Below are 41,818 nucleotides of genomic sequence, written 5' to 3'. Positions count from 1 at the left end.
CCGAAACGACCAGCAACCCGCGCGAACAGCGCATCCAGTCCCGCCACCCAAGCCTGAAGATCGTGAGAAGTAAGCACGATCCACACTCTATTGACCGATCATCACGAAATCAGGTTGTAGTACTAGGACCTGTCTTCAAATGATCACAGCCATTGCAGGATGCAGGCGATGGTGACCACGGCGGTGTAGGAGCTTGCGGTCTTGTCGTAGCGGGTGGCCAGGCCGCGGAACTGCTTGAGCCGGTTGAAGCAGCGTTCGACGACGTTGCGGCGCTTGTAGAGGGTCCGGTCGAAGCGGGGCGGACGTCCGCCGCGGGAACCACGCCGTTTGCGTGCGGCGATCTGATCACTGCGTTCGGGAATGGTGTGGGCGATGCCCCGCTGGCGCAGGTAGGCGCGGATCTTGCCGGTGCTGTAACCCTTGTCGGCCACCAGGTGATCGGGCCGCACGCGCGGGCGGCCCGACCCTGAGCGGGGGACTCGGATGGCGGCCAGGACCTGCTCCAGGCGGGTGCAGTCGTTGACGTTGCCGCCGCTCAGGCAGAACGCCAGCGGCCGTCCGGCTTCGTCGCAGGCCAGGTGGATCTTGCTGGTCAGCCCGCCGCGGGATCGGCCGAGGGCGTGATCCGGCTCCGCCCCTGCCCGGAGCCCCCTTTTCGGGCGCCGGCCGCGTGCTGGTGCGCCCGCACGATGGTGGAGTCCACCGCCACCAGCCAATCGATGTCCCCGCGCGCATCGGCCTGGGCCTGCACAGCCTGCAGCATCGCGGTGAACGTGCCATCCAGCGCCCAGCGCCGAAACCGGGTGTACAAGCTCTGTCAAGATCCGTACCGCGGCGGCACATCCCGCCAGGCCACCCCGGTACGGATCTTCCACACGATCCCGTTCAGCACCCGCCGGTCGTCCTCTCGCGGACGTCCCAACCGCGCTGCCGGGAGAAACGGCCGCAACCGCTCCCACTCTTCATCACTGAGCTCATGACGCCGGATCACCTCACGATGATCCCCCATCTAGATCACCTTTGAAGACAGGTCCTAGTAGTGCTTTGTTAGGTCGGCGTGTCGTGGCGTCGCTGTGACGGTGTGGGTAGTTTCATGCTGCGGTGACTCCTCATGAGCTTTCGGTGGTGCGGCAACGCCTCGAGGCGTTCGCCGCGGAGATGTTCGCGCCCATGGCCCGCTCGGATCAGCGGGCCAAAGGGGTGACGTACCTGCGTGGGTTGTTGCTGGACGGGCGGCGTAAGTCGATGCAGCCGATGGCCGAACGGCTCGGGGTGGACCATCAGGGGTTGCAGCAGTTCGTGACCACGTCGACGTGGGACACCCGCGCGGTGCGGTTCAGGCTGGCCCGGCGGGCCATCGACCTCGTGGAGCCGGTGGCCTGGGTGGTCGACGACACCGGTTTCCCGAAGGACGGCACGAGGTCACCGTGTGTGGCGCGACAGTACTCCGGCACCCTGGGAAAAGTGGCGAACTGTCAGATCGGGGTGAGTGTCCATGCGGTCACCGACACCGCCTCAAGTCCACTCGATTGGCGGCTGTTCGTGCCGACGTCATGGGATGACGAGGCGAGTGATGCCACCACGCGCTCGGACGTGGCCGCGCGACGCAACCGTTGCGGGATTCCGGGCGCGGAGCGGCATCGTCCGAAGTGGATGATGGCGGTGGAGATGCTCGATGCGTTGATCGAGCAAGGGCTGTGCCCGCCGGTGGTGGTAGCCGATGCCGGCTACGGCGACAGCAGTCAGTTCCGCGGCGCCCTGGACGAGCGCGGGATCGGCTACATCGTGCAGGTCAAAGGCGACGCCCTCGCACACGCTGCGGATGTGGTTGCGGTGCCGCGGGTCTGGTCCGGCCGAGGCCGGCCTCCAACCCGCACCGGTCTGCGCTACCCGGACACCGCCGTCAGCTTGGCCGGCCACGTCCGGGCTGCCGGCCGCGACTCAGCGGCCACGCTCACCTGGCGCGAAGGCTCCAAGGGTGAGATGAGCTCGCAGTTCGTCTTCCTGCGCGTGCGCCCTGCCGGACACCGCATCGCCCGCGACAGCGACGGCGCCCTGCCTGAGCGGTGGCTGATCGCGCAGTGGCCCGACGACGAGAGCGAGCCGGTCAAGTATTGGCTGTCCAGCCTGCCCGCCGACACCGGCCGAGCCGATCTGATCCGCCTGGGCAAGATCCGCTGGCGGATCGAGCACGACTACCGCGAGTTGAAGACCGGCCTGGGACTGGACCACTTCGAGGGCCGGTTTTGGACCGGCTGGCATCGCCACGTGACCCTCGTCACCGCCGCGCACCTGTTCATCACCATGCTGCGACTCGACCCAAAAGCGGCTGCGCCGGCCTGACCCTCTACAAGGTCATCCGCGAGTTACAACTGCTACTCGCGACCTGGACCGGCGCATGTCCCACCTGCCATCGAAGGCTGAAACCGTTACGCCGCAACAGCCATCACCAGACCTAACAAAGCACTACTAGGTCGCCGCAGCACGGAGTGCGTTCATGGCGACGGGTGTTGACGATCGGTTTGTGAGGACAGACCTCAACACCCTTCTCACCGCGCTTTACGTCAGGATCGACGACTGGCTCGGCCGTCAGCAGCGGCTGGGACGCTTCGCGAACCGACCAATGCCGAACTGCTCACCCTGGCGGTCGCCCAAGTGCTCCTCGGTGTCCACTCCGAGGCCCGCCGGCTCCGTTACGTCCGCGAGCACCTGCCCGGCGCCTCCCCTACCTTCTCGGCCGATCCAGCTACAACAAACGCCTGCACCAGGTCCTGCCGCTGTTCAATCCGCGTCCTGGCACAAGACACCGACCTGCGGCTGGGCCCCTTGTGCGTGGTGGATTCCGCCCCCATCGAACGCGGCCGTTCAAGCCCCATCGTCTTGCGCTCGGACCTGGCCGGTTGGCCGGCTGGGCTACTGCCGCCACTTCTGGAGCCTGCGCCTGCTCTGCACACCCGCCAGTCTGTCGATCACCTGGGCCCTGGCCACCCTCGACATCGACGAACGGCAGGTGCTGATGGTCATCTGCGAGCATGATCCGCACCTCCTCGCCGAGCGGACCGGCCTGCTGATCATCGCCGGCAAGGACTACGTCTCCGCCGAGGTGGACGCCTTCCTGGCCCGAACACGGGGTGCGGCTGCTGCGCCTGTCCTGCCGCAACCGCACACCCCGTCCCGTTGAGCACCTGCTCAAGCCGATCCGCCTGCTCATCGAGTCCGTCAACGACACCCTCGAGAGCCGGCTCGACCTGGAAGTGCAGGGCGGCCGGCCGTACAGTCACCGGCGTCGGCGCCCGGATCACCCAGCGCATCCTGGCTCTGACCGCGACATCTGGCACAACCGCGACACCGGCTGGCCCGTCACCAGATCACTGGTCGCCAACGACCACTGACCCACTTAGGACGCACTCGGCTAGCCGACCAGGGGGCTCACCAGCAGCACGAACGCCAGGCCGACCACCGAGATCACCGTCTCCATCAGCGACCACGACTTGATCGTCTGGCCCACGTTCAGCCCGAAGTACTCCTTGACCAGCCAGAAGCCCGCGTCGTTGACGTGGGAGAAGAACAGCGAGCCGGCGCCGATCGCGAGCACCAGCAGCGAGGTCTCGCCGGTGCTCAGGTGCGTCACCAGCGGCGCCAGGATGCCCGACGCGGTCACCGTGGCGACCGTGGCAGAACCGGTGGCCAGACGGATCAGCACCGCCACCAGCCAGGCCAGCACCAGCACCGACAGGCCGCTGTTCTGCACCCAGTCGGCCACCAGCTTGCCGATGCCGGTGTCGATCAGCGTCTGCTTGAAGCCGCCGCCCGCCGCGACGATGAGGATGATGCCCGCGATCGGCGGCAGCGACTGCTCGATCGTCCTGGCCACGCCATGACGGTCCATGCCCGAGCCGCGGCCGAACGTGAACATCGCCACGATCACCGCGATGAGCAGCGCCACCAGCGGGGTGCCGAGGAAGTCCAGGGCCGCGCGCAGGCCGTCGCCCTCGGCCAGGAAGATGTCGGCCAGCGCCTTGCCCATCATGAGCACCACCGGCAGCAGCACGGTGGCCAGCGTCACGCCGAACGACGGCCGGCGCTCGTTCTCGGCCTCCCTGCCGGTCTCGAACAGCTCGGGCGCGGGCACGTTCACCCACCGCCCGGCGAACCTGGCCAGCAGCGGTCCGGCCACGATCACCGTCGGGACCGCGATGAGCACGCCCAGGCCGAGCGTGAGCCCCAGGTCGGCCTTGAGCGCGTCGATGGCCACCAGCGGGCCGGGGTGCGGCGGCACCAGGCCGTGCATCACGGACAGGCCCGCCAGCGCCGGGACGCCCACCCTGATCAGCGACAGCCCAGAGCGGCGCGCGACCAGGAAGACGACCGGCATCAGCAGCACGAGACCGATCTCGAAGAACATCGGCAGGCCGATCAGCGCGCCGACCGCGGCCATCGACCACGGCAGCGTGCGCGGGCCGGCACGGCCGATGATCGTGTCCACGATCTGGCTCGCGCCGCCCGAGTCCGCCAGCAGCTTGCCGAACATCGCACCCAGTGCGATCAGCACTCCGACGCCGGCCGCGGTGCTGCCGAAGCCCTTGGTGAAGCCGTCGATGGTGTCGGCGAGCGGCAGCCCGGCGACCGCGCCGACGGCCAGCGAGCCGAGCGTCAGCGACAGGGCGGGATGCAGCTTGAACCGGGTGATCAAGGCCACGATGAGGGCGATGCCCACGAGCGCCGCTGGAACGAGCCGTCCACTGGAGACGGCCGCCCCCTCCGCGAGCGCGAGGAGGGGGGAGGTGGTCATGTCGGTTCTCCTGATGAGGGGCCGGCGGCCCGCTGCGGGAGGCGACCGGAGGTGGGGATCGCGCCCGGTGCGGGCGCGGCTTGGGGTCAGACGGAGGGGGCGGAGCCCTCGCCCGGGACGTCCCGAGCGGCGGGTTCCCGCAGGGCGGCGACGGCGGCCGACACGAGATCGGCCACGGGCAGGCTCAGATCGAGCACGACGCCCGGCTCGTCGTCCTGGAGCGGCTCCAGCGTGGCGAACTGGGAGGCGACCAGCGACTCCGGCATGAAGTGCCCGGGGCGTGCGGCCACACGGCGCCTGATCGTCTCGGCGTCGCCGTCCAGGTGCACGAAGCACGTCGACGGCGCGTCGGCGCGCAGCAGGTCGCGGTAGGCCCGCTTGAGCGCCGAGCAGCCCACCACGGCCCCGGCGCCGGCGTGCTCGTGCAGCCAGCGGCCGATCGAGCGCAGCCAGGGCCGGCGGTCGGCGTCGTCCAGGGGGACGCCGGCCGACATCTTGGCGACGTTCGCGGGGGAGTGGAAGTCGTCCGCGTCGGCGAACGGCACCCCGAGCCGGGCCGCGAGCGCGCCGCCGACCGTGGTCTTGCCCGATCCGGTCACGCCCATCACGACGACGAGCGGACCGGAGGCGGGGGGATGACGTACGTCCATGGCAGGCGACCTCTCGGGCTGAAGTTCGCGTCAGGCTATGCGCGATGCATCATATTAATCAAGAGAAAACAGTGAATAAATCATACCTTTACTCAAGCCCGTTGTGACGATCTCCAGGAAGCGTGTGAGTATGGGGCCGCGCGTGGGAGGGGACGACATGGGCGACACCGCGGGAGAGCGGGACGAGGCACAGCCCGGCCTGCACGGCAGCGTGCTCGACGAGCTGGGCACCCTGGTCGTGTCCGGCGCCTACGCCGCCGGGCAGGTGCTCAGGATCGAGCAGCTCGAAGGCCGCTTCGGTGTCTCGCGCACGGTCGTCCGCGAGGCGATCAAGGTGCTGGAGTCCATGGGCATGCTGACCAGCCGCCGCCGCGTCGGCATCACGGTCACGCCCCGCGCCGCCTGGAACCTGTTCGACCCGCGCGTCATCCGCTGGCGGCTCGACAGCGACGAGCGCGCGTCACTGCTGCGCTCGCTGGGCGAACTGCGCCGCGGCGTCGAACCGGTCGCCGCCGCACTGGCCGCCGCGCACGCCACGCCCGAGCAGTGCGGGGAGCTCACCGGGGCGGTGATGCGGATGGCCGTGCACGGCAGGTCGGGGGACCTGGAGGCGTACCTGGCGGCCGACATCCGCTTCCACCGGGTGCTGCTCGAAGCCTCGGGCAACGAGATGTTCGGGGCGCTGACCGATGTGGTGGCCGAGGTGCTGACCGGGCGCACGCACCATCACCTGATGCCGGCCGTGCCCGAGCCGGCGGCGATCCGGTGGCATGCCGAGGTGGCGCAGGCCGTGCAGGCGGGTGACGCGGCGGAGGCGGAACGGGTGATGCGCGACATCGTCGAAGAGGCCACCCACGCCATGCTGCACCGCCGCTGAGCGGGAAGATCAGGGCGCGGCTGCGGCGAGGAACTCCTCGGCGCCGCGCAGCCGCGTGCCGAGGAGGCGCTGCGTCGCCGTGCAGTCCAGGCGGACGGCGAGCGGCCCCGGCACCCCGGACGCGGCGCGTTCACCGGGGGTGAGCAGCGCGGGATCCAGGCCGTCGCGCCGGGCGATGAGCAGGCCGAGCCGGTGCCTGCTCAGGGCGTCCGCGCCGGCCGCGTGATAGGTCCCGCCGCGATCGGGGGCCGCCAGCTCCAGCAGCGCCGACGCCAGGTCGCCCACGTGGACCGGGCAGCGCACCTCGTCGGCGAACAGCACGCCCCGGGCGCGGCCGGTGGCCAGCGCGTGCACCAGGACCTCGCTGGGCGACCCCGGCGCCGCGCTCTCGCCGGGGGACGGGCGCGCGGGTCGCTCTTCGCCCGGGGGCCGCGCGGAGCCGCCGCCGATGATCAGGGACGTCCGCACGATCGCCGCCCCGGGCAGGATGGCGCGCACCGCGGTCTCGGCGGCGGCCTTCGCGGCGCCGTACGGGCTGATCGGGTCGGGCACGCAGGTCTCGGGGTAGCGGGTTCTGGCGCCGGAGAAGACCACGTCGGATGAGACGTGCACCAGACGGCTCCCGTGCGCGGCGGCGGCCAGCGCCAGGTGCGCCGGTCCGTCGGCGGTGGCCGACCAGTCCGTCTGCAGGTACGCGGCGTTGACCAGCACGTCCGGCCGGACCCGGGCCACGAGCGCGTGGGCGTCCGCGCGGGACCGGACGTCCAGCCGCAGCCACGCCACCGCCTCGCGAGCGTCGTCGTCGCCGTCGTCGACCGGGCGGGACAGGTACGTGGCGGCCACCTCGTGCCCGGCCGCCAGGCACCGGCGCACCAGCTCACGCCCGAGAAACCCGCTACCGCCCACCACGAGAACCCGCATGCCACGCCACGCTAGCCCACCCGCCGCGCCACCCGGGGCCGGCCATGGTCCGGGCCGGCCACGGTTTCGCATGCCACGGTTCCGGATGGTCGGGCACCTGGCCTGCCCATGGGGTGATGCAGCGGACCTCGGGAGGCCGCCCGCCGCGCGGCCCGCCGACCGCCCATTGACGGGCCCATTGACGGGCCCACCGACGGGCCCACCGACGGGCCCACCGACGGGCCCACTGCCGGACCCGCCAAGGGCCCACTGAGGGGGCACTGCCCGGTCCGCTGCCGGGCCCGGTGGGCTGTCGCTCATCCCGTTGGTCGGTGGGCCGGGGTGGCCGGTCGGGCTGGGCGCGTGGAAGTGCGGGCGTTGGCGATATTTACCGAAATTGCATGGAAATATCGTGGTTTTAGATTACCGAAGCCGCAGCGGATGGAAAATCTTTCGAACGATGGTTTTCGGCGGGTGGATATCCGAGAATTTCTCAGGAAATGTGGCGGTATTCCAGACAGGCGATTCCCTGGAAAACGGTCGTCCGTATCACCCCGTTACGCAGGGCGGAAGGCGCGCACCCCGCGCAGCAGGTGCACCGCCGCCTCCAGCCCGCTGGCCGCCTCCAGCGCCCGCCCCGACGCCGTCGCGAACCGGCTCAGCAGATGCTCGTCGTTGTCACCGAACCCCCGCCCCGCCACCCACAGGAACGTGTGGTCCCGCGTGGCCAGCGGTACCGGTGTGGCCAGGAAGCCCGGTTCGCCCAGAGCGGCGTCCCTGGGCAGCCGTACCGGGGCCGAGGCGGCGGCGAGCTCCTTCAGCACGCCGGATTCGGACAGCCACCTGCGCACCCCCAGCGGGTCGCCGGGCGGCCCGTGCAGGTGGATCGGACGGGCCTCGTGACGCAGCGGATCCACGCCGACGAACCCGGCGTAAGCGGTACCGCCGATCGCCGCCGCGGCGCGCGCCAGCCGATCGAGCAGGCCCCCCGCTTCGAGGCAGGAGAACGAGTTGATGAGTTCACGCATGGCGATATCTACACGGGTGTATGGCATCGCGGTAATCCCTCGGGTGAGGGGATGGGAGATCGCGCAGCCCGATCACGCGAATCTCAAGTGCGGTGACTCGGAGTATTGCTCTCGGCCCGCGCCTTGACTAGCCCCACAACAGGAAATCAGAGTTTTTCCGACATTTCGGATGTCCGCTGGGGTGCCGCGGGCTTGACCTTCCCGAGCCGTCCTGCTCAGAGGTGGTCCCGGCGACAGACAGACGGGGGTCAGGCGGGACGGAGGCGGAGCCACTCGATGTCGTCGGCGCGGGTCCCGTCCGGACGCGGCAGCAGCTGGCGATGCCGGCACTCCCGCGTGAACCCGGCACGTTCCAGCACCGCGTGCGAGGCCGTGTTCGACTCGTCGGTGCCCGCCACCACGCGGTGCAGCGCCGTGTTCGCGAACGTCCAGTCGACCAGCAGGTTCACCGCGCGCGTCATGAAGCCCCTGCCGCGGTACGCCGACACCAGCGAGTAGCCGATCATGGCCTGCCCGAGCACCGGCGCCACCTGCATCAGCTGCACGTGCCCGGCGAACGCGTCGGTGGCCGCGTCTCTGATCGCCAGCTCGATCCGCTGGCCGGACAGCCACCAGTAGCCGGTGTTGCGGCACCTGCGCACGTGGTCGTCCAGCGTGCCCGCCGGGCCCACCGAGTAGGCGGCCACGGCCTCCTCGGCCATCATCGCGTTGAAGGGGACCGCGTCGTCCACGGTCATCGGGGTCAGCCGCACCACGCCGTCGGTGAGCTGCCCGTCGGCGAAGAACGGCAGGTACGGCTCCTCCGCGTCGCCGGGATCGTGCGCGAGCCTGCCGAAGGTGATGAGGTCGGCGTAGCGGCCGTCGCGCAGCAGCTTCACCTCGCGCCTGCGGCCCTCCTCGCGGAAGCCGGACTTCACCGCGACCCGCAGGCTGGCCACGTTCTCCACCTCGGCCTGCAGTTCGACCCTGCGCACCCCCCGGTCGAACAGCCAGTCGGTGAGCGCCCTGGTCGCCGTGGCGGCCACGCCCCTGCCGCGCGCCCACGGCGCCACCAGGTAGCCGATCTCGGTGACCCCCCACTGGTCGGGCGCGCGCACGCCGATCGAGCCCACGTAGCGGCCGCCCTCGGTGATGGCGAACTCCGCGCCGCCGCCCTCCCACTTGACCTGCGCCGCCTTCAGGTACTCCACGGCGTCCTCGGCCCGGTACGGCAGCGGCGTCAGCGGCAGGAACCGGCCCGTCTCCGGGTCGTCGAACGCGCGCACGATGTCCTGGACGTCACCGTCGGCCGGCGGACGCAGCAGCAGGGAACCGGTGGAGATCACTTCACGGGGGAGCATGTCCCTATAGATACCGTGGGCGGGACGGGGCCAGGAACCCATTAACCTTGCCGCCATGGGTTTCCGCAGGCATGGGCCGTTTCAGGTGGGGGATCAGGTGCAGCTCACCGACCCCAAGAACAAGCGTCACACGATCACGCTCAAGCAGGACGGCGTCTACCACACGCACAAGGGCGCCATCCCGCACAGCGACCTGATCGGCCAGCCCGAAGGCTCGGTCGTGCGCTCCAGCGGCGGCACCCAGTATCTGGCCTTCCGCCACCTCCTCCAGGACTACACCCTGGCCATGCCGCGCGGCGCGGCCGTCATCTACCCGAAGGACGCCTCGATGATCGTCGGCATGGCCGACATCTTCCCCGGCGCCCGGGTGATCGAGGCCGGCGTCGGCTCCGGCGCCCTGACCTGCTTCCTGCTGCGCGCGGTCGGCCCGGAGGGGCACGTCACCTCCTACGAGCGCCGCGAGGAGTTCGCGGACGTGGCGCGCAAGAACGTGGAGAAGTTCTACGGCGGCCCCATGGACGACAACTGGCGGCTGGTCGTCGGCGACCTCGTGGCCTCGATCGACGAGGCCGACGTCGACCGGGTGATCCTCGACATGCTCGCCCCCTGGGAGTGCGTCGACGCCGCCGCCAAGGCGCTCACCCCCGGTGGCGTCATCTGCTGCTACGTGGCCACGACCACGCAGATGTCCAAGACCGTCGAGGTCATTCGCGATCACGGGTGTTTCACCGAGCCTCACGCGTGGGAGACCCTGGTTCGCGACTGGCATGTCGAAGGGCTCGCGGTACGACCCGATCATCGGATGATCGGCCACACCGGGTTCCTCGTCACCGCCCGCCGCATGGCCGACGGCGTCACCCCGCCGCCGCGCCGCCGCCGACCGAAGGGGACGACCGAGGAACTATGACAATTTGGCCACGAGGGTGCGTTGGTGCGTGACACGGGAACAGATCGCCGTGTTCATATGCTGGGAGTATTAAACGCACTATTGGGGATTATTCACCGAATACTGAATGTCACTCTACGAACACTGCCCGGCCAGGTTACGGAGGGGCCCGAGATAGGTAAGGTCCTAAGTAGTCGCCCTCGACTGGGAAGGAGGTGACGGGGCGTGGCAGCTCGCGATGATGCTGAGGCTCGAGCCGCGCAGCGCGAACGGGAGGTCGCTGATCTTTCAACACAGGTCTCCTTCCTGCAGGAGGAGATCACCGCGCTGAGGCGGAAGCTGGCCGAGTCACCCCGTCAGGCCAGGGTCCTCGAAGAGCGCCTTCACGAGGCACAGGCGAACCTCGCGGCCGTCACCGGCCAGAACGAGCGCCTGGTCGCCACGTTGAAGGAGGCCAGGGACCAGATCGTCGCCCTCAAGGAAGAAGTCGACCGGCTGGCGCAGCCGCCCTCCGGCTTCGGCACCTTCCTGGAGGCCAGAGAAGACGGCACGATCGAGGTGTTCACCGGCGGCCGCAAGCTCCGCGTGAACGTCAGTCCAGCCGTCGACGTCGACTCGTTGCGGCGTGGCCAGGAGGTCATGCTCAACGAGGCGCTCAACGTGGTCGAAGCCCTCGGCTACGAAGAGGTCGGCGAGATCGTGATGCTCAAGGAACTGCTCGACGAGGGCAAGCGAGCCCTGGTCATCTCGCACGCCGACGAAGAACGCGTCGTGCGACTGGCCGAGTCGCTGGTCGGACAGCCCATCAGGGCCGGCGACTCACTGCTGCTCGAACCCCGCTCGGGCTACGTCTACGAGCGCATACCCAAGTCCGAAGTCGAAGAGCTGGTGCTCGAAGAGGTGCCCGACATCTCCTACGAGGAGATCGGCGGCCTCAGCAGGCAGATCGAGCAGATCAGGGACGCGATCGAGCTGCCCTACCTGCACGCCGACCTGTTCCGCGAGCACAAGCTGCGGCCCCCCAAGGGCGTGCTGCTGTACGGCCCGCCCGGTTGCGGCAAGACACTCATCGCCAAGGCCGTCGCCAACTCCCTGGCCAAGCAGGTCGCGGAGAAGACCGGCCAGTCCGGCAAGAGCTTCTTCCTCAACATCAAGGGCCCGGAACTGCTCAACAAGTACGTCGGTGAGACCGAGCGGCACATCCGCCTGGTCTTCCAGCGGGCCCGTGAGAAGGCCTCCGAGGGCACCCCGGTGATCGTGTTCTTCGACGAGATGGACTCGATCTTCCGTACCCGTGGCTCGGGCGTCTCCTCCGACGTGGAGAACACCATCGTCCCCCAGCTGCTGTCGGAGATCGACGGCGTCGAGGGCCTGGAGAACGTCATCGTCATCGGCGCCTCCAACCGCGAGGACATGATCGACCCGGCGATCCTGCGGCCCGGCCGCCTGGACGTCAAGATCAAGATCGAGCGGCCGGACGCCGAGGCGGCCAAGGACATCTTCTCCAAGTACCTCGTCTCCGAGCTTCCGCTGCACCCGGATGACCTGGCCGAACACGCCGACTCGCGCGATTCCACCATCATGGGCATGATCCAGAGCGTCGTGGAGCGCATGTACACCGAGAGCGAGGAGAACCGCTTCCTCGAGGTGACCTACGCCAACGGCGACAAGGAAGTCCTGTACTTCAAGGACTTCAACTCCGGCGCGATGATCCAGAACATCGTCGACCGGGGCAAGAAGATGGCCATCAAGCAGTTCCTCGAAACCGGCCAGAAGGGCCTGCGGGTGCAGCACCTGCTCACGGCCTGCGTGGACGAATTCTCCGAGAACGAGGATCTGCCTAACACCACCAACCCCGACGACTGGGCCCGCATCTCCGGCAAGAAGGGCGAGCGGATCGTCTACATCCGCACGCTGGTCTCCGGCAAGCAGGGCGCCGAGGCGGGTCGCTCCATCGACACCGTCGCCAACACGGGCCAGTACCTGTAACAGACCGCTGCATGCGATGGGCCGCGCGGCCACCGCGCGGCCCTTCGCACGCCCGCCCCCGACTCCGACCGCGCTCGACCCCGGCCCGCGCTCGGCCCCACTCGCGTGATACCGCATGCGCGCCGCCCCGATGAGGTTCACACTGGGGCCTGTGACCACGCACACCCGGGTGGACGTGCACGTCGAAGGCGTCGTTCAAGGCGTGGGCTTCCGGCCCTTCGTGTACGCGCTCGCGCGCAGGCTGGGCCTGGCCGGGCGGGTGCGCAACGCCGTCAACGGGGTGTTCATCGAGGTCGAAGGCGCGATCGCGGAGATCGAGGAGTTCCTGGCCGCGCTCGAACGCGACGCCCCCGCCCGCTCGGAGATCGAGCGGGTCACCGTGGTCACCGGCGAGCCCACCGGCCACAGCGGGTTCTCCATCGCCGGCGGCGACGCCACCGGCCGCCGCCGGGCGCTCGTCACCGCCGACACCGCGCCCTGCGCCGACTGCCTGCGCGAACTGGCCGACCCGGCGGACCGCCGCTTCGGCCACCCGTTCATCAGCTGCGCCGGCTGCGGGCCGCGCTTCAGCCTCGTCAAGGGCGTCCCCTACGACCGGCTGCTGACCACGATGGCCGGCTTCGGCATGTGCGCCGCCTGCGCCGCCGAGTACCGCGACCCCGCCGGCCGGCGCTACCAGGCCCAGCCCATCTGCTGCCCGGACTGCGGCCCGCGGCTGCGGCTGCTCGACGCCCGCGGCGCGGGCCTGTGCGGCGACCCGATCGTGTCGGCCGTCGGCCTGCTGGAGGCCGGCTGGGTGGTGGCGGTCAAGGGCGTCGGCGGCTACCACCTGGCCGTCCCGGCCGCCGACGAGCGGGCCGCCGCCACGCTGCGCGGGCGCAAGCACCGCGCGGACGAACCGTTCGCGGTCATGGTCGCCGACCTGGCGCAGGCCCGGCGGCTGTGCGAGGTGGACGACGCCGCCGCCGCGCTGCTGACCGGCCGCGACCGCCCGGTCGTGCTGCTGCCCAGACGCCGGGACGCGCCCGTCGCCGCCGCCGTGGCCCCGGGCCACCGCGATCTCGGGCTGATGCTGCCGTACTCGCCGCTGCACCACCTGCTCCTGCGCGAGCTCGCCGCGCCCCTGGCGCTGGCCGGCGGCAACGTCTGCGACGAGCCCATCGTCTACGAGGACGCCGACGCGCTGGCCCGCCTGGGCGGCATCGCCGACGCCTTCCTCACCCACGACCGGGGCATCCACGTGCGCGCCGACGACTCGGTGGTGCGGCCCGCGTTAGGCAAGGCCACACTCGTGCGCCGCGCGCGCGGGCACGCCCCCGAGCCGCTGCCGCTGCCCCGCGCGGCCGCCCGGCCGGTGCTGGCCTGCGGCGCGGAGCTGAAGAACACCTTCTGCCTGGCCGCCGGACGCCGCGCGTTCGTCTCCCAGCCCGTCGGCGACCTGGAGAACCACGAGACGCTGCGCTCATTCGTGGAGGGCATCGACCACTTCTGCCACCTGTTCGACCTGCGGCCCGAGGTGGTGGCGCACGACCTGGACCCCGGCTACCTGTCCACCAGGCACGCCATGGAGATCGGCGGCGTGGAGCTGGTCGGCGTCCAGCACCACCACGCCCACGTCGCCGCCTGCCTGGCCGACAACGGCGAGTGCGGGCCGGTCATCGGCGTGGCGCTCGATGGGCTCGGCCACGGCCTGGACGGCACCCTGTGGGGCGGCGAGTTCCTCCGCGCCGACCTGCGTTCCTTCGACCGGCTCGGGCATCTGGCCCAGGTCCCGATGCCGGGCGGCCCGGCCGCGGCGCGCCGACCGTGGCGCCTGGCCGCCGCGTACCTGCATGACACCCATCCCGAGCTGGACGTCGTCCGCCGCAACCAGGAGCACTGGGACGAAGCGGTCGCGCAGGCGGACTCCGGCGCGCCCCTGACCTCCAGCGCCGGCCGCCTGTTCGACGCCGTGGCCGCGCTGCTCGGCGTCCGCGACCGGATCACCTACGACGGGCAGGGCGCGGTCGAGCTGGAACAACACGCCGACCCCGGCGAGAGCGGCGGGTACGCGGCCGGGATCGACACCGCGGGACCCTTCGTGGTGAGCGGCCACGACCTGGTGCGCGCCGCCGCCGACGACCTGGCCGCGGGCGTCGGCACGAACGTGATCGCCGCCCGCTTCCACCACGGCCTGGCCGACGCCGTCGCCCGCTGCTGCGTCCTCATCAGGGACGAGACCGGGCTGACCACGGTGGCGCTGTCCGGCGGCGTCTTCGACAACCTCCTGCTGCTGGAGGGCGTCGCGGACCGGCTCGACCGGGCCGGGTTCCGGGTGCTCACCCACACCCGCGTGCCCGCGGGCGACGGAGGTGTCAGCTTCGGCCAGGCCGCCGTCGCCGCCGCCCGCACCGCCGGAAGCGCCTGACCCGCGAGCGCCTGACCCGGGAGCCGCGCCAGGTCCAGCCGGGCGCCTGACCCGGGAGCCCGTCCCGGTGCCCGGGCTGGTCATGATTCTTTTGACCGCCGCTGGCGCACCGCCGCGATGACAGGGGCGCCGCTGGCCGGCGCGTTGCGTGATCTGTACCGTCGCGGCCCCGCCACGCCCGCGTGCGCCCGGGGTGAGACCCGATCCCGGCCTAGCATGGCGATCATGTTCTTTCGCAACCCGCGGCGGTCGCCGTACACCGCGGCCGACCGCGCCATGATCGGCGCCGAGCACGCCACGCAGGCCCGCGCCCACTTCGCCGGGCACCGCGCCTACCGGCCCACCCCGCTGCGCGAGGTGCCGGGGATCGGCCGGGTCAAGGACGAGAGCTCCCGCATGGGGCTGGGCAGCTTCAAGGCGCTCGGCGGCGCGTACGCCGTGCACCTGCTGGCCGAGCGCGATCAGGAGGGCGCGCCGTTCGTCTGCGCCAGCGCGGGCAACCACGGCATCTCGGTCGCGTCCGGCGCCCGCGAGAGCGGGGTGCGCTGCGTGGTCTACCTCAGCCACGGCGTGCCCGAGACGTTCGCGCAGCGGCTGCGCGCGCTCGGCGCCGACGTGCGGCGCGCGGGCGACGACTACGACGGCAGCGTCGCCGCGGCGCAGCGGGCCGCCGACGAGCACGGCTGGCGGCTCGTCGCCGACACCTCCTGGTACGGCTACACCGAGATCCCCATCGACGTGATGCGCGGCTACACGGTGCTGTTCGACGAGGTCGGCGAGCAGGACCCGCGGCCGCCGACCCACGTATTCGTGCAGGCCGGGGTGGGCGGACTGGCCGGGGCGGCGGCCGGCTACGTCCGCGACAGGTGGGGCGAGGAGCCGGTGATCGTCGTGGTCGAGCCCGAGGGCGCGCCCTGCCTGATCGACAGCGCCCGCGCGGGCAAACCGGTGCGGGCCGAGGGCGCGCCGACCACGCTCGGCCGGCTCGACTGCCTGGAACCCTCGCTGGTCGCCTTCCGGCTGCTCGAACACCTGGCCGACGCGTTCATGACGATCACCGATCGGCAGGCGGAGCAGGCCGCCGAGCTGCTGGCCCGGCACGGGGTCGCGCTGTCGGCGTGCGGGGCGGCGGGCGCGGCCGGGCTGCTCGCGCTCGACGACGCCGACCGCGCCGCGCTCCGGCTCGGCCCGGACGCCCGCGTGTTGCTGGTGGGAACAGAGGGACCGGTGAAACCCGTGTGACAGACGGAACCAAAGTGAACAACGGGGCGTCAAAAGGGCGTGCATTCACCTAACCGGCCGAAGCATGCTCGGGGGGACGGCCGGTTGGCCGAACTCGACCTGCTGCGGTTCATCGCGGCCCTGGCCGTGGTCGCCTTCCACTACCTCATCGCCTACGCCTCGGTCTGGGGTGAGCGGCCGGCGGAACTGTTCCCCGCCGTCGCGCCCGTGGCCGGACTGGGCATCCTCGGGGTGGAGCTGTTCTTCGTCATCAGCGGATTCGTCATCCTGATGAGCGTGTGGGGGCGCGGGCTCGGCGCGTTCGCGCGCTCCAGGTTCGTCCGCCTGTACCCGGCCTACTGGCTCAGCCTCGGCGCGGTCGCGGCCCTGTACGGGCTGACCGGCATCACCGCGCTCGACCCAAAACTTTCCCCAGGCCAGTACCTGGTGAACGCCACGATGTTCCAGCGCCTGTTCAAGGTCGTGGACGCCAGCGGCGTCTACTGGTCGCTCTGGGCCGAACTGCGCTTCTACCTGCTCATGGCCATCCTGGTGATCATCGGGGTCACCTACGGCCGGGTCCTGGTCTTCGCCGGGGTGTGGCTGGCCGTCTCGGTCGGCGCCCAGTACCTCGACCATCCGGTGCTCAACGAGATCGTCATGCCCGACTACGCCCCCTACTTCGTGGCCGGGATGTCGCTGTATCTCATCCACAAACACGGCAGCGCCTGGCTGCCCTGGCTCTACGTGGCCGGCGCGTGGGCCGCCTCGATCACCCCGGCGCTCGACCGGGTGCAGCGCCGCATCGACGCGGTCGGGTTCAAGAACATGCCGGTCACCGACGCGAGCGTGATCGTCACGATCACGCTGATCTACGCCGTCATGGCGCTCGTCGCGATCGGCGTGCTGCGCATCAGGGCCTCGGGAACGCTCACCGCGCTCGGCGGCACCACTTACCCCCTTTACCTGTTCCATGGCGTGGCCGCGGCGGCCCTCATCCCGCCGCTCACCGGCGTCCTGCCGCCCTGGGCGACCGCGGTCGTCACCACGCTCGCGGCGATCCTGCTGTCGTATCTCGTGTACTCCTTTGCCGAACGGCCCATCCAGCGACTACTCAAGCCCCGCAGACGTACACAAACCCCAACAGCTCCGGTCGTACAGGTTGAAAAGGCGTCGGTGCCATAACTCTGTGGCCTTGGGGCACTGTGAAGGGCATAGGCTCGGGCATATAAACGGCGGATAGACAGACCCGGACGAACAGAGGGTGTTGCATGACGGTGCGTCGGGTGATGGGCATCGAGACCGAGTACGGCATCTCCGTACCTGGTCAGCCAGGCGCCAACGCGATGGTGACCTCGTCGCAGGTCGTGAACGCCTACCTGGCCGCCTCGGCGGCCCGCGCGCGCAGGGCACGATGGGACTTCGAAGAAGAGAACCCCCTGCGCGACGCGCGGGGCTTCGATCTGGCCAGAGAGGTCGCCGACCCCACCCAGTTGACGGACGAGGATCTCGGCCTCGCCAACGTCATCCTCACCAACGGGGCCAGGCTCTACGTCGACCACGCGCACCCCGAGTACTCCTCGCCGGAATGCACCAACCCCCGGGCCGCGGTGATCTGGGACAAGGCCGGCGAACGGGTGATGTACGACGCCGCCACGCGCGCCTCGGCCATCCCCTCCAACGCGCCCATCCAGCTCTACAAGAACAACACCGACGCCAAGGGCGCCTCCTACGGCTGCCACGAGAACTACCTCATGCGGCGCGCCACGCCGTTCGCCGACATCGTCCGCCACCTCACCCCGTTCTTCGTCTCGCGTCAGGTCGTCGTCGGCGCGGGCAAGGTCGGCATCGGCCAGGACTCACGCGGCGAAGGCTTCCAGATCAGCCAGCGCGCCGACTTCTTCGAGGTCGAGGTCGGCCTCGAGACCACGCTCAAGCGGCCCATCATCAACACCCGCGACGAGCCGCACGCCGACCCGGAGAAATACCGGCGGCTGCACGTGATCATCGGCGACGCCAACATGTCCGAGATCTCGACCTATCTTAAGCTGGGCTCCACGGCCCTGGTGCTCGCCATGATCGAGGAGGGGTTCCTCAGCCGCGACCTCGCCGTCGAGAACCCCGTGCAGGCGCTGCGCGCGGTCTCGCACGACCCGAGCTGCCGCTACGAGATCCCCATGCGCGACGGGCGCAAGCTCACCGCCGTGCAACTCCAGATGGAGTACCTGGAGCAGGCCCGCAAGTACGTCGAAGAGCGCGGCACCGCTCAAGACGAGATGAACAAGGACATCCTCGACCGCTGGGAGTCGGTGCTCACCCGCCTGGCCGAAGACCCGATGCAGCTCTCCCGCGAGCTCGACTGGGTCGCCAAGCTCGAACTGCTCGAAGGCTACCGCTCGCGCGACGGCCTGGCCTGGTCGCACCCGCGGCTGCAGCTCGTCGACCTGCAGTACTCCGACATCCGGCCCGACCGCGGCCTGTACAACCGGCTCGTCGCCCGCGGCCGCATGCAGCGGCTGGTCAGCGAGGAGGAGGTGCAGCGCGCCGTCGAGAACCCGCCGGCCGACACCCGCGCCTACTTCCGCGGCCGCTGCCTGCGCCAGTACAGCGAGTCCGTCGCGGCGGCGTCCTGGGACTCGGTCATCTTCGACATCCCCGGCAGGGAGTCGCTGCAGCGGGTGCCCACGCTGGAGCCGCTGCGCGGCACCAAGGCGCACGTGGGCGAGCTGTTCGACCGCTGCCGCACCGCCGCCGACCTCGTCGCCGCGCTCACCGGCGGCGAGTGACCCGCGCCCGCCCGGGCGCCGGCCCGCTCACACCGGGCCCGCTCACACCGGGCCCGCTCACACCGGGCCCGCTCACACCAGGCCGATGCCCAGCGTCAGCGTGCCCGCCGCCAGGCAGGCCCCGCCGGCGAAGGTGAGCCAGATCAGCTTGCTCGGCCTGGTGTCGCTCGGCCGCACCACCGACAGGAAGAACCCCAGCGGCATCAGGATCGGGGCCGCGACCAGCAGCGTGCGGGTCAGCGACCGCCAGCCGTCCGACAGGTCGGCCTGGTCCACGTACAGCATCGCCACCAGGGCGAACAGCACCAGGACCCCGGCGTGCGCGTGTCCGGCCCGCCACAGGCCGCGCCGGACCGGGTTGTCCAGGTAGCCGGGCTCGTTCCGCATCAGGAACGACAGCAGCGACACGCCGCCGAAGGCGATCGTCGGGACTGTGATGAGGAGCACACCTGCCGTGCTCAGGGACGCGGGGGACATCTGAACCTCCTATGAGGACGGAGGTCCAGTATTGGATAGCTTGACTATCTAGTCAAGCGCCGAAGATCGCGAGGTGTTCGACGCGAAATGTCGCTCGGTTCGGGGAAAGATATCCCTAGAAGCGAGTCCCCCAAGCGGAGGTAGGACATGGCATCCAAGGACACCGGCGGCCAGAAGCAGGCGGGTCGGCGCGAGAACGAGGTTGAGGAGACCGAGGCTTCCGCGGCGCCGGACGTACAGGAACGGCAGGAGAAGCTCACCGACGACGTCGACGCGATTCTGGACGAGATCGACGAGGTTCTCGAGGAGAACGCGGAAGAGTTCGTGCGCAGTTACGTCCAGAAGGGCGGAGAGTAGCACCGCGGAATCCGGTGCGGTGTCTCGCGGAGAGACGCCTGTCAGACTGAAGGAGCGGCGGACGCTGACCTAAGCCGAGCGTCCGCCCATGTGATCATGACGAAGCCGAGGTGTCGGAAGCCGCGTCGCGCGAGATGAACCGGGCCGGTCGGCGGCCGCGCGCGCCTTCCACGCCTCGGCGTCACGGGGATGAGCCCGCGTCCGGGCCGGGTGTCAGCCGCTTTCGCCGGGGAGGGTGTATTCCACGCCCACCCCGAGCAGGCGCACCGGACGGTCGAGGTCGAAGCGGCCGAGCACGTTCAGCGCGGTCCGCGTGACGACCTCGGGGTCGGTGGTGGCGGCGGGCAGCTTCGACTGGCGGGTCCTCGTCAGGAACGGGGTGAAGCGCACCTTGACCGAGACCCTGACGATCTCCCGGCCCTCCGCCCTGGCGTCGGCGGCCACCTGCCCGGCCAGGTCGGCCACGTGGCCGGTCAGCTCGGCCCGGTCGGTGAGGTCGCGGGGGAAGGTGGTCTCGCGGCTGTGGCCCCTGGCCACCCACGGCGTGGTGACGATCTCGGCCTCGCCCTTGCCCAGCGCCAGGTAGCGGTACCAGGGGCCGTTGGTGGGCCCGAAGTGCGCAGCCAGCTCCGCCGGGTCGGCGGCGGCCAGCTCGGCCACCGTGCTCAGCCCGAGCCCGGCCAGCCGCTTGGAGATCCTGGCGCCGATGCCCCACAGCGCGTCGGTGGGCCGGTGGTTCATCACCTCGGCCCAGTTCTCGCCGGTCAGGCGGAAGACCCCGGCCGGCTTGGCGAACGCGGAGGCGAGCTTGGCCTGGTGCTTGTTGTCGCCGATGCCGATCGAGCACGACAGCTCGGTCTCGGCCAGCACCGCCGCACGCAGCTCGGCGGCGAGTGATTCCGGGTCGTCCGTGGCGGCGCCGGCGAAGGCCTCGTCCCAGCCCCACACCTCCACGCGGATCGGGAACCCGCGCAGGACGGCCATGACGCGCTCCGAGGCCGCCTCGTAGGCCGGTGGGTCGCTGGGCAGGAACACCGCCTCAGGGCAGCGCCTGAGAGCCGTGCGCAGCGGCATGCCGGAGTGCACGCCGTGCGCGCGGGCCTCGTAGGTGGCGGTGGCCGCGACGGTGCGCGGCTGGGTCGGGTCTCCGGAACCGCCGACCACGACGGGCCTGCCGCGCAGCTCGGGGTGGCGCAGCAGTTCGACGGCGGCGATGAACTGGTCGAGGTCGACGTGGAGCACCCAGTCCCTCATGGCGACCAGTATGTCAGCCGGGCAGCAGGTCGCCGTTGCGGTAGATCAGGGCGCGGCGGGGCACCGCCCAGGCCGCGGCGCCCAGCGGCGGCTCCTCGCCCTCGGGGACGACGAGCTGGATGAGCGCGTGCTCGGACTCCAGCGTGACGAGCGTGCTGGTGCCCAGGTTCTCCAGGACGGAGACGGCGCCGGGGAAGGCGTCGCGGCGTTCCTCCAGGGACAGGTCCATGTACTCGGGGCGGACGCCGTAGACGACCTCGTCGTCGTCGGCCAGGCCGCCGGGGCGGGGGAGCAGCGCGCCCGCGGCGTGCATGACGCCGTCGTCGAGACGGGCGGGCAGCAGGTTCATCGGGGTGGAGCCGATGAAGGAGGCCACGAACGTGGTGGCGGGCCGCTGGAAGATCTCCGCGGGGGTGCCGACCTGGACCATCCGGCCGGCCGACATGACCGCGATGCGGTCGGCCAGGGCGAGGGCCTCGGCCTGGTCGTGGGTGACGAAGACGGTGGTGACGGCCAGGTCGCGCTGCAGCCGCTTGAGGAACGTGCGGGCCTCCAGCCGCAGGCGGGCGTCCAGGTTGGACAGCGGCTCGTCGAACAGGAACGCGGCGGGGTGGCAGGCGATGGCCCTGGCCAGCGCGACGCGCTGCTGCTGGCCGCCGGACAGCTCGGCGGGACGGCGGCGCAGCAGCTCCGACAGGCTGAGCCTGGCGGCCACCTCGGCGGCCCTGGCCTCGCGCCGGGCGCGCGGGACCTTCTTGATGCGCAGCGGGTAGGCGATGTTGGCGGTGACGTCCATGTGCGGGAAGATCGCGTAGTCCTGGAAGACCATGGCGACGTCGCGGCGGCCGGGCGGCAGCGCGGTGACGTCCACCTCGTCGATGCCGATGCGGCCGGAGGTGGGCTGTTCGAGGCCGGCGATGGTGCGCAGCAGCGTGGTCTTGCCGCAGCCTGACGGGCCGAGCAGGGCGAAGAACTCGCCGTCGGCGATGGTGAGGTCGATGCCGTCCAGGGCGCGGACGCCGCCGGGGAACACCTTGGTCAGGCCGTGCAACGCGATCACCGCTTGATCCCTCCGTGGAAGCGGAAGCCGTACCGATGGGAGACGAACAGGTACATCGCGACCACGGGCAGCGAGTACATGAGGGAGAAGGTGGAGATGAGGTCGAGCTTGGGCGCGCCGCCCTCGGTGTAGAGGGTGTAGAGGATGACCGAGCCCGGCGCCTTGTCCGGGTCGCGCAGCAGGATGAACTGGAACAGGAAGCCGCCCCACACGCTGGCCAGCGCCCACACCGCGATGGTGGCCAGGCCGGGCCGCACCAGCGGCACCACGATGTGGCGCAGGATCTGCAGCGGCGTGGCGCCGAAGACGCGGGCCGACTCCTCGTAGGAGGTGGGCGTCTCGTCCATGAAGTCCTTGAGAATGAAGATCGCGGCGGGCAGCAGGCCGCTGGAGACGACCAGGATGACGCCGAGATGGGTGTCGATGAGGCCGAGCCTGGTGGCCAGCTCGAAGATCGGCACCATCGCCGCGGTGCCGGTGACCACCGACGACAGCAGCAGGAGCAGGTAGAGCAGCGCGTCGCGGAACGGGATGCGCACCCGCGACAGCGCGTAGGCGGCCAGCGCGGCGAGCACCACGACGATCGCCGCCGCGCCCCCGCCCTGGATGACCGAGTTGCGGATGGAGCTGAGCGCGTACGGGTTGTCCAGGATCGCGGCGAAGTTGCCCAGCGTGAACTCCGGCAGCGACGTGGTGATCGTGGGCGTGTCGTCGAAGGGCGCGCTGGCCAGCCAGAGCATGGGGACGGTGAAGAAGGCCAGCACGACGGCGATGAAGACGGTGGCGGCCAGCCGCCCGAGCACGTGCCTGATCATGCGGGAGGCCCTCCGGCCGCGGGCAGTTCGCGTCTTCGCCTGTCACGCAGCAGCTGCAGGTACGACAGCGCGATCACCAGGTTGATCAGCAGGATGAGGAACGAGATGGCCGCGCCCACGCCGAGCTCGCCGTCGCGCAGCGCGACCCGGTAGACGTAGACGGGCAGGATCTCCGAGCGCCCCTCCGGACCGCCGCCGGTGAGCACGAACGGGGTGAAGTCGTTGAACGTCCACAGGCTGATGAGCAGCAGGTTGGTCAGGATGTGCCGGCGCAGCAGCGGGAAGACGACGTCGCGCAGCTGCTGCGGCACGCTCGCCCCGGCCAGCCGCGCCGTCTCCAGCTGGGACGGCGGCACGTTCTCCAGCGCCGCCGCGTAGAGCATCATCGAGAACGCGGTGCCGCGCCAGACGTTGAACACGATGATCGACAGCAGCGGGTAGTCGAGCAGCCAGGCGAACCCGGGCGTGTTCAGCAGCGCGTTGAGCGTGCCGTCGTCGCGGTCGAGCAGCGCGAACCACAGGAACCCGACCACCGTGCCCGGCAGGATCCACGACAACAGCACGACGCCTTCGACGATCCGCCTGACCACGCCGGTGCGCTCGCGCAGCACCCAGGCCAGCGCGAAGCCGAGCCCGGCCTGGCCGATGACGGCCGAGCCGCCCACGTAGGCGAGGGTGAGCCAGAGCGAGGTCTTGAACCGCGGGTCGAAGAGCGCGTCGCGGTAGTTGTCGAGGCCGACGACCTGCGGGTCGGCGGCCGACAGCCCGGTCAGGCGGTAGTCGGTCAGCCCGAGGTAGACGGTCCACAGCGCGGGGAAGATCAGGAACACGCCGATGAGCACCAGGCCGGGCAGGACGAACGCGACCGCCCGGCCCGTCCCGAGCCCCGCCGCGTCACCTCCCGACCCGGTCCGGTCAGCCGCTGACGTTGGCCGCGCCACCGACCAGTCCCTCCAGCTTCGCCTGGTAGTCGGTGGCCGCCCGGTCGGCGGCGGTGCCGCTCACGACGGCCGCGCTGGCCTCCTGCAGCGCGGTGGAGACCTGCGGGTAGACCGACAGTCCCGGCCGGTAGGCGGTGATGGGCAGCACCTCGTCGGCGATGAACTTCAGCATCGGGTCGCGGGCCAGCACCTGGTCGTTGACGTCGGAGCGGGGACTGATGCGCGCCTGCCCGCCGATCAGCGCCTTGATGGCGTCGGCGCCGTGCATGAACGACAGCAGCTCCCAGGCCAGCGCCGGGTTCTTGGAGTTGGGGTTGAGCACCCGCACCGCGCCGCCGGACATCGACACGAAGTCCTGGCCGCGCACGCCGGCGCCGGGCTGCTTGGCGGGGATCTTGGCGTAGCCGACGGCCTGGTCGCGGTCCTTCATCGGCGCGACGCCCGCGGTCGGCTCGATGACCGAGCGCCAGAAGTAGTCGCCTTCGGCCAGGATGCCGATCTTGCCGGCCGCGAACTGGGCGAAGGACTTGTCGCGGCCCTTGGCCTCCTGCTGCAGCTTGGGGTCGCCGAGCCCGCTGCCGCCGTAGATCTGCTGGTAGAAGCCGAGCACGTCCTTCATCGGCTGGGAGGCGCCGGTCCACTTGCCGTCGGCGTAGATCTCGGCGCCCGCCCCGGCCAGCAGCGGCAGCATGCCCTGCATGGTGGTGGCCTCGCCCATGGCGGTGCCGGCGTTGATCTGGATGGGCGTGGGCACGCCGGCCGCCTTCAGCTTCGCGCCGGCGGCGAGGATCTCCTGCCAGCTCGCCGGCTGCCACGGCTCGGGCAGCCCGGCCTTGGCGAACAGGGTCTTGTTGTAGAACAGGACGCGGCCGTCGGTGCCCTGCGGCAGGCCGTACTTCTTGCCGTCGAAGATGCCCAGGCCCTGCACCGCCTGCGGGATCTGCGTCCAGCCCTCCCACGCGTCGACGGCCTTGCCGCCGACCTCGGCCAGCGGCTTGATGTAGCCGGCCTGGGCGAACTCGCCGACCCAGATGCCGTCGACGTCCATCACGTCCGCGCCGGTCCTCGACTTCAGGTCGAGGGCGATCTTCGTCTTGTACTGCTCGTCGTCCACGCCGCTGGCGTCGAACAGGACCTTGACGTTCTTGTGGGCCTGCTCGAACTTCGGGATCACCCAGTTCTTGATCCACAGGGCTGACTCGGAGTTCTTGCCGCCCTCGATCGAGTTCGCGGCGATGGTGAGGGTCACGCTCCCCTCGCCGGCGGGCGTTCCGGTGCCGCAGGAGGTGAGTGCCAGGAGCGCGATCGCCCCGAGCAACGCGGGTCGGCTGGGGAGTCTCATGTCGGCCTCCTGTTCAGGACGTGCAGACATACCGACAATCGCACGGCCCATCGCGGGCGTAAAGAAACGATCTGATGAACGGTTCGCCCTGAGCTGATCGTGGGAAGTGCAGAGACCAACGCAACATGAGTAGGGTCGGCCTAGGAACACTGAGGTTTGGGAGGGAGTCGCGTGGCATCCAAGAGGGACCTACCTGTCGGCTTGGTGAACCAGCTTTTCCGAAACAACGGGAACTCGTCGTTCACGGAGTTCGTCAGCTCGTATGCGCCGGAGTTGCTGCCGCAGCGGGACGAGGTTCTGGCCACCCCGATCGGAGACCGGGTTCCGCACGCGACCACCATCGTCGCCGCCACCTTCGCCGGAGGCGTGGTCATGGCGGGCGACCGGCGGGCCACGTCGGGCAACATCATTTCGCAGCGGGACGTGGAGAAGGTGTTCCGCGCCGACGACTACTCGTGCATGGGCATCGCGGGCACCGCGAGCACGGGCATCGAGATGGCCCGGCTCTACCGGGTCGAGCTGGAGCACTACGAGAAGATGGAGGGCCGCACGCTGTCGGTGGCCGGCAAGGCCAACCGGCTGGCGACCATGATCCGCGGCAACCTCGGCATGGCGATGCAGGGCCTGGTCGTGGTCCCGCTGTTCGCCGCCTACGACCCCGACAGGGACGAGGGGCGCATCTTCAGCTACGACGTGGCCGGCGGGCCCTACGAGCGGGAGAGATTCGACGCCATCGGCTCCGGCTCGATCTTCGCGCGCGGCTCGCTGAAGAAGCTCTACCGCGACGGCGCGAGCGCCGACGACATGGTGATGACGCTCATCCAGGCGCTGTACGACGCGGCCGACGACGACTCGGCGACCGGCGGCCCCGACGTCACCAGGAAGATCTGGCCGATCGTGTCGGTCATCGACTCCGACGGCTTCCGCCGCCTGACGGAAGAGCAGGTCAAGGGGTACGTCGACCAGATGCTCGAAGCCCGACTGATCTCGCCCGACGGCCCGATCGCCCCGCTGCGCTAGAAAGGAACCTCTTCCGGTGTCGATGCCTTTTGGTTACGCGTCCCCTGAGCAGATCATGCGGGACAAGGCCGACTACGCGCGCAAGGGGATCGCGCGCGGCCGTTCCGTGGTCGTGCTGCAGTACGTCGACGGCATCCTGTTCGTCGCGCCCAACCCGTCGCGGGCGCTGCACAAGATCAGCGAGATCTACGACCGCATCGGGTTCGCCGCTGTGGGGCGCTACAACGAGTTCGAGGAACTGCGGCTGGGCGGCATCCGCTACGCCGACATCAACGGCTACACCTACGACCGCTCCGACGTGACCGGCCGCGGCCTGGCCAACCTGTACGCCTCCAACCTGGGCCGGATCTTCACCGAGTCGATCAAGTCGCTGGAGGTGGAGGTCGTGGTGGCCGAGGTGGGCGACTCGCCCGACGGCGACGCGATCTACCGGCTCACCTTCGACGGCTCCGTCTTCGACGAGCACGGCTTCGCCGCCATGGGCGGGCAGGCCGAGGCGGTGGCCGGGCGGCTGAAGGAGCGCTACCGGGAGTCGATGTCGCTGGCCGACGCGCTGGAGGTGGCGCTCGCGGCGCTCACCGAGCCGGGCGGCGAGCGTCCGCCGGTCGGGCAGCTCGAGGTGGCGGTGCTCGACCGCAACCGGGAGCACCGCAAGTTCCTGCGGCTGACCGGCGCCCGCCTGGAGCGCCTGCTCGCGCAGACCTCCACGCCGCCGGCCGCGCCCGCCGCCCCGGCGGAGCCCGCGGAACCCGCGGAACCCGCCGCACCCGCCGAGCCGTCGGACACCACGCCGCCGGCCGCGCCGGGCGGCACGCTGCACCCGCCGACGGGTCCGGAAGGCGACGTGGACGACGGCTCGTCGCCCCTGTAAACGTGATGCGGCGGGGAGGCGAGAGTCCTCACCTCCCCGCCGAGGGCCGGCTGCCGGTGTGACGTGTCTCACGTCCGGCGGGGCGAACCAGGCGGCGTGAACGGGGATCTCAGAGTCCGTGAAGAATCCGATGCGCAGCCTCCTGGCCGGCGCCGCCGCCGCGGCCGTGGTCCTGACCTCCGGCGCGGCCGCCCAGGCCGCCACCGGCACGAGCGCCGCCACCGCAGGCGCCGGCCCGAGCGCAGCCGCCACCGCCGACATCCCCTCCTTCAAGCCGCCCAAGGTCTTCGGCACGACCTTCCAGTCCGACCCGAAGCACGACTTCACCAAGGGCATCCACGCCCGCCGCGACGGCATCCTGCGCGGCTGGATCACCGACGTGCGCGGCGGCGTGGCCGAGTACGAGCCGATCAAGTGGAAGAAGGGCACCCACACCGAGGGCCGCTTCGTGGGCCCGCCGGAGGGCGACGTCACGGCCTACGCCTCGCCGATCGCCAAGAACGTGGTGTTCCTGTCGGCCTACGGCTGCGCGGTCGACGCCAGGGCCATGACGGTCGACCGCAAGACCGGGCTCGGTGCCAAGAAGTGCTCCAGGACGGTGCTGGCCAAGCGGCACGACAAGGTCCGGCACCCGTCGCTGATCACGGTGTACCGGGGGAAGATCGTCAAGGTGCAGGAGATCTACACGCCCTGACCCCGCGCCACGCGTTCCCGGGGCCCGGCGGGCCCCGGCCGCGCGCCTCCCGCGCACCCGCCCAAACGACCCAGGAGCGGCCTTTCCGTGCGCGCCGCGCGGAAAACACGCGGAAGATCCCTCCCGCTCGCCGATCCGTGGGCATAGTGTGAGGTGATGGATCGTCGCATCTTCGGGCTGGAGAACGAGTACGGCGTGACCTGCACGTTCAGGGGGCAGCGCAGGCTGTCGCCGGACGAGGTCGCGCGCTACCTGTTCCGGCGGGTCGTGTCCTGGGGCCGATCGAGCAACGTCTTCCTCCGCAACGGCGCACGCCTGTACCTCGACGTGGGCAGCCATCCTGAATACGCAACCCCCGAATGTGACAACGTCATCGAGCTCGTCACGCACGACAAGGCGGGCGAGCGCATCCTCGAGGGGCTCCTCGTGGACGCCGAGAAACGCCTTCGCGAAGAGGGCATCGCCGGCGATATCTATCTGTTCAAGAACAACACCGACTCGGCCGGCAACTCCTACGGCTGCCACGAGAACTACCTGGTCGGCCGGCACGGCGAGTTCGGCCGGCTGGCCGATGTGCTGATCCCGTTCCTGGTCACGCGGCAGATCGTGTGCGGGGCGGGCAAGGTGCTGCAGACCCCGCGCGGCGCGGTCTACTGCGTCTCGCAGCGGGCCGAGCACATCTGGGAGGGCGTCTCCAGCGCCACCACGCGCAGCCGTCCGATCATCAACACCCGCGACGAGCCGCACGCCGACGCCGAGCGGTTCCGCCGCCTGCACGTCATCGTCGGCGACTCGAACATGAGCGAGACCACGATGCTGCTCAAGGTCGGCGCCACCGACCTGGTGCTGCGCATGATCGAGTCGGGCACGGTGATGCGCGACCTGAGCCTGGAGAACCCGATCAGGGCGATCCGCGAGGTCTCGCACGACATGACCGGCCGCCGCCGGGTCCGCCTCGCCAACGGGCGCGAGGCGTCCTCGCTGGAGATCCAGCAGGAGTACCTGTCCAAGGCGAAGGACTTCGTCGACCGCCGCGGCGGCGACGCGATCGCCCACCGGGTGCTGGAGCTGTGGGAGCGCACGCTGACCGCGGTGGAGACGGGCAACCTCGACCTGGTCTCGCGCGAGATCGACTGGGTGACGAAATACCAGCTCATCGAGCGTTACCGGAAGAAGTACGACCTGCCGCTGTCCTCGCCCAGGGTGGCCCAGCTCGACCTGGCCTACCACGACGTGCACCGCAAGCGCGGCCTGTTCTACCTGCTGCAGAAGCGCGGCTCGGTGGAGCGGGTGGCGTCCGACCTGAAGATCTTCGAGGCCAAGTCGGTGCCGCCGCAGACCACCAGGGCGCGGCTGCGCGGCGAGTTCATCCGCAAGGCGCAGGAGAAGCGGCGCGACTTCACCGTCGACTGGGTGCACCTGAAGCTCAACGACCAGGCGCAGCGCACCGTGCTGTGCAAGGACCCGTTCCGCAGCGTCGACGAGAGGGTCGACAAGCTCATCGCCGGGATGTAGCACGGGCACGGCACGGGCCGTTTACCTCGGCCCTACCCGGAAGTCGGGTAGGGTGACGCGAATCTGACGTCTTTCCGAGGGACACTCATGCGCCGCGCTCTGGCCGCTGTGGCCGCCGTGCCTTTGATCTTCACCGCCGCCGCGTGCGGCAGCTCCGACGCCGGTGCGAACGGAGGTGCCGCCGCGACCACCAGCGCGAGCGCCACCGCGCCGAGCACCGCGCCGTCCACCGCGCCCGCCAGCCCGACCGGGCCCGCCGGTTCGGTGAACGTGGCCGGGAAGGTGGGCAGCAAGCCCACGGTGACCTTCACCGCCGGCGTGCCCGCCGCCACGTCGTCGTACAAGGTGATCAGCGAGGGCACCGGCAAGTCGATCAAGGTCGGCGACGAGCTGATGGTCAACCTGACCGTCTACGACTGGGACGGCAAGCAGAACGCCGTGCAGGGCTCGTCCTACGACACCAAGCAGCCGGAGAAGGTCCCGGTCAACGACCAGCTGCCGAAGGTGCTGCAGGACGGCTTCACCAAGGTCAAGCACGGCGGCCGGCTGATGGCCGTGCTGGCCAACGACCTCAACCAGTCCGGCCAGCCGCCGCAGACCACCAAGGTGTTCGTCATCGACGTGGTCGGCCCGGCGCCCAAGACGCCGAAGGCCGCCAGCGGCAAGGAGACCGGCGAGAGCATCAAGGGCGTCACGCTGGTGAACCCGGGCGGCGACAAGGCCCCCGAGCTCACCACGAAGACCACCGAGCCCGCGCCCACCGAGCTGGTCGTCAAGACGGTCATCAAGGGCACCGGCAAGCCGGTCAAGGAGGGCGCGACCCTGCTGGCCCACTACACCGGCAAGATCTGGGGCACCGACGCCAAGTTCGACTCCAGCTGGGACCGCGGCGAGCCCGCCTCCTTCCCGCTCGCCCAGGTGATCCAGGGCTGGCAGAAGGGCCTGGTCGGGGTGCCCGTCGGCAGCCGCGTCGTGATGAGCATCCCGCCGGCCATGGGCTACGGCGCGCAGGAGCAGAACGGCATCCCCGCCAACAGCACGCTCGTGTTCGTCGTGGACGTCCTCGACGCCAACTGACGGCGGCCAACTGACGGCCCGGCGACGGCCGGCGTCCGCACTGACGGCGGCCAACTGACGAACAGTCTGATAACGCGGTAGCATCGCGAGGCCCGGTGGCGACAACGCCGCCGGGCCGCTTCCGTACGGGAGGGGATCCGATGCGCAGTGCCGTCGCGTTGCCGCTGGTTCCACTCGTGCTGGCACTGGCGACGGCGTGCACCGGCGCGGCCGCGGGCGACCTCGAGCTCAAGGTGGGCGGCGCGTTCGGCGCCAAGCCGACGATCGTCTTCCCCGACGGCAAGCCCTCGGCCGAGCTCCAGGTCGACGAGCTGGCCACCGGCAAGGGCGCCAGGCTGGGCGCGGACGACGTGGCGATCGTCCAGTACACCGCGCACGTGTGGGACGGCAGGGAGAACCGCCTGATCGACTCCAGCTTCAACCGCGGCACCCCGGCGGCCTTCCCGGTCGGGAAGCTGCTGCCCGGCCTCGACAGGGCGTTACAGGGCCGCACGGTGGGCAGCAGGGTCATCGCCGCCATCCCGCCGGGCGAGGGCTTCGGGGTGAACCCGCCGCAGGGCATCGAGCCCGGCGACGACCTGTTCTACGTGGTCGACATCCTGGGCGCGCATCCCAAGAACGCCTCGGTCAAGGGCGACGGCGGCACGCTGGCCGGCGTGCGCGTCGGTGGCGGGCCGCCTCCGGGGTTGTCGGTGCCGGCGGGGCCGCCGCCGCGGCGGTTCGCGTTCAAGGTGCTCGACCGGGGTTCCGGGCCGCGCACGCAGGCCGGGCAACTGCTGGTCACCCAGTACGAGGGCGCGATCTGGAACCAGCGGCGCATCTTCGACGCCACCTGGACCACCGGCCGGCCGAAAGCCTTCAAGATCGGCGACGGCAGCGTCATCAAGGGCTGGGACCAGGCGCTGGTGGGCGTGCCGGTGGGCAGCCGGGTGCTGATGATCGTGCCGCCGTCGCACGGCTACGGCGCGGCCGGGCACCGCACGTTCGGCATCGGCGCCGCCGACACGCTGGTCTTCGTGGTGGACGTCCTGGCCGCCTACTGACCGCACGCATGCACGCGTTCGGGCGGGCCGCGGGGCCGCCCTAGACTCCGGCTGTGAGCGCTGACGACCTGCACGCCCTGTCCCTGCTGCACGATCCGGTCCGCCGCAGCCTGTACGACGTCGTGGCGGGCAGCGGCGGCGAGGTGGGCAGGGGAGAGGCCGCCGAGGCGGCGGGCGTGTCCCGCACGCTGGCCGGGCACCACCTCGACAAGCTGGTCGAGGCCGGACTGCTGGAGAGCGGCTTCAGGGCCCAGGACAGGAAGGGCCCGGGCAGCGGCCGCCCGGCCAAGGTGTACCGCAGGGCGGCGGGGGAGCGCACGGTGAGCCTGCCGCCGCGCGACTACGCCACGCTGGCCTCGGTGCTGGCCGACGTGGTCGACCTGCTCGGCGCCGAGGAGCAGGCCGAGCAGGCGGCCCGCCGCGCGGGCGCGCGCCTGGCCAGGGGCCACGAGGGCGAGCCGGTGGAGCGGGTGCTGCGCGAGCGCGGCTACGAGCCGTACGCCGAGGACGAGACGCTGCGGCTGCGCAACTGCCCCTTCCACGCGCTGTCGCGGGAACAGCCACTGCTGGTGTGCTCGATGAACCTGGCCCTGTGCCAGGGGCTGCTGGAGGGGCTGGGCGCGGATCCGGCCGGGGTGCGGCTGGATCCGCGCCCCGGCGAGTGCTGTGTGGCGCTTTCTAAAACAAATGAAGATTGACATAGAAGGCGGAGAGGTGGTGTGCTGAGCGTCATGCACCTCGCCGAGTTGAACGTCGCCCATCTGCGCGCGCCCATCGACAGCCCTGAGATCGCCGAATTCGTCGCACTGCTCGAACCGATCAACGACCTCGCCGACGCGGCGCCCGGTTTCGTCTGGCGGCTGAAGGAGAGCGAGACCGACCCGACCGCGACCGTCATCCACGGCTACGGCGACCACCTGCTGATCAACTTCTCGGTGTGGGAGTCGCTGGAGACGCTGTGGGACTACGTCTACCGCAGCGAGCACCTGAACGTGCTGCGCCGGCGCAGGGAGTGGTTCCTGCGCATGGCCGAGCCGTACATGGTGATGTGGTGGGTCCCGGAAGGCGTCATCCCGACGCTGGCGGAGGGCATGGCCAGGCTGGAACGGCTCAAGGCCGAGGGGCCGAGCCCCGCGGCGTTCACGTTCAAGGACTCCTACGACAGCAGCGAGGCCGCCAGCCTGCCGGCCGCCGCCGAGGCCAGGAAGTAGGCCAGGTCCTCCTCCAGGCCCCGGCCCATCGTCGACAGCTTCACCGGGCAGGCGCGCAGCGCCTCGTGCAGGCCGTCGACCGGCACCGGCACCAGCCGGTGCCGCTCGGCCAGCGCCCCGGCCTGCTCGGCCACCCGCTCGCCGAACGCCCCAGGCAGCCGCGGCACCGCCACGTCTGCGGGGGCCAGCGCGACCCGGCCGTAGGCGGTCAGCGAGTGGTGCGAGACGCCGAGGTGGCGCTCGCGCTTGTCGCCCTCGCTGACCCGCAGCGCCGCCACCGGACGCCCGCCGAGCACCGCCGCGGCGTTGACCGCCTCGCCCGCCGACACCCCCGAGAAGCCCCAGCGGGTGCCCGAGCCCAGGTTGCCCGGGCCCTGCGCGACGATCGCCACGTCGGCCGCCAGCACGTGCCTGGCGGCCAGCAGCCCGGTGTGCGTGGTCACCGCCTCCACGTCGCCGCCGAACGCCTGGCCGACCGTGACCACCCCGGCCAGCCAGTCGAGCTCGCGCAGCCGGGCCGCCGCCATCGAGAACCACGCGGGCAGCGCGCCGCCGTCGAGCATCACGTACGCCACCCGTGTGCCCGGCGCCCCGTCGAACAGCCCGGTCAGGATCGGCGGCAGCGCGGAATGCAGGTCGGCCACGATCACCGGCATGCCGTCGAGCGAATCGGCCTCGCGTAGAATGTCGTGGTACGGGGAGTCCTGCTCGTCGGCCCCGAGCACCGTGGCCTGCAAGGGCGTGTAGCGGGCCTTCACCAGGTGCCCCGGACCCCGCGGATCTTCCGGCAAACGGTTCGGGACGGCCACCACCATGGCGTAACCTCCCGTACCGAGACCCATCGCGAGTGCCGTCGTGTTGAGCAGCACCTCGTCGCCGGGTTCCGGGCGCCCGACCAGCGGCGGATACGCCAGCGCCCGGCACTCACCCTCAGGGACGGCGACATCGAGCTCCACCGCCCCCGGCCACTCGCGTCGGATCCGCACGACCTCGCCCTTGCGCCATCTGATCACGGGGGCAGGGTAGCGTCGATGAAGGAGGAGTGAGGGCAGATGTCGCGCCGTAAGACCGAACGGTTGCTCAACCTCGTGATCTGCCTGCTCGCCACCCGGCGCCCGCTGTCGGCCGAGCAGATCCGCCACGCGGTGCCCGGCTACGACCGCGACGGCGACGAGGCGTTCCAGCGCATGTTCGAGCGTGACAAGAACGAGTTGCGCGAGATCGGCATCCCCATCGACGTGGTGCGCGACCCGTGGGAGGACGAACCGGGCTACCGCATCGAGCGCCAGAACTACGAGCTGCCCGAGATCACCCTGGAGCCCGACGAGGCCGCCGTGCTCGGCCTGGCCGCCCAGGTGTGGCAGCGGGCCAGCCTGGCCGAGGCCGCCTCCGGCGCGCTGCTGAAGCTGCGCGCGGGCGGCGTCGACACCGACGAATCCGGCGGGGGCGGCGCGCTGGAGCTGCGCGTCGACACCCGCGACCCGGCCTTCCCGGCGCTGTGGGACGCGGTGCGCGACCGACGCGTGGTCCGCTTCGACTACCGGGCCTCGGGCAGCGAGAACGTGCGCACCCGCACGGTCGAGCCGTGGGGCGTGGTCAGCCGGCGCGGCCGCTGGTACCTGGCCGGCTTCGACCGCGACCGCGACGCGCCGCGCGCCTTCCGGCTCAGCCGCATCAGCGGGCAGGTCGGCGCCGTCGGCAGGTCCGGCGTGGTCGAGGTGCCCGCCGGCGTCGACCTGCGGGCCATGGTCGGCTTCCCCGACGAGCCCGCCGACGAGCGGGTGGCCGTCGTCCGGGTGCGACAGGGCGCCTGCGAGGGCCTGCGCGGCCTGGCCAGGTCCGTGCACGTGGGCGAGGGCGGCTGGGACGAGGCCGAGCTGGTCTTCACCGACCCCGAGCGGCTGGCCGGCTGGATGGCCAGCCTCGGCGCCGACGTCGAGGTGGTCGAGCCGCCGGACGCCCGCGAGGCCGTCATCCGCCGGCTGAAGGGCGCGCTGGCGTGACCGTCATCCACGAACAGAAGGGAGCCCGCGCATGAGCGGGTCCGCCGACCGGCTGCCCAGGCTGCTGGCGCTCGTGCCGTACCTGATGTCGCACCCGGGCGCGCAGGTCGGCGAGGTGGCCGAGGTGTTCGGGCTGAGCGAGAAGCAGCTCATCGACGACCTGCAGCTGGTGTGGATGTGCGGCCTGCCCGGCCACACGCCCGGCGACCTCATCGACGTCTCGTGGGACGGCGGCGAGATCATCATCGACAACGCCGACACCATCGCCCGCCCGCTGCGGCTGGGCATCGACGAGGCCAGCGCGCTGCTGGTCGCGCTGCGCATGCTGGCGGCCACCCCGGAGCTGGCCGACCTGCCAGGCGACGCGCTGCCGCGCGTGGTGGCCAAGCTGGAGCGCGCCGCGGGCGAGGGCGCGGCCACCGTCAGCAGCCAGGTCGCGGTCGACGTCGACGCCGCGCCCGACGCGCTGCCCCGGGTGCGCGCGGGGCTGAACGCCGGCCGCAGGCTCTCCCTGCGCTACTACGTGCCCGGACGCGACCAGGTCACGCCGCGCGAGGTCGACCCGATGCGGGTGATGGTCGTCGACGGCCGCACCTACCTGGAGGGCTGGTGCTACCGGGCCGAGGCGATGCGGCTGTTCCGGCTGGACCGGGTGCTCGGCGTCGACGTGCTCGACGTGCCCGCCGACCCGCCGGCCGAGGCCGAGCCGATCGACGTCACGCGGGGCGTCTTCCGTCCTTCGCCCACCGACGAGCTGGTCGAGCTGGAGGTGAGCGCGGCCGGGCGCTGGGTGGCCGAGTACTACCCCTGCGAAGAGGTCACCGAGCTGGGTGAAGGCCGGTTGAAGATCGTGTTGCGGGCACGTGACGAGGACTGGATACTCAAGCTCGCCCTGCGCCTGGGCGACACCGGCCGGGTCGTGTCGCCGCCGGCCATGGCCGAGACCGTCCGCGGGGCCGCCGAGTCGGCCCTGGCCCTGTACGCTCACCAGTCATGACCTGGATCTTCTTGGCGATCGGGCTCGGCCTGGCCGGGCTGGTCGTGCTCGGGGTCGCGGGTGCCCGTGTGGTGTCCGCGGCCCGTGCGCTGAACAGGGAAATCTCCGACGCTAACCAGCGAATTGGGACAAACAGGGCTTCGGGGGATGAGGCAGGGCCTCGGGCAGCGTACGATCGTGCCTAAGGACAGCACTCCGCACACCGTGAAGGACGTCACATGAACTTGGGAGCTCCAGAGATCATCCTGATCCTGGTCGCCTTGGTCCTGCTCTTCGGCGCCAAGAAGCTGCCGGATCTGGCCCGTGGCGTCGGCAGGTCCCTGCGCATCTTCAAGGCGGAGACCAGCAAGATGAGCCACGACGACGATGACGACAAGACGTTCGTCGTGCAGGCGCAGCCCCAGGCGCCGCAGCAGCAGGCCGTGCCGGCGCAGCAGATCCCGGCCGCGCCCGCCCCGGTGCTCTCCGCCGAGGAGCAGGCCCGCCAGCTCGAGGAGCAGGCCGCCAGGCTGCGCGCGAGCGCCGGCCAGGCCGACAAGAAGGTCTGACCCCCGTCCCTCCTCTCACCAGGACTGCTTAGATGGCGCTGCTGAAACGGTCGGGCCCGAAGCCGGAGCCCGACCCCGAGGGTCGCATGCCGCTCATGGAGCACCTGCGTGAGCTGCGCAACCGGCTGGTCTACGCGATGATCGCGGTGGTGGTCGGCCTCATCCTGGGCTGGATCGTGTCCGGCCCGATGTGGGATCTGCTCAGGCAGCCGTACTGCCAGACCGAGCAGGCGGTCGAGCTCACCGGGAAATGCGACCTGACCTTCAACGGCATCTTCTCGTCGTTCTTCATCACGCTGAAGATCTCGTTGATGGTGGGCCTGGTGGCGTCCTCGCCCGTGTGGCTCTACCAGGTCTGGGCCTTCGTCACGCCCGCGCTGTACCGCAACGAGAAGCGGTACACGCTGACGTTCCTGGGTCTGGCGATCCCGCTGTTCATGCTGGGCGCCGCGCTGGCGTACCTGATCATGGACACCAGCCTGTCGTTCCTGCTGGGCTTCTCGCTCGAGGGCACGGTGGCGACCATCGGGATCGAGGAGTACCTCGACTACATCCTGATCATGCTGGTGATCTTCGGGGTGTCGTTCGAGCTGCCCTTGCTGCTGGTGTTCCTCAACGTCATCGGAGTGCTGTCACACGCGACGGTGGCCAAGCACCGGCGCCTGGTCATCTTCCTGATGTTCGTGTTCGGCGCCGTGGTCACGCCCGGCGGCGACCCGATCGCGATGATCGGCCTGGCCGCGCCGATGATCGTCTTCTTCGCGGCGGCCGAGCTGTTCATGTACCTGCGGGAGCGGCGGCGTCCTGCCGACGAGTTCTCGAACCTGTCCGACGACGAGGCGTCCGAGCTGCCTGACGAGCCTGACGAACCGCTCGACGACCCGCTGGACGACCGGCCACTAGAAGAGGATTCCGGTCCTCCGCGATAAGCGATAAGTTCCGGGCGTGTCTCCTCATCTCGCCCTGCTGGTCAATCCCGCCGCCCGCGGCGGACGTACGCTGCGCCTGCTCGAACCCGTCGCCCGCCGCCTGCGCGCGGGCGGCGCGGAGCTGTCGGTGATCGTCGGTGACGACTCCGCCGACGCGTTGGAACGTGCCTGCACCGCCGTCGCCGAGCGTCCCGACGCGCTGGTCGCCTTCGGCGGCGACGGCCTGGTGCACCTGGCCGTGCAGGCCGTGGCGGGCACGGACGTGCCGCTCGGCATCATCCCCGCGGGCACCGGCAACGACATCGCCGCCGCGCTCGGCGTGCCGCTGAAGGACCCGATGGCGGCGGCGCGCACCGTGCTGCGCATGCGCCCGCGGGTGGTCGACGCGGCCCGCGTGCGCGCCGGGGACACCGAGGAGCTGTTCGCCGGGGTGGTGTGCTGCGGCTTCGACTCGCGGGTGAACGAGCGCGCCAACCGGCTCACCTGGCCGCCCGGCATGGCCAAGTACGTGGTGGCGATGGCGCAGGAGCTGCGCGGCTTCCGTCCGATCCCGTTCCGCATCACCTTCGACGGCGGCGAGGTGATCGAGCGTGAGGCCATGCTGGTCGCGGTGGCCAACACCCGCTCCTACGGCGCCGGCATGCGGGTGTGCCCCGACGCCGAGCCCGACGACGGCCTGCTGGACGTGATGACGCTGGGCGCGCTCACCAAGCGCGAGTTCCTGCGCACGTTCCCCAGCGTCTACCGGGGCACGCACACCGGGCTCCCGCAGGTGTCGATCAGGCGGGTCAAGAGCGTCACGCTGGAGGCCGCCGACGTCGTCGCCTACGCCGACGGTGAACGCGTCGGCCCCGCCCCGCTCTCCTGCAAGATCCAGCCGGGGGCGCTACGCGTGCTCACGTGAGCTCTACTTTGTAAAGGCGCCCGGCCGGACACCCGCCCCGCCAGGACGGACCGGAATGGCGATTTCGGTAGGCTGCTGGGTATGACAACTCCAGCGGAACGCTATGCGGCCTTCCGTCAGCAGCTCGCCGACGACGGGGCCGCGCTCAGATCGTTCCGAGGTCTCTACGACTTCGCGCTGGACGACTTCCAGCTCGACGCCTGCCGGGCGCTGGAAGCGGGCGACGGCGTGCTGGTGGCCGCGCCCACCGGCTCGGGCAAGACGGTGGTCGGCGAGTTCGCCGTGCACCTGGCCCTCGAGCAGGGCCGCAAGTGCTTCTACACCACCCCGATCAAGGCGTTGTCGAACCAGAAGTACAACGACCTGGTCAAACGATACGGCACCGCCAAGGTCGGGCTGCTCACCGGCGACAACAGCGTCAACGGCGAGGCGCCGATCGTGGTCATGACCACCGAGGTGCTGCGCAACATGCTCTACGCCGGCTCGGCCACGCTGGCCGGGCTCGGCTTCGTCGTCATGGACGAGGTGCACTACCTGGCCGACCGCTTCCGCGGCGCGGTGTGGGAAGAGGTCATCATCCACCTGCCCGAGTCGGTGCGGCTGGTGGCGCTGTCGGCGACGGTCAGCAACGCCGAGGAGTTCGGCGAGTGGATGGGCGAGGTGCGCGGCGACACCACGGTGATCGTCGACGAGCACCGGCCGGTGCCGCTGTGGCAGCACATGATGGTCGGCAACCGCATCTACGACATGTTCATGACCGACGACGAGCGGCTGCACATCAACCCGGCGCTGATGCGGGTGACCCGTGACGCCGAGCGGCTGACCGCCGGGCGGCGCGGGCGCGGCTACGGCCGCCCGCAGCGCTCGCGTCCGCCGGACCGGGTGCAGGTGATCGAGAAGCTCGACGCCGAGGGGCTGCTGCCGGCGATCACGTTCATCTTCTCGCGGGCCGGTTGCGAGGCGGCCGTCAAGCAGTGCCTGTACGCCGGCATCCGGCTGACCACCGAGCGGGAGCTGCACGAGATCAGGCAGCTCGTCGACGAGCGCACCGCGCACCTGCCCGACGAGGACCTGGCGGTGCTCGGCTACCTGGAGTGGCGCGACTGCCTGGAGCGCGGCCTGGCCGCCCACCACGCGGGCATGTTGCCGGCCTTCAAGGAGGTGGTGGAGGAGCTGTTCACGCGCGGCCTGGTCAAGGCCGTCTTCGCCACCGAGACGCTGGCGCTGGGCATCAACATGCCGGCCCGCAGCGTGGTGATCGAGAAGCTCGACAAGTGGAACGGCGAGATGCACGCCGATCTCACGCCGGGCGAATACACCCAGCTCACCGGCCGGGCGGGGCGGCGCGGCATCGACGTCGAAGGCCACGCGGTGGTGCTCTGGCAGGCGGGCATGGACCCGCTGTCGGTGGCCGGGCTGGCGGGCACCCGTACGTATCCGCTGCGGTCGAGTTTCCAGCCGTCGTACAACATGGCGGTCAACCTGGTGGGGCAGTTCGGCCGGGAGCGGGCGCGCACGCTGCTGGAGGAGTCGTTCGCGCAGTTCCAGGCCGACCGGGCGGTGGTCGGGCTGGCCAAGCAGTTGCGCAAGCACGAGGAGGCGCTGGCGGGCTACCAGGAGGCGATGACCTGCCACCTGGGCGACTTCCCCGAATACGCGGCGCTGCGCCGGCGGCTGTCCGACCGTGAGGCGGAGCTGTCCAGGCAGCGCGGCGCGGCCAGGCGGGCGGCGGCGGTGCGTTCGCTGGAGGCGTTGCAGCCCGGTGACGTCATCCGGGTGCCCGGCGGGCGCCGGGCTGGGCTGGCGATCGTGCTCGACCCGGGGCGCAACCCGCGCGGCGGCGGCCCGAGCCCGCTGGTGCTGACGATCGGCAAGCAGGTCAAGAAGCTCGACCCGGCCGACTTCCCGGTGCCGGTCGAGCCGCTGGAGAAGCTGCGCATCCCGAAGAACTTCAACGCGCGGGCGCCGAAGGAACGCGCCAATCTGGTCTCCACGCTGCTGGCCAAGATGGGCGACCGCGATCTGGGCAAGCCGGATCGGGCGCGCGACCACGCGGTGGAGGACGACGAGGTCAACGAGCTGCGCCGGCGCATCAGGCAGCATCCGTGCCACGGCTGCGACGAGCGTGAAGATCACGCCCGCTGGTCGGAGCGCTACTACAAGCTGCTGCGCGAGACCGAGGGGCTGCGCCGCCGGGTGGAGGGGCGTTCGCACGTCATCTCGCGGACGTTCGACAAGATCTGCACGGTGCTGGAGCAGCTCGGCTACCTGGAGGGCGAGACGGTCACCGACGAGGGCCGCCGCCTGGGCCGGCTCTACACCGAGCTCGACCTGCTGACCGCCGAGTGCCTGCGCAACGGGCTGTGGGAGAACCTGGAGCCGGCGGAGCTGGCGGCGTGCGTGTCGGCGCTGGTGTTCGAGTCGCGGCAGTCCGACGACGCGCGGCGGCCGAAGATCCCGGCCGGGCGGGCGCAAGACGCGCTGACCGCGATGGCGCGGCTGTGGGCCGAGCTGGAGGGCATCGAGTCCGACCACGGGCTGTCCACGATCCGCGAGCCCGACCTGGGCTTCGCGTGGGCGGCGTTCCGCTGGGCCAAGGGCCACTCGCTCGACGCGGTGCTGATGGACGGCGTGAACGGCAGCGAGCTGGCGGCCGGCGACTTCGTCCGGTGGATCAAGCAGCTCATGGACCTGCTGGGGCAGCTCGGCAACGCGGCGCCGGAAGGCAGCAAGATCAAGCAGACCGCGGGCAAGGCGATGGACGCCATGCGGCGCGGCGTGGTGGCCTACTCCTCGCTCACCTGATCGCGGGCCGCCCCCACCGGGTGGGGGCGGCGGCCGGGGTCAGGGGTTGACGACGTGCATGTAGTACTGGCGTGACAGGTCGCTGTCGCACTCGTACTGGACGAGGCCGACGTTGTTCCAGGTGGCGGTGCCGCCGGCGAGCGTCATGCACTTGAGCGTCTGCTGGTTGCGCAGCTGGTGGGCGCCGGTCGGGTTCGTCCAGAACGACCAGGTGCGCGACATGTGGTAGTCGCAGGTGTACTGCACCAGCGGGTGGTTGTTGGCGGTGGTGGTGCCCCCCGCCACGGTGGCGCACTTGCCGGTCTGGGCGTTCCTGAGCCAGTACTGGGTGGTGCCGAAGGGCGACTGGAGTATCCAGCGGCGTGACGGGTGGTTGTCGCACTCGTACTGGACGAGCGGGTGGTTGTTGTCGGTGCTGAGGCCGCCGGCGACGGTGACGCACTTGCCGGTCAGCCGGTTGATCAGGATGACCTGCTGGTCCGCGGTGGCGGCGGCAGGCGCCGACAGTGCGGGCAGTGCGGTCAGGCTCAGAGCGAGGGTGGCGCTCAAGGCGAGGACGCGGCGCATCGGGAACCTCCTGGTCGATGACGGACTGCCTGCCAGGGTGGGCGCCGCCGGTCATGGACGCATGAGCAGGCCCTGCTTACTCAGGGGGTCTACTCGGGGGGTGCCGGTGATGAGGCGTGCTCGTTAAAATCGGTCATGGGCCATGGGCGTGCGTCCGCCAGACCGCTGCGCGCGGACGCCCGGCGCCATCGGGACCGGGTGTTGCAGATCGCGCAGGAGGCGCTGGCCGGCGACGGGCTGAGCCTGTCGTTCGAGGAGATCGCGCGGCGCGCCGGGTGCGGGGTCGGCACCGTGTACCGGCATTTCCCCTCCGAGGCCGCGCTGGTGGAGGCGGTGCTGCTGGGCTGGGTCGAGCGGTTCGTCGCCGACGCCAGGGCGCTGGCCACGGCCGAGGACGCGGGCCGGGCCTTCCACGGCTGGTTCACGCAGGTGGTCGAGCAGGCGGCGGTGCACCAGGGACTGTGCGACCTGCTGGCCGACCAGGGCGGGGAGCCGGGCAGAGGCGGCAGCCG

The 41,818-nt window shown here is 70.7% G+C and carries 37 protein-coding genes and 2 pseudogenes; 25 read left to right on the top strand and 14 right to left on the bottom strand.

Going from position 1 to position 41,818, the window contains the following annotated elements:
- Positions 1 to 143 precede the first annotated feature (143 nt).
- A pseudogene (locus tag HII36_RS25770) lies at positions 144 to 1,009 on the bottom strand (IS5 family transposase).
- A 92-nt stretch (positions 1,010 to 1,101) separates the two neighbouring features.
- Between HII36_RS25770 and HII36_RS25765 the strand changes: the two are divergent.
- Positions 1,102 to 2,343 carry an IS701 family transposase gene (locus tag HII36_RS25765; RefSeq protein WP_173525815.1) on the top strand — a complete coding sequence of 414 codons (1,242 nt, stop codon included), beginning with the start codon at positions 1,102 to 1,104 and terminating at the stop codon, positions 2,341 to 2,343.
- Between the two features lie 181 nt (positions 2,344 to 2,524).
- Positions 2,525 to 3,392: pseudogene (locus HII36_RS59490) on the top strand (IS982 family transposase).
- 20 nt (positions 3,393 to 3,412) lie between these two features.
- Here the strand turns inward: HII36_RS59490 and HII36_RS25755 are convergent.
- Positions 3,413 to 4,792, bottom strand: coding sequence for a GntP family permease (locus HII36_RS25755; protein WP_173525814.1), 1,380 nt, complete (start codon positions 4,790 to 4,792; stop codon positions 3,413 to 3,415).
- Between the two features lie 86 nt (positions 4,793 to 4,878).
- Positions 4,879 to 5,442, bottom strand: coding sequence for a gluconokinase (locus HII36_RS25750; RefSeq protein ID WP_217369956.1), 564 nt, complete (start codon positions 5,440 to 5,442; stop codon positions 4,879 to 4,881).
- A gap of 142 nt (positions 5,443 to 5,584) precedes the next feature.
- On the opposite strand from HII36_RS25750, the gene HII36_RS25745 reads away from it, so the two are divergent.
- Positions 5,585 to 6,319 (top strand): FadR/GntR family transcriptional regulator, encoded by a 735-nt coding sequence (locus HII36_RS25745; RefSeq protein ID WP_328807888.1) that lies wholly within the window; start codon positions 5,585 to 5,587, stop codon positions 6,317 to 6,319.
- 9 nt (positions 6,320 to 6,328) lie between these two features.
- On the opposite strand, the gene HII36_RS25740 is transcribed toward HII36_RS25745, so the two are convergent.
- The 3 genes from HII36_RS25740 to HII36_RS25730 form a co-directional block, all read right to left on the bottom strand.
- The gene (locus HII36_RS25740; RefSeq protein WP_173525813.1) at positions 6,329 to 7,240 is read right to left on the bottom strand and encodes an SDR family oxidoreductase; all 912 of its coding nucleotides are present in this window, start codon (positions 7,238 to 7,240) and stop codon (positions 6,329 to 6,331) included.
- Between the two features lie 536 nt (positions 7,241 to 7,776).
- A complete protein-coding gene (locus tag HII36_RS25735; protein ID WP_173525812.1) occupies positions 7,777 to 8,247 on the bottom strand; it encodes a hypothetical protein in 471 nt (156 codons plus the stop codon).
- A 248-nt stretch (positions 8,248 to 8,495) separates the two neighbouring features.
- Positions 8,496 to 9,587, bottom strand: a complete 1,092-nt coding sequence (locus tag HII36_RS25730) for a GNAT family N-acetyltransferase (RefSeq protein WP_173525811.1) — start codon at positions 9,585 to 9,587, stop codon at positions 8,496 to 8,498.
- A 55-nt stretch (positions 9,588 to 9,642) separates the two neighbouring features.
- Between HII36_RS25730 and HII36_RS25725 the strand changes: the two genes are divergently transcribed.
- The 6 genes from HII36_RS25725 to dop all read left to right on the top strand — a co-directional run bounded on the left by HII36_RS25725 (position 9,643) and on the right by dop (position 18,876).
- Positions 9,643 to 10,494 (top strand): tRNA (adenine-N1)-methyltransferase, encoded by an 852-nt coding sequence (locus HII36_RS25725; RefSeq protein ID WP_173525810.1) that lies wholly within the window; start codon positions 9,643 to 9,645, stop codon positions 10,492 to 10,494.
- A 204-nt stretch (positions 10,495 to 10,698) separates the two neighbouring features.
- Positions 10,699 to 12,462 carry a proteasome ATPase gene (arc, locus tag HII36_RS25720; protein ID WP_173525809.1) on the top strand — a complete coding sequence of 588 codons (1,764 nt, stop codon included), beginning with the start codon at positions 10,699 to 10,701 and terminating at the stop codon, positions 12,460 to 12,462.
- Between the two features lie 151 nt (positions 12,463 to 12,613).
- Positions 12,614 to 14,869, top strand: a complete 2,256-nt coding sequence (hypF, locus tag HII36_RS25715) for a carbamoyltransferase HypF (protein WP_328807887.1) — start codon at positions 12,614 to 12,616, stop codon at positions 14,867 to 14,869.
- A gap of 225 nt (positions 14,870 to 15,094) precedes the next feature.
- Positions 15,095 to 16,111, top strand: coding sequence for a pyridoxal-phosphate dependent enzyme (locus HII36_RS25710; protein ID WP_173525807.1), 1,017 nt, complete (start codon positions 15,095 to 15,097; stop codon positions 16,109 to 16,111).
- Between the two features lie 84 nt (positions 16,112 to 16,195).
- Positions 16,196 to 17,275 carry an acyltransferase family protein gene (locus HII36_RS25705; protein WP_217369955.1) on the top strand — a complete coding sequence of 360 codons (1,080 nt, stop codon included), beginning with the start codon at positions 16,196 to 16,198 and terminating at the stop codon, positions 17,273 to 17,275.
- An 86-nt stretch (positions 17,276 to 17,361) separates the two neighbouring features.
- The gene (gene dop, locus HII36_RS25700) at positions 17,362 to 18,876 is read left to right on the top strand and encodes a depupylase/deamidase Dop (protein ID WP_217369954.1); all 1,515 of its coding nucleotides are present in this window, start codon (positions 17,362 to 17,364) and stop codon (positions 18,874 to 18,876) included.
- Between the two features lie 72 nt (positions 18,877 to 18,948).
- Here the strand turns inward: dop and HII36_RS25695 are convergent, their stop codons facing one another.
- Entirely contained in the window at positions 18,949 to 19,353 is a 405-nt protein-coding gene (locus HII36_RS25695; protein WP_173525805.1) for a hypothetical protein, read from the bottom strand.
- 147 nt (positions 19,354 to 19,500) lie between these two features.
- Here HII36_RS25695 and HII36_RS25690 point away from each other — a divergent pair, with 147 nt between their 5' ends.
- A complete protein-coding gene (locus HII36_RS25690) occupies positions 19,501 to 19,710 on the top strand; it encodes a ubiquitin-like protein Pup (protein ID WP_173525804.1) in 210 nt (69 codons plus the stop codon).
- Positions 19,711 to 19,923: 213 nt separating this feature from the next.
- Here HII36_RS25690 and HII36_RS25685 read toward each other — a convergent pair whose 3' ends face one another.
- The 5 genes from HII36_RS25685 to HII36_RS25665 are packed head-to-tail and all read right to left on the bottom strand — an operon-like array spanning position 19,924 to position 25,122.
- Positions 19,924 to 20,964, bottom strand: coding sequence for a DNA polymerase IV (locus HII36_RS25685; protein ID WP_173525803.1), 1,041 nt, complete (start codon positions 20,962 to 20,964; stop codon positions 19,924 to 19,926).
- Positions 20,965 to 20,977: 13 nt separating this feature from the next.
- Positions 20,978 to 22,024, bottom strand: a complete 1,047-nt coding sequence (locus HII36_RS25680) for an ABC transporter ATP-binding protein (RefSeq protein ID WP_173525802.1) — start codon at positions 22,022 to 22,024, stop codon at positions 20,978 to 20,980.
- Positions 22,021 to 22,839, bottom strand: coding sequence for a carbohydrate ABC transporter permease (locus HII36_RS25675; RefSeq protein ID WP_173525801.1), 819 nt, complete (start codon positions 22,837 to 22,839; stop codon positions 22,021 to 22,023). The genes HII36_RS25680 and HII36_RS25675 overlap by 4 nt, the downstream gene beginning before the upstream one ends.
- Complete coding sequence (locus tag HII36_RS25670; RefSeq protein WP_173525800.1) at positions 22,836 to 23,780, bottom strand: carbohydrate ABC transporter permease; 945 nt, start codon at positions 23,778 to 23,780, stop codon at positions 22,836 to 22,838. Before HII36_RS25670 ends, HII36_RS25675 begins: the two co-directional genes overlap by 4 nt.
- The gene (locus HII36_RS25665) at positions 23,755 to 25,122 is read right to left on the bottom strand and encodes an extracellular solute-binding protein (protein WP_173525799.1); all 1,368 of its coding nucleotides are present in this window, start codon (positions 25,120 to 25,122) and stop codon (positions 23,755 to 23,757) included. The genes HII36_RS25670 and HII36_RS25665 overlap by 26 nt, the downstream gene beginning before the upstream one ends.
- A 204-nt stretch (positions 25,123 to 25,326) precedes the next feature.
- On the opposite strand from HII36_RS25665, the gene prcB reads away from it, so the two are divergent.
- The 8 genes from prcB to HII36_RS25625 all read left to right on the top strand — a co-directional run bounded on the left by prcB (position 25,327) and on the right by HII36_RS25625 (position 32,553).
- Complete coding sequence (gene prcB / locus HII36_RS25660; protein WP_328807886.1) at positions 25,327 to 26,142, top strand: proteasome subunit beta; 816 nt, start codon at positions 25,327 to 25,329, stop codon at positions 26,140 to 26,142.
- A gap of 22 nt (positions 26,143 to 26,164) precedes the next feature.
- A complete protein-coding gene (gene prcA / locus HII36_RS25655; protein ID WP_217369962.1) occupies positions 26,165 to 27,013 on the top strand; it encodes a proteasome subunit alpha in 849 nt (282 codons plus the stop codon).
- Between the two features lie 130 nt (positions 27,014 to 27,143).
- Positions 27,144 to 27,707 carry a hypothetical protein gene (locus tag HII36_RS25650; protein WP_173525796.1) on the top strand — a complete coding sequence of 188 codons (564 nt, stop codon included), beginning with the start codon at positions 27,144 to 27,146 and terminating at the stop codon, positions 27,705 to 27,707.
- 156 nt (positions 27,708 to 27,863) lie between these two features.
- Positions 27,864 to 29,222 carry a Pup--protein ligase gene (gene pafA / locus HII36_RS25645; RefSeq protein ID WP_173525795.1) on the top strand — a complete coding sequence of 453 codons (1,359 nt, stop codon included), beginning with the start codon at positions 27,864 to 27,866 and terminating at the stop codon, positions 29,220 to 29,222.
- Between the two features lie 87 nt (positions 29,223 to 29,309).
- Positions 29,310 to 30,299, top strand: a complete 990-nt coding sequence (locus HII36_RS25640; RefSeq protein WP_173525794.1) for an FKBP-type peptidyl-prolyl cis-trans isomerase — start codon at positions 29,310 to 29,312, stop codon at positions 30,297 to 30,299.
- A gap of 140 nt (positions 30,300 to 30,439) precedes the next feature.
- Positions 30,440 to 31,342: an FKBP-type peptidyl-prolyl cis-trans isomerase gene (locus HII36_RS25635; protein WP_173525793.1), complete on the top strand. Its 903-nt coding sequence runs from the start codon at positions 30,440 to 30,442 to the stop codon at positions 31,340 to 31,342.
- 53 nt (positions 31,343 to 31,395) lie between these two features.
- Entirely contained in the window at positions 31,396 to 32,040 is a 645-nt protein-coding gene (locus HII36_RS25630; protein WP_173525792.1) for a helix-turn-helix transcriptional regulator, read from the top strand.
- A gap of 21 nt (positions 32,041 to 32,061) precedes the next feature.
- Entirely contained in the window at positions 32,062 to 32,553 is a 492-nt protein-coding gene (locus HII36_RS25625; RefSeq protein ID WP_407940829.1) for a DUF3291 domain-containing protein, read from the top strand.
- On the opposite strand, the gene HII36_RS25620 is transcribed toward HII36_RS25625, so the two are convergent.
- Positions 32,499 to 33,566, bottom strand: a complete 1,068-nt coding sequence (locus HII36_RS25620; RefSeq protein WP_173525791.1) for a DUF3866 family protein — start codon at positions 33,564 to 33,566, stop codon at positions 32,499 to 32,501. The two genes, HII36_RS25625 and HII36_RS25620, sit on opposite strands and share 55 nt — an antisense overlap.
- Positions 33,567 to 33,605: 39 nt before the next feature.
- Between HII36_RS25620 and HII36_RS25615 the strand changes: the two genes are divergently transcribed.
- The 6 genes from HII36_RS25615 to HII36_RS25590 all read left to right on the top strand — a co-directional run bounded on the left by HII36_RS25615 (position 33,606) and on the right by HII36_RS25590 (position 40,739).
- Positions 33,606 to 34,556 (top strand): helix-turn-helix transcriptional regulator, encoded by a 951-nt coding sequence (locus HII36_RS25615; protein ID WP_173525790.1) that lies wholly within the window; start codon positions 33,606 to 33,608, stop codon positions 34,554 to 34,556.
- A gap of 31 nt (positions 34,557 to 34,587) precedes the next feature.
- On the top strand, positions 34,588 to 35,553 hold the full coding sequence (locus HII36_RS25610; protein WP_173525789.1) for a helix-turn-helix transcriptional regulator: 966 nt from the start codon (positions 34,588 to 34,590) through the stop codon (positions 35,551 to 35,553).
- 218 nt (positions 35,554 to 35,771) lie between these two features.
- Positions 35,772 to 36,101, top strand: coding sequence for a Sec-independent protein translocase subunit TatA (gene tatA / locus HII36_RS25605; RefSeq protein WP_173525788.1), 330 nt, complete (start codon positions 35,772 to 35,774; stop codon positions 36,099 to 36,101).
- A gap of 32 nt (positions 36,102 to 36,133) precedes the next feature.
- The gene (gene tatC / locus HII36_RS25600) at positions 36,134 to 37,030 is read left to right on the top strand and encodes a twin-arginine translocase subunit TatC (protein ID WP_173525787.1); all 897 of its coding nucleotides are present in this window, start codon (positions 36,134 to 36,136) and stop codon (positions 37,028 to 37,030) included.
- Positions 37,031 to 37,046: 16 nt separating this feature from the next.
- On the top strand, positions 37,047 to 37,934 hold the full coding sequence (locus HII36_RS25595; RefSeq protein ID WP_173525786.1) for a diacylglycerol/lipid kinase family protein: 888 nt from the start codon (positions 37,047 to 37,049) through the stop codon (positions 37,932 to 37,934).
- Positions 37,935 to 38,015: 81 nt separating this feature from the next.
- Positions 38,016 to 40,739: a DEAD/DEAH box helicase gene (locus HII36_RS25590; protein WP_173525785.1), complete on the top strand. Its 2,724-nt coding sequence runs from the start codon at positions 38,016 to 38,018 to the stop codon at positions 40,737 to 40,739.
- Positions 40,740 to 40,778: 39 nt separating this feature from the next.
- On the opposite strand, the gene HII36_RS25585 is transcribed toward HII36_RS25590, so the two are convergent.
- Positions 40,779 to 41,306, bottom strand: coding sequence for an RICIN domain-containing protein (locus HII36_RS25585; protein WP_173525784.1), 528 nt, complete (start codon positions 41,304 to 41,306; stop codon positions 40,779 to 40,781).
- Positions 41,307 to 41,441: 135 nt separating this feature from the next.
- On the opposite strand from HII36_RS25585, the gene HII36_RS25580 reads away from it, so the two are divergent.
- The coding region (locus tag HII36_RS25580) for a TetR/AcrR family transcriptional regulator (RefSeq protein ID WP_173525783.1) at positions 41,442 to 41,818 on the top strand (377 nt) is incomplete at its 3' end.

Source organism: Nonomuraea antri, from assembly GCF_013283785.1.
In the GTDB taxonomy this organism is placed as follows: Bacteria; Actinomycetota; Actinomycetes; order Streptosporangiales; family Streptosporangiaceae; genus Nonomuraea; species Nonomuraea antri.
Note: the sequence above shows the minus strand (reverse complement) of the source record. Positions and strands in the feature narration are given on the sequence as shown.

Bases quoted from the DNA above. Each gene is read 5' to 3' on its own strand.
- HII36_RS25585 (WP_173525784.1), bottom strand. From the start codon at position 41,306: ATGCGCCGCGTCCTCGCCTTGAGCGCCACCCTCGCTCTGAGCCTGACC.
- HII36_RS25695 (WP_173525805.1), bottom strand. From the start codon at position 19,353: ATGTCCCCCGCGTCCCTGAGCACGGCAGGTGTGCTCCTCATCACAGTC.
- HII36_RS25735 (WP_173525812.1), bottom strand. From the start codon at position 8,247: ATGCGTGAACTCATCAACTCGTTCTCCTGCCTCGAAGCGGGGGGCCTG.
- HII36_RS25615 (WP_173525790.1), top strand. From the start codon at position 33,606: ATGTCGCGCCGTAAGACCGAACGGTTGCTCAACCTCGTGATCTGCCTG.
- HII36_RS25740 (WP_173525813.1), bottom strand. From the start codon at position 7,240: ATGCGGGTTCTCGTGGTGGGCGGTAGCGGGTTTCTCGGGCGTGAGCTG.
- HII36_RS25650 (WP_173525796.1), top strand. From the start codon at position 27,144: ATGCGCAGCCTCCTGGCCGGCGCCGCCGCCGCGGCCGTGGTCCTGACC.
- HII36_RS25750 (WP_217369956.1), bottom strand. From the start codon at position 5,442: ATGGACGTACGTCATCCCCCCGCCTCCGGTCCGCTCGTCGTCGTGATG.
- HII36_RS25690 (WP_173525804.1), top strand. From the start codon at position 19,501: ATGGCATCCAAGGACACCGGCGGCCAGAAGCAGGCGGGTCGGCGCGAG.
- HII36_RS25610 (WP_173525789.1), top strand. From the start codon at position 34,588: ATGAGCGGGTCCGCCGACCGGCTGCCCAGGCTGCTGGCGCTCGTGCCG.
- HII36_RS25725 (WP_173525810.1), top strand. From the start codon at position 9,643: ATGGGTTTCCGCAGGCATGGGCCGTTTCAGGTGGGGGATCAGGTGCAG.
- HII36_RS25710 (WP_173525807.1), top strand. From the start codon at position 15,095: ATGTTCTTTCGCAACCCGCGGCGGTCGCCGTACACCGCGGCCGACCGC.
- pafA (WP_173525795.1), top strand. From the start codon at position 27,864: ATGGATCGTCGCATCTTCGGGCTGGAGAACGAGTACGGCGTGACCTGC.
- HII36_RS25665 (WP_173525799.1), bottom strand. From the start codon at position 25,122: ATGAGACTCCCCAGCCGACCCGCGTTGCTCGGGGCGATCGCGCTCCTG.
- tatC (WP_173525787.1), top strand. From the start codon at position 36,134: ATGGCGCTGCTGAAACGGTCGGGCCCGAAGCCGGAGCCCGACCCCGAG.
- HII36_RS25635 (WP_173525793.1), top strand. From the start codon at position 30,440: ATGCGCAGTGCCGTCGCGTTGCCGCTGGTTCCACTCGTGCTGGCACTG.
- dop (WP_217369954.1), top strand. From the start codon at position 17,362: ATGACGGTGCGTCGGGTGATGGGCATCGAGACCGAGTACGGCATCTCC.
- HII36_RS25590 (WP_173525785.1), top strand. From the start codon at position 38,016: ATGACAACTCCAGCGGAACGCTATGCGGCCTTCCGTCAGCAGCTCGCC.
- prcA (WP_217369962.1), top strand. From the start codon at position 26,165: ATGCCTTTTGGTTACGCGTCCCCTGAGCAGATCATGCGGGACAAGGCC.
- HII36_RS25675 (WP_173525801.1), bottom strand. From the start codon at position 22,839: ATGATCAGGCACGTGCTCGGGCGGCTGGCCGCCACCGTCTTCATCGCC.
- tatA (WP_173525788.1), top strand. From the start codon at position 35,772: ATGAACTTGGGAGCTCCAGAGATCATCCTGATCCTGGTCGCCTTGGTC.
- HII36_RS25685 (WP_173525803.1), bottom strand. From the start codon at position 20,964: ATGAGGGACTGGGTGCTCCACGTCGACCTCGACCAGTTCATCGCCGCC.
- HII36_RS25755 (WP_173525814.1), bottom strand. From the start codon at position 4,792: ATGACCACCTCCCCCCTCCTCGCGCTCGCGGAGGGGGCGGCCGTCTCC.
- HII36_RS25730 (WP_173525811.1), bottom strand. From the start codon at position 9,587: ATGCTCCCCCGTGAAGTGATCTCCACCGGTTCCCTGCTGCTGCGTCCG.
- HII36_RS25640 (WP_173525794.1), top strand. From the start codon at position 29,310: ATGCGCCGCGCTCTGGCCGCTGTGGCCGCCGTGCCTTTGATCTTCACC.